53 protein-coding genes and 1 tRNA gene (2 of these 54 running past the window's edge) are annotated in these 57,495 nt (G+C 55.4%); 25 read left to right on the top strand and 29 right to left on the bottom strand.

The annotated features are described in order from the left end of the window. Positions 1 to 1,768, top strand: the 3' portion of a protein-coding gene (locus tag W822_RS44710) for a DNA repair helicase YoaA (RefSeq protein ID WP_024007344.1). The gene continues 380 nt to the left of window position 1, outside the view; the window shows 1,768 of its 2,148 coding nt (coding positions 381-2,148); its start codon lies off the left edge, out of view; it ends in the stop codon at positions 1,766 to 1,768. A gap of 122 nt (positions 1,769 to 1,890) precedes the next feature. On the opposite strand, the gene W822_RS44705 is transcribed toward W822_RS44710, so the two are convergent. Beyond that, positions 1,891 to 2,649, bottom strand: a complete 759-nt coding sequence (locus W822_RS44705; protein WP_253272354.1) for an outer membrane protein assembly factor BamD — start codon at positions 2,647 to 2,649, stop codon at positions 1,891 to 1,893. 170 nt (positions 2,650 to 2,819) lie between these two features. On the opposite strand from W822_RS44705, the gene W822_RS44700 reads away from it, so the two are divergent. The 5 genes from W822_RS44700 (at position 2,820) to phaR (ending at position 7,730) form a co-directional block, all read left to right on the top strand. Next, positions 2,820 to 3,785 (top strand): RluA family pseudouridine synthase, encoded by a 966-nt coding sequence (locus W822_RS44700; protein ID WP_024007342.1) that lies wholly within the window; start codon positions 2,820 to 2,822, stop codon positions 3,783 to 3,785. Beyond that, positions 3,782 to 4,522, top strand: a complete 741-nt coding sequence (gene pgeF / locus W822_RS44695) for a peptidoglycan editing factor PgeF (protein ID WP_253272353.1) — start codon at positions 3,782 to 3,784, stop codon at positions 4,520 to 4,522. The genes W822_RS44700 and pgeF overlap by 4 nt, the downstream gene beginning before the upstream one ends. Positions 4,523 to 4,649: 127 nt before the next feature. Then, positions 4,650 to 6,317, top strand: coding sequence for a PHA/PHB synthase family protein (locus W822_RS44690; RefSeq protein WP_051401873.1), 1,668 nt, complete (start codon positions 4,650 to 4,652; stop codon positions 6,315 to 6,317). Between the two features lie 51 nt (positions 6,318 to 6,368). Beyond that, positions 6,369 to 7,106: an acetoacetyl-CoA reductase gene (phbB, locus tag W822_RS44685; RefSeq protein WP_024007339.1), complete on the top strand. Its 738-nt coding sequence runs from the start codon at positions 6,369 to 6,371 to the stop codon at positions 7,104 to 7,106. 45 nt (positions 7,107 to 7,151) lie between these two features. Beyond that, positions 7,152 to 7,730 carry a polyhydroxyalkanoate synthesis repressor PhaR gene (phaR, locus tag W822_RS44680; protein WP_024007338.1) on the top strand — a complete coding sequence of 193 codons (579 nt, stop codon included), beginning with the start codon at positions 7,152 to 7,154 and terminating at the stop codon, positions 7,728 to 7,730. 8 nt (positions 7,731 to 7,738) lie between these two features. Here the strand turns inward: phaR and W822_RS44675 are convergent, their stop codons facing one another. Beyond that, complete coding sequence (locus W822_RS44675) at positions 7,739 to 8,875, bottom strand: GNAT family N-acetyltransferase (RefSeq protein ID WP_031243764.1); 1,137 nt, start codon at positions 8,873 to 8,875, stop codon at positions 7,739 to 7,741. Between the two features lie 73 nt (positions 8,876 to 8,948). Between W822_RS44675 and W822_RS46025 the strand changes: the two genes are divergently transcribed. After that, positions 8,949 to 10,028: a CobW family GTP-binding protein gene (locus W822_RS46025; RefSeq protein WP_172642832.1), complete on the top strand. Its 1,080-nt coding sequence runs from the start codon at positions 8,949 to 8,951 to the stop codon at positions 10,026 to 10,028. Positions 10,029 to 10,251: 223 nt separating this feature from the next. On the opposite strand, the gene W822_RS44670 is transcribed toward W822_RS46025, so the two are convergent. Together W822_RS44670 and W822_RS44665 are read right to left on the bottom strand one after the other, a co-directional pair. Then, positions 10,252 to 10,461, bottom strand: coding sequence for a CsbD family protein (locus tag W822_RS44670; protein WP_024007335.1), 210 nt, complete (start codon positions 10,459 to 10,461; stop codon positions 10,252 to 10,254). A 345-nt stretch (positions 10,462 to 10,806) separates the two neighbouring features. Next, positions 10,807 to 11,547, bottom strand: coding sequence for a haloacid dehalogenase type II (locus W822_RS44665; protein WP_034281063.1), 741 nt, complete (start codon positions 11,545 to 11,547; stop codon positions 10,807 to 10,809). Between the two features lie 336 nt (positions 11,548 to 11,883). Here W822_RS44665 and W822_RS44660 point away from each other — a divergent pair, with 336 nt between their 5' ends. Beyond that, positions 11,884 to 12,822 (top strand): YadA C-terminal domain-containing protein, encoded by a 939-nt coding sequence (locus tag W822_RS44660; protein ID WP_024007333.1) that lies wholly within the window; start codon positions 11,884 to 11,886, stop codon positions 12,820 to 12,822. 463 nt (positions 12,823 to 13,285) lie between these two features. Here W822_RS44660 and queE read toward each other — a convergent pair whose 3' ends face one another. The 5 genes from queE to W822_RS44635 are packed head-to-tail and all read right to left on the bottom strand — an operon-like array spanning position 13,286 to position 18,892. Continuing rightward, the gene (queE, locus tag W822_RS44655) at positions 13,286 to 13,927 is read right to left on the bottom strand and encodes a 7-carboxy-7-deazaguanine synthase (protein WP_024007332.1); all 642 of its coding nucleotides are present in this window, start codon (positions 13,925 to 13,927) and stop codon (positions 13,286 to 13,288) included. Between the two features lies 1 nt (position 13,928). Beyond that, on the bottom strand, positions 13,929 to 15,023 hold the full coding sequence (locus W822_RS44650) for a 6-carboxytetrahydropterin synthase (RefSeq protein WP_024007331.1): 1,095 nt from the start codon (positions 15,021 to 15,023) through the stop codon (positions 13,929 to 13,931). Between the two features lie 5 nt (positions 15,024 to 15,028). Next, positions 15,029 to 17,341, bottom strand: coding sequence for a xanthine dehydrogenase family protein molybdopterin-binding subunit (locus W822_RS44645; protein ID WP_051401872.1), 2,313 nt, complete (start codon positions 17,339 to 17,341; stop codon positions 15,029 to 15,031). Between the two features lie 13 nt (positions 17,342 to 17,354). Next, positions 17,355 to 18,371: an FAD binding domain-containing protein gene (locus W822_RS44640; RefSeq protein ID WP_024007329.1), complete on the bottom strand. Its 1,017-nt coding sequence runs from the start codon at positions 18,369 to 18,371 to the stop codon at positions 17,355 to 17,357. Beyond that, positions 18,368 to 18,892, bottom strand: coding sequence for a (2Fe-2S)-binding protein (locus W822_RS44635; RefSeq protein WP_051401871.1), 525 nt, complete (start codon positions 18,890 to 18,892; stop codon positions 18,368 to 18,370). The genes W822_RS44640 and W822_RS44635 overlap by 4 nt, the downstream gene beginning before the upstream one ends. Before the next feature lie 275 nt (positions 18,893 to 19,167). Between W822_RS44635 and W822_RS44630 the strand changes: the two genes are divergently transcribed. Beyond that, complete coding sequence (locus tag W822_RS44630; RefSeq protein ID WP_024007327.1) at positions 19,168 to 19,701, top strand: DUF421 domain-containing protein; 534 nt, start codon at positions 19,168 to 19,170, stop codon at positions 19,699 to 19,701. A 208-nt stretch (positions 19,702 to 19,909) separates the two neighbouring features. Here the strand turns inward: W822_RS44630 and W822_RS44625 are convergent, their stop codons facing one another. Together W822_RS44625 and W822_RS44620 are read right to left on the bottom strand one after the other, a co-directional pair. Next, positions 19,910 to 20,191: a HigA family addiction module antitoxin gene (locus W822_RS44625; protein ID WP_172642831.1), complete on the bottom strand. Its 282-nt coding sequence runs from the start codon at positions 20,189 to 20,191 to the stop codon at positions 19,910 to 19,912. Between the two features lie 9 nt (positions 20,192 to 20,200). Beyond that, positions 20,201 to 20,479, bottom strand: coding sequence for a type II toxin-antitoxin system RelE/ParE family toxin (locus W822_RS44620; protein WP_024007325.1), 279 nt, complete (start codon positions 20,477 to 20,479; stop codon positions 20,201 to 20,203). Between the two features lie 73 nt (positions 20,480 to 20,552). On the opposite strand from W822_RS44620, the gene W822_RS44615 reads away from it, so the two are divergent. Then, entirely contained in the window at positions 20,553 to 20,780 is a 228-nt protein-coding gene (locus W822_RS44615; RefSeq protein ID WP_024007324.1) for a hypothetical protein, read from the top strand. Positions 20,781 to 21,011: 231 nt separating this feature from the next. Here the strand turns inward: W822_RS44615 and W822_RS44610 are convergent. Beyond that, positions 21,012 to 21,088, bottom strand: a tRNA-Met gene (locus tag W822_RS44610). A gap of 68 nt (positions 21,089 to 21,156) precedes the next feature. Between W822_RS44610 and scpB the strand changes: the two genes are divergently transcribed. The 8 genes from scpB to typA all read left to right on the top strand — a co-directional run bounded on the left by scpB (position 21,157) and on the right by typA (position 32,463). Further along, positions 21,157 to 22,209, top strand: coding sequence for an SMC-Scp complex subunit ScpB (gene scpB, locus W822_RS46020; protein ID WP_024007323.1), 1,053 nt, complete (start codon positions 21,157 to 21,159; stop codon positions 22,207 to 22,209). 21 nt (positions 22,210 to 22,230) lie between these two features. Beyond that, on the top strand, positions 22,231 to 23,889 hold the full coding sequence (locus tag W822_RS44600; protein WP_024007322.1) for a pseudouridine synthase: 1,659 nt from the start codon (positions 22,231 to 22,233) through the stop codon (positions 23,887 to 23,889). Between the two features lie 397 nt (positions 23,890 to 24,286). Then, positions 24,287 to 24,775, top strand: coding sequence for a ribosome maturation factor RimP (rimP, locus tag W822_RS44590; protein ID WP_024007320.1), 489 nt, complete (start codon positions 24,287 to 24,289; stop codon positions 24,773 to 24,775). Then, positions 24,772 to 26,256 (top strand): transcription termination factor NusA, encoded by a 1,485-nt coding sequence (nusA, locus tag W822_RS44585; RefSeq protein ID WP_024007319.1) that lies wholly within the window; start codon positions 24,772 to 24,774, stop codon positions 26,254 to 26,256. The genes rimP and nusA overlap by 4 nt, the downstream gene beginning before the upstream one ends. 161 nt (positions 26,257 to 26,417) lie before the next feature. Further along, a complete protein-coding gene (infB, locus tag W822_RS44580; protein WP_024007318.1) occupies positions 26,418 to 29,456 on the top strand; it encodes a translation initiation factor IF-2 in 3,039 nt (1,012 codons plus the stop codon). 6 nt (positions 29,457 to 29,462) lie between these two features. Continuing rightward, positions 29,463 to 29,873 (top strand): 30S ribosome-binding factor RbfA, encoded by a 411-nt coding sequence (gene rbfA, locus W822_RS44575; protein WP_024007317.1) that lies wholly within the window; start codon positions 29,463 to 29,465, stop codon positions 29,871 to 29,873. A gap of 14 nt (positions 29,874 to 29,887) precedes the next feature. Beyond that, a complete protein-coding gene (gene truB / locus W822_RS44570; protein WP_024007316.1) occupies positions 29,888 to 30,646 on the top strand; it encodes a tRNA pseudouridine(55) synthase TruB in 759 nt (252 codons plus the stop codon). Next, positions 30,643 to 32,463 carry a translational GTPase TypA gene (gene typA, locus W822_RS44565; protein ID WP_024007315.1) on the top strand — a complete coding sequence of 607 codons (1,821 nt, stop codon included), beginning with the start codon at positions 30,643 to 30,645 and terminating at the stop codon, positions 32,461 to 32,463. Before truB ends, typA begins: the two co-directional genes overlap by 4 nt. A 166-nt stretch (positions 32,464 to 32,629) precedes the next feature. Here typA and W822_RS44560 read toward each other — a convergent pair whose 3' ends face one another. Next, positions 32,630 to 32,833 carry a hypothetical protein gene (locus W822_RS44560; protein ID WP_024007314.1) on the bottom strand — a complete coding sequence of 68 codons (204 nt, stop codon included), beginning with the start codon at positions 32,831 to 32,833 and terminating at the stop codon, positions 32,630 to 32,632. A gap of 405 nt (positions 32,834 to 33,238) precedes the next feature. Here W822_RS44560 and W822_RS44555 point away from each other — a divergent pair, with 405 nt between their 5' ends. The 3 genes from W822_RS44555 to W822_RS0124195 all read left to right on the top strand — a co-directional run bounded on the left by W822_RS44555 (position 33,239) and on the right by W822_RS0124195 (position 36,498). Next, positions 33,239 to 34,126, top strand: a complete 888-nt coding sequence (locus W822_RS44555; RefSeq protein WP_024007313.1) for a polyphosphate kinase 2 family protein — start codon at positions 33,239 to 33,241, stop codon at positions 34,124 to 34,126. Between the two features lie 256 nt (positions 34,127 to 34,382). Then, a complete protein-coding gene (locus W822_RS44550; RefSeq protein WP_024007312.1) occupies positions 34,383 to 36,020 on the top strand; it encodes a lactate permease LctP family transporter in 1,638 nt (545 codons plus the stop codon). 184 nt (positions 36,021 to 36,204) lie between these two features. Then, entirely contained in the window at positions 36,205 to 36,498 is a 294-nt protein-coding gene (locus W822_RS0124195; protein ID WP_155848228.1) for a hypothetical protein, read from the top strand. 60 nt (positions 36,499 to 36,558) lie between these two features. Here W822_RS0124195 and W822_RS44545 read toward each other — a convergent pair whose 3' ends face one another. The 5 genes from W822_RS44545 to W822_RS44525 are packed head-to-tail and all read right to left on the bottom strand — an operon-like array spanning position 36,559 to position 41,818. Further along, the gene (locus W822_RS44545; RefSeq protein WP_024007310.1) at positions 36,559 to 37,629 is read right to left on the bottom strand and encodes an ABC transporter ATP-binding protein; all 1,071 of its coding nucleotides are present in this window, start codon (positions 37,627 to 37,629) and stop codon (positions 36,559 to 36,561) included. Positions 37,630 to 37,646: 17 nt separating this feature from the next. Then, a complete protein-coding gene (locus W822_RS44540; protein ID WP_031243750.1) occupies positions 37,647 to 38,555 on the bottom strand; it encodes a carbohydrate ABC transporter permease in 909 nt (302 codons plus the stop codon). Next, positions 38,542 to 39,456 (bottom strand): carbohydrate ABC transporter permease, encoded by a 915-nt coding sequence (locus W822_RS44535; protein ID WP_024007308.1) that lies wholly within the window; start codon positions 39,454 to 39,456, stop codon positions 38,542 to 38,544. The genes W822_RS44540 and W822_RS44535 overlap by 14 nt, the downstream gene beginning before the upstream one ends. A gap of 11 nt (positions 39,457 to 39,467) precedes the next feature. Beyond that, positions 39,468 to 40,841 carry an ABC transporter substrate-binding protein gene (locus W822_RS44530; RefSeq protein ID WP_024007307.1) on the bottom strand — a complete coding sequence of 458 codons (1,374 nt, stop codon included), beginning with the start codon at positions 40,839 to 40,841 and terminating at the stop codon, positions 39,468 to 39,470. Then, positions 40,838 to 41,818: a TauD/TfdA dioxygenase family protein gene (locus W822_RS44525; protein WP_024007306.1), complete on the bottom strand. Its 981-nt coding sequence runs from the start codon at positions 41,816 to 41,818 to the stop codon at positions 40,838 to 40,840. The genes W822_RS44530 and W822_RS44525 overlap by 4 nt, the downstream gene beginning before the upstream one ends. Before the next feature lie 239 nt (positions 41,819 to 42,057). Here W822_RS44525 and W822_RS44520 point away from each other — a divergent pair, with 239 nt between their 5' ends. After that, positions 42,058 to 42,483: a GNAT family acetyltransferase gene (locus W822_RS44520; protein ID WP_031243735.1), complete on the top strand. Its 426-nt coding sequence runs from the start codon at positions 42,058 to 42,060 to the stop codon at positions 42,481 to 42,483. 147 nt (positions 42,484 to 42,630) lie between these two features. Here W822_RS44520 and W822_RS44515 read toward each other — a convergent pair whose 3' ends face one another. From W822_RS44515 to pqqA, 7 genes are all read right to left on the bottom strand, one after another. After that, positions 42,631 to 43,596 carry a bile acid:sodium symporter family protein gene (locus W822_RS44515; RefSeq protein WP_024007303.1) on the bottom strand — a complete coding sequence of 322 codons (966 nt, stop codon included), beginning with the start codon at positions 43,594 to 43,596 and terminating at the stop codon, positions 42,631 to 42,633. A gap of 228 nt (positions 43,597 to 43,824) precedes the next feature. Beyond that, entirely contained in the window at positions 43,825 to 45,855 is a 2,031-nt protein-coding gene (locus tag W822_RS44510) for a sigma-54-dependent Fis family transcriptional regulator (RefSeq protein ID WP_024007302.1), read from the bottom strand. Between the two features lie 140 nt (positions 45,856 to 45,995). Then, positions 45,996 to 47,177: a pyrroloquinoline quinone biosynthesis protein PqqE gene (gene pqqE / locus W822_RS44505; RefSeq protein ID WP_051401869.1), complete on the bottom strand. Its 1,182-nt coding sequence runs from the start codon at positions 47,175 to 47,177 to the stop codon at positions 45,996 to 45,998. Between the two features lie 8 nt (positions 47,178 to 47,185). After that, positions 47,186 to 47,458: a pyrroloquinoline quinone biosynthesis peptide chaperone PqqD gene (gene pqqD, locus W822_RS44500; protein ID WP_024007300.1), complete on the bottom strand. Its 273-nt coding sequence runs from the start codon at positions 47,456 to 47,458 to the stop codon at positions 47,186 to 47,188. Further along, positions 47,451 to 48,212, bottom strand: coding sequence for a pyrroloquinoline-quinone synthase PqqC (gene pqqC / locus W822_RS44495; RefSeq protein ID WP_024007299.1), 762 nt, complete (start codon positions 48,210 to 48,212; stop codon positions 47,451 to 47,453). Before pqqC ends, pqqD begins: the two co-directional genes overlap by 8 nt. After that, positions 48,209 to 49,138 carry a pyrroloquinoline quinone biosynthesis protein PqqB gene (gene pqqB / locus W822_RS44490; protein ID WP_024007298.1) on the bottom strand — a complete coding sequence of 310 codons (930 nt, stop codon included), beginning with the start codon at positions 49,136 to 49,138 and terminating at the stop codon, positions 48,209 to 48,211. The genes pqqC and pqqB overlap by 4 nt, the downstream gene beginning before the upstream one ends. A 63-nt stretch (positions 49,139 to 49,201) precedes the next feature. Next, positions 49,202 to 49,276 carry a pyrroloquinoline quinone precursor peptide PqqA gene (gene pqqA, locus W822_RS46245; protein WP_014751277.1) on the bottom strand — a complete coding sequence of 25 codons (75 nt, stop codon included), beginning with the start codon at positions 49,274 to 49,276 and terminating at the stop codon, positions 49,202 to 49,204. Positions 49,277 to 49,535: 259 nt separating this feature from the next. Between pqqA and W822_RS46015 the strand changes: the two genes are divergently transcribed. From W822_RS46015 to W822_RS44475, 3 genes are all read left to right on the top strand, one after another. Continuing rightward, positions 49,536 to 50,510 carry an alpha/beta fold hydrolase gene (locus W822_RS46015; protein ID WP_024007297.1) on the top strand — a complete coding sequence of 325 codons (975 nt, stop codon included), beginning with the start codon at positions 49,536 to 49,538 and terminating at the stop codon, positions 50,508 to 50,510. A 248-nt stretch (positions 50,511 to 50,758) separates the two neighbouring features. After that, complete coding sequence (gene gfa / locus W822_RS44480; protein ID WP_024007296.1) at positions 50,759 to 51,328, top strand: S-(hydroxymethyl)glutathione synthase; 570 nt, start codon at positions 50,759 to 50,761, stop codon at positions 51,326 to 51,328. Between the two features lie 15 nt (positions 51,329 to 51,343). Beyond that, positions 51,344 to 52,456: an S-(hydroxymethyl)glutathione dehydrogenase/class III alcohol dehydrogenase gene (locus W822_RS44475; protein ID WP_024007295.1), complete on the top strand. Its 1,113-nt coding sequence runs from the start codon at positions 51,344 to 51,346 to the stop codon at positions 52,454 to 52,456. Positions 52,457 to 52,613: 157 nt separating this feature from the next. On the opposite strand, the gene fba is transcribed toward W822_RS44475, so the two are convergent. From fba to W822_RS44455, 4 genes are all read right to left on the bottom strand, one after another. Beyond that, positions 52,614 to 53,669: a class II fructose-bisphosphate aldolase gene (fba, locus tag W822_RS44470; protein ID WP_024007294.1), complete on the bottom strand. Its 1,056-nt coding sequence runs from the start codon at positions 53,667 to 53,669 to the stop codon at positions 52,614 to 52,616. A gap of 57 nt (positions 53,670 to 53,726) precedes the next feature. Beyond that, entirely contained in the window at positions 53,727 to 55,748 is a 2,022-nt protein-coding gene (tkt, locus tag W822_RS44465; protein WP_024007293.1) for a transketolase, read from the bottom strand. Between the two features lie 12 nt (positions 55,749 to 55,760). Then, positions 55,761 to 56,642: a phosphoribulokinase gene (locus W822_RS44460; protein ID WP_024007292.1), complete on the bottom strand. Its 882-nt coding sequence runs from the start codon at positions 56,640 to 56,642 to the stop codon at positions 55,761 to 55,763. 108 nt (positions 56,643 to 56,750) lie between these two features. Then, on the bottom strand, positions 56,751 to 57,495 hold the 3' portion of the coding sequence (locus W822_RS44455; RefSeq protein ID WP_024007291.1) for a class 1 fructose-bisphosphatase. It continues 338 nt past the right edge of the window; the window shows 745 of its 1,083 coding nt (coding positions 339-1,083); its start codon lies beyond the right edge, outside the window; it ends in the stop codon at positions 56,751 to 56,753.

Genomic DNA, 57,495 nt, shown 5'->3' with positions numbered 1-57,495 from the left:
TTATGTCTGTCATTATCACCTTGACCGTCTCGAACAGGACGAGCGTGGTCTCAAATCCAAAGACGAAATCAGCCAATTGAGGCAGATCCGGGTGTTTGCCACGCGCTCGCGTTCGGGTGATAAAACCGATTGCGGCCAGGTACCCGAGGACGCCGATATCTGGAATCGGGTAACGTCCACAAGGGAAAACTGCCTGGGCCAGGACTGCCCCGACGTCAAGGAATGTTTTCTGCTCAAAGCGCGCCGCCAGGCGCAGGAAGCGGACGTGGTCGTGATCAATCACGCCCTGTTCTTTGCTGACCTGATGCTGCGTGAAGAGGGCATTACCGATCTGCTGCCGGCGGCAGATGCCGTGGTGTTTGACGAAGCGCACCAGTTACCCGAGACGGCGACCCGTTTCATGGGGGATGTGGTGTACTCGGGCCATATTACTGATTTTCTGAAGGCTGCCGAAGTGGCTGCGCTGGCCTATGCACGCGATAGCGCCAAATGGACTGACGCCTGTCAGCGGGTGTCGTATTACGTCAAGGATTTGCGCCTGGCGGCCGCGCCCATCGAGGCGATGCCCGGTCGCAAGGCGACGTTTGACCAGATTCCCGAAGCCGAACGTTTTTTTGATATTCTGAACAAGCTTTACGACGAACTGGTCACGCTCACCGGCATGTTGACGGCGGTACAGGAACGTCATCCGGATCTGGCGACGGCAGCCAAGGCAGGAACGGAACTGTGTGCCAGGCTCTATCGCTGGTCCCAGCCGGTCATTCTGCCGCAGGACGCCGCGCGCCCGCAAGATGCGGAATCGACCGGTGCCGCGCAGACAGCCAGCCCGTCACCGGCAGCAGCACGCGTCGAACAACAGGCAGCAGCGACGTTGCCCGAACAATTGGTACGCTGGGTCGAGGTCGGCCTGCACCATTTTCGCCTGCAAATGGCACCATTGTCGGTTGCAGATGCCTTTTCGCGTCAGCGTCGCAAGGAACAGGCCTGGATCTTTACTTCCGCCACCCTGTCTGTTTACAAGGACTTTTCGCATTACACGCGCCAGCTTGGCCTGTATGGGGCCCGGACCGAGCGTTGGGAATCTCCCTTTGACTATCAGGATCATGCCATGCTGTATGTTCCCGATGATCTGCCGCAACCACAGTCGCCCGATTTTCAAAAACAATTCGTCAAGACATTGATTCCGCTGATTCAGGCCAGCCCCGGCGGCGTGCTGGTACTGTGTACCACGCTGCGTGCCGTGGACAATATTTCGACCCTGCTGCTGGAAGCGTTTGATACGCATTTCATCGAGCGTCCGGTCCTGCGTCAGGGCGAAAGCTCGCGCGGCGTGCTGCTTGAACAGTTTCGTCAATTGAAAAATGCCGTCCTTGTCGGCAGCGCCAGTTTCTGGGAGGGAATCGATTTGCCTGGCGATATGCTCACGCTAGTGGCAATCGACAAACTGCCTTTTGCGCCGCCCGATGACCCGGTTCTGGAAGCCCGCATCAAGGCCTGCCGCGAGGCGGGCGGCAATCCCTTTTTTGAATTTCAGCTGCCCAGCGCAGCCATCGCATTAAAGCAGGGCGCCGGCCGCCTGATTCGAACTGAAAAAGACTGGGGGCTGCTGGTGGTCGGGGATCGCCGGCTGGTCGAAAAGCCATACGGCAAATTGCTGTGGCGCGGTTTGCCGCCGTTTCGTCGCACGCGCAAGCTGGACGAGGCGGCCGCTTTTCTGCAAACGCACACCAGACAGATCGCCTTGCCGGATGCCGACAACGCCGCATAGCGCACCACCGCTTTCATCAAGGCGCCAAAACATAGGGTGGGGTAGGGGTTTTCAAAAGACGGTGCAAAACAAAAGGCGGGCATTGCTGCACCGCCTTTTGTGACCGTCAGATACTTTCAGTATTAATTAAATACGCGGGCCGGGCTCAGCCAGGACAACCAGCCGCCTTTCTGACCATCTACTCCCAATTCATAATATTTGCTATTAGGATAATTCTGGTCCAGTACCCGTTTGGCATCGCTGGCCTGATCCTGCATGCCCAGTTGCTGGTATGACTGCATCATAATATACAGGGCAGGCTCGGCCGCGGCCACACCCGAAAAGTCCCGCAGGACAGCCTGGCTGCGATTGATGGCGGCCACATAGGCATGACGCGTGTAATAATATCTCGCTACATTGACTTCGTTGTCGGCAATGGTGCTTACCAGCCAGGTGATGCGCTGACGGGCATCGCGGCTGTAACGGCTGTCAGGGAAGCGCTCGACCAGTTCGTTGAAGGCATCATAGGACTGACGCAGACCTTTTGGATCCCGTTCGCTGGGATCCTGGCCGGTCAGGCTGCGCAGATAGGAGCTGGGCGGGGTAAAGGTGACCAGGCCTTTCAGATACAGCATGTAATCGGTGCCAGGATGGCTGGGATACAGGCGCAGGAAGCGGTCGATGGCGGCAACGGCTTTTTCCGGCTCATTGTCTTTCCAGTTGACGTACGCCTGGTCAATCAGGGACTGCTGGGCGAAACTGGAATAGGGATAGCGCGATTCGACTGCTTCCAGATAGGTGCGCGCGGTTTTGTAGTCATTACTGCGAACGTTGTCGCGAGCTTCCTGATATAACTGGGGCGCTGACATTCCGGCTGTTCTGTCAGCTTCTCGGGTCATCATGCTGCCGCAGCCTGCGATAGTCAGGCAGCTGAGCGCGATGAGAGAAGTTCGAAGCAAACGTTTATGCATAATTTGGAAGTGACTGTTAGTTAAAGTTTAAAAAGCAATCTGATAATACCATTGCCGCGTTATGATGAGAGCATTATACGATTTTACAGTGTTTTCTATTGATGTCTGACTCAACTTTACACGATACCGACGAAATTCCCGATAGTGATCAGCGGCAGTTCCGTCTTCCCATGTCTATGAAAGGGGAGCGTCTGGACAAGGTTTTGGCGGGTTTGCTGCCCGACCATTCGCGCAGTCGCCTGCAGGGATGGATCGAAGACGGCCATGTTCTGGTCAATGGTGAGCCGGGCAAAGTCCGTCAGAATGTGGGCGCCGACGATCTGATTACCGTCAGCATGCAACTGGCGCCGGAACAGACCGCCTATACGCCCGGGGACGTGGATTTTGAAGTGGTTGCCGACTCGGTCGACTGGATCGTGGTCAACAAACCCGCCGGTCTGGTGACCCATCCGGGCGCGGGCAACTGGTCCGGCACGCTGCTCAACGGCCTGCTGTACCGTTATCCGGAACTGGCCCATGTGCCGCGTGCCGGCATTGTTCACCGGCTGGATAAGGATACCGACGGGCTGCTGGTCGTTGCGCGCAATGAAATCGCCCAGACCCATTTTGTCCGGCAATTGCAATCGCGCAGCATGGGACGCGAATATGAAGCGCTGGTCATGGGGCATATTCCCAAAGAGGGGTCTGTGACCCTGCCTATCGGACGGGATCGGCATGTGCCGGTACGCATGTCCACCGTGCATCCGATTGCGCCCAAAGAGGCCATTACACATTTTAAACGAATCAATTTCGGCTATATCGCCGAGGCGCCGGTCAGTCATGTGCAATGCCGGCTTGAAACCGGCAGAACGCACCAGATCCGGGTACATCTGCACAGTCTGGGTCATCCGCTGCTGGGCGATACGCTCTATAACGGCAAGACGCTGGAACGGGTCCACCGGCAGATGCTGCACGCACGGCGGCTGACCTTTATCGACCCGGCCTCGGAGCAGGCCCGTACCTTCGAGGTAGCACCTCCGGACGATATGGCGCAGGTGCTGGCAAGCATTGAATGGGAGCCCATATGACCAAACCGACTCAGGTAACCGGGAAGATCTGGCCGGGCATCCGCTATTTTTGCACGACCCGCCACGGCGGCGTCAGCGCTGGGGCCTACGACAGCATGAACCTGGGGCTTCATGTGAATGACGATCCGCAAGCGGTGCAGCAGAACCGGGCGCGCTTGTGCGACTCGCTGCCGGGCCAGCCGGTATGGCTGAACCAGGTTCACGGCACGGCCGTGCTGGACGCCGATGCGGCCATCGGGCGCGACGCTCAACCGTATGATGCCAGCGTGACTGCTACGCCCGGACGGGTGCTGGCCATCCTGACCGCCGATTGCCTGCCGGTGGTATTTGGCTCGGACAAAGCGGTGGGCGCCGCGCACGCCGGCTGGCGGGGGCTGGTAGGCGGCGTGCTGGAAAACACTGTCAAAAAAATGCAAGCTGATTACGGTAGACTGCCTGACTTTGCCTGGATCGGTCCGGCGATCTCCCAATTGGCTTTTGAAGTCGGCCCTGAGGTTCGCCAGGTGTTTCTGGAAGACGACCCGCAAGTGGCCCGCTTTTTTGAGCCGCATCCGGCGCATGCCGGAAAATGGCTGGCCGACCTGTCGGGCATCGCGGCCTGGCGCCTGGCGTTGCTTGGCGTGCCACATATAGAACAAAGTGGCCTGTGCACTTACACACAGGAGGATCTTTTTTATTCCTATCGCCGTAGTCCTGTCACGGGCAGAATCGCGACGGTTATCTGGATTAACGGTTGATTTTGCAACTTTTATAGCGATTGCAGATCATTGCCTCCAGCCGCTCAGGGTTTCCCTTAGTGGGGTAGATACTGTCTGACGAGCTGTGCGTTTTTATATAGAATGATTTGTAAGATAATCGGCGAATATGCCAGGTTTGAAAATCGGACCACAGCCGGAGACCAGAGTGACCCAGAAGACTGAGCAAGCAAAGTGGCCCCAGCCTGATCCGGCATTGAACGGAAACGCGCTGCATCAGTTGCAGGCTGAATTTATGGCGCACTGGCAGCAGATCGCCCAGGCCGCGCAACAGGGTACATTACCCCCCCTGACCGACAGGCGTTTCAGCAGCCCGGCGTGGCAGAACAGTCCGCAGCATTTCATGATGGCACACCTGTATTTGCTGTCGACCGAGACCCTGAAAAAAATGATCGAAGAAACCACGCCGCCGGGCCCGGTTCGGGAGCGCCTGCGTTTCTCTGTCGAGCAGTGGAACGACGCCATGTCGCCGGCCAACTATTTTCTGACCAATCCCGATGCGCTACAGGCTTTTTCGGACACCGGTGGCGAATCGCTGCAAAAGGGTTTTCTGAACTTGCTGGGCGATTTGCGCAAAGGGCAGATTTCACAAAGCGACGAGTCCTCATTTGAAGTAGGCCACAATCTGGCAACCACGCCGGGGTCGGTGGTTTTCGAAAATCCCTGGTTTCAGTTGCTGCAATATGCACCGCAAACGCCGACGGTCTATCGACGCCCTTTGCTGATGGTGCCGCCCTGCATCAATAAATATTACATTCTTGATCTGCAGGCGGGCAATTCGCTTGTTGAGTATGCGGTCAGCCAGGGGTTTACGGTCTTTATGATCTCCTGGCGTAATCCCATGGCGACCGATACCGATGGCATACAGGCCTCAAGCTGGGACGATTACATCGAAAAAGGGGTGCTGACGGCAATCGACACGGTGCAACAGATTACCGGCCAGAAACAGATCAATGCCCTGGGGTTTTGCGTGGGCGGCACGATGCTCGGCAGTGCGCTGGCGGTGGCACGTGCACGTGGGGACAATCCCGTGGCCAGCGTCACATTGCTCACCACGCTGCTCGACTTTGACGACACCGGCATTCTGGACGTGTTTGTTGACGAGGCGCATGCAGCCTATCGGGAGCAACTGCTGGGACAAGGCGGGCTGATGACCGCGCGCGAACTGGCCACCACGTTTTCATTCCTGCGACCCAACGAACTGGTATGGAACTATGTCGTCAGCAATTACCTGAAAGGCAATGCGCCGCCGGCGTTTGACCTGCTGTTCTGGAATGCCGATGGGACGAATTTGCCCGGTCCGTTTTTCACCTGGTATTTCCGAAATATGTACCTGGAGAACAAATTGTGTCGTCCCGGTGTACTGAAAGTATGTTCCGAACCGGTTGATCTGTCCGATCTGGATATGCCGGCCTACGTGTATGGTTCGAAAGACGATCATATCGTGCCGTGGAAGGCATCGTTTGCCTCAGCCAGATTATTGTCGGGCCCTGTCAGGTATGTCCTGGGCGCGTCGGGCCATATTGCCGGGGTCATCAATCCGCCGGCCAGGAATCGCCGCAACTATTGGTCAAACGAGGCCGTTGAGCCCAGGCAGAGCGAGCCGCAAGCCTGGTTCGATCAGGCCCGGTCAGTGCCAGGCAGTTGGTGGCCGGATTGGGCGGCCTGGCTTGGTGGCCATAGCGGACGCAAGGTCAAGGCCAGGTCAGAACAGGGGGCAGCGGGGTTCCCTGTGCTGCAGGCCGCACCCGGTCAATATGTCAAAGTCAGGGCCTGAAACAGGTCTTTTCATCACTTTATTACAGTTGAGTAGCCTAAGGAGTTCAACATGACACAAAAAATAGCATATGTAACAGGAGGGATGGGTGGTATCGGGACCTCCATCTGCCAGCGCCTGCACAAGGACGGTTTCACTGTTATCGCCGGTTGCGGGCCGCAGCGCAATGCACAGCAATGGATTGACGAACAGGCTGCTCAAGGCTATACCTTTTATGCGTCGGCCGGGAATGTATCGGACTGGGAATCGACGGTCGCGGCATTTGACAAGGTAAAAAACGAACACGGGCCCATTGACGTATTGGTCAATAACGCCGGTATTACCCGTGATGGCGTATTTCGTAAAATGTCCATTGACGACTGGCGCGCGGTCATGGACACCAATCTGAACAGTCTGTTCAATGTGACTAAACAGGTTATTGAACATATGTACGAAAAGCGCTGGGGGCGTATCATTAACATCAGTTCGGTCAACGGTCAGAAAGGGCAGTTCGGGCAGACCAACTATTCCACGGCCAAAGCCGGTATTCATGGTTTTACCATGGCGCTGGCGCAGGAAGTGGCCAGCCGTGGCGTGACCGTCAACACCGTCTCTCCCGGCTATATCGGGACAGACATGGTTCGCGCCATTCGTCCTGAAGTGCTGGAGCAGATTGTGGGAACCATTCCGGTCCGGCGCCTGGGCACGCCCGATGAAATCGCCTCGATTGTGTCATGGCTGGCTTCAGATGAATCCGGCTTTTCAACCGGCGCTGACTTCTCGGTCAACGGCGGTTTGCACATGGGTTAAGTCCGTCACCGGGACAAAGACAGTTCATTAAAGGTTAAACAGGCAATGGCTAAAGCTACTGATACGGACGTCGTCCGCACAATTAAAAAATATCCCAACCGTCGGCTCTACGATACGCAGACCAGTACCTACATTACGTTGCAGGATGTCAGGCAACTGGTGCTGGACAATGTTCGTTTTCAGGTGCTGGATGCCAAGTCGGGCGAAGAACTTACGCGCAGTATTCTGCTGCAGATTATTCTGGAGGCCGAATCGGGCGGGGTGCCCATGTTCAGCTCGAACATGCTGGCGCATATCATCCGTTTTTATGGCCATGCCATGCAGGGCGTGATGGGTTCCTATCTTGAAAAAAACATGCAGGCATTTGTTGATATCCAGGACAAACTGGCAGAGCAGTCAAAAGGCGTCTACAACCCGCAATTTAGCGCCGAAGCGTGGTCGCAGTTCATGAACATTCAGGCGCCGCTGCTCAATAATGTGATGAATAATTACGTCGAACAGTCTAAAAACATGTTTGTCCAGATGCAGGAACAAATGCAGAACCAGACCAGCAATATGTTCGGTGCCTTCCCGTTCAGCCCGATCGTGGACAAAGACAAAGATAAGGACAAAGAAGACAAGTGATTGGACGGTCAGTTGCGATTGGTTTCCTGATCTTTGAAGGGCGAGTGTTCGTTTAACTCGTCCAGATAAGCCTGAACGTGCCTGCTTTCTTCATTCAGAAAGCGGTCGATGGCATCGGCAAACTCGGGCCGCGCTATCCAGTGGGCGGAATAGGTCGCTTGCGGCAACAGGCCGCGGGACAGCTTGTGTTCTCCCTGCGCGCCGCCTTCAAACACGGCAATGCCGTGTTCAATGCAATAGCGAATACCCTGGACGTAACAGGTCTCAAAATGCAGTCCTGGAATATACTGCTGCGCACCCCAATAACGACCGTACATGATGTTGTTGCCGATCATGTTCATGGCGCAGGCGATCGGTTCTCCGTGGCGCAGCGCCATGACCAGCAGCAGGCTGTCGGGCGATTCATGCAGCAACCGGGTGAAGAAGGCTTGCGTCAGGTAAGGCTGCCTGCCACGTTCATAATAAGTATTGCAGTAGCAGGCATAGAAAAAAGAGAGTGTCTCGGCACTAATCTCGTGGCCGCGCCTGAACTCAAATGTAATATCGGCTCGGGCAACCTTGCGTGAATCCTGCCTAAGTTTCTTGCGTTTGTCATATTGCAGGCTCGCCATGAATTGGTCAAAATCAGCGTAACCTTCGTTTTTCCAGTGAAACTGTACACTTTCGCGGATCATATAATCCGATTCACGCAAAATGTCCAGATCGCGCTGCGCGGGGAACAGTACATGGACAGACGACACTTGCATGCGCCTGGCCACCTCGATGGCTGCCTTGGCCAGCACCTGTCTTGCCTGCCGGTCGCGGCCGATCAGACGCGGTCCGGTCACCGGAGAAAACGGTGCCGCACACAACAGTTTAGGGTAGTATTGCAGGCCATATTGGTTGAAGGCGTGGGCCCAGGCCATATCGAAAACGAACTCGCCCTGTGAATGGGTTTTCAAATACATGGGCATGAAACCGGCGGGCTCATGGCGCTCATCGTATAGAATCAGGTGGCTGGGTTGCCAGCCTGTTTCTTCTGTGGTGCAGCCGGTGCTTTCCATGGCGCGCAAAAAGGCAGGAGCGACAAAAGGATTGTCGTCAGACCAGTCACGCCAGTCCAGATCCGGCAGGTCTGCCAGCGAGTGCAACAGCTCTACCTGCATGTTTTTGATGACTCCTGCAGATACCGCTGCCCCGTTTTTATTGCGACCACCACTTCACACTCCTTGTATGCACGTGACCAATACCGATTCAGACACCAAAATTGCCGTTACTGCGATCACCGGGTTTCTGGGTAGCGGAAAAACCCGCTATATTAACCAGTTGCTGCAACAAACCGATGGCGCAAATACAGTTGTGATCGTAAATGAAATCGGCCAGCTGGGTATTGATCAGGCAAGCTGGTCGTTTGTGCAGCCTTCCGTTATTCTACTTGAAGGCGGATGCCTGTGCTGTCAGATGCAGGGTTCCCTGAGCGTGACCCTGCAGCGGCTCTTTACCGACGCACTGGCACGCAAAATTCCCCGTTTCAGTCAGATTCTTGTTGAAACCAGCGGGCTCGCCGATCCGTCGGCGCTGCGTTTTACCCTCCATACGGATTTCTTTTTGAAAGAACGGTTTGTCTATAACGGCTGTATTTGTATCGTGGATGTGGTCAATGCACAAAAGCAGGCTGGCTTTGTCGAATGGTCGCGGCAATTGGTGCAGGCCGATCTGGTTTTGTTGTCACACACCGATATTGCCTCTGATGAGCAAACGTGCCGCAGTGTGCGTCACATTGCCATGGTTACGGATGCGCCACTGATGGACATACCCGCATTTCTGTCTGCGCATGCGCCCGATAGCCGGCTGCGGCTGATGAGTGTATCGCCTATGCCGAGAAAGGCAGGTGCCAGCATGCCTTTTCTGAGCCGGCATCTTGAACATGGCGCGCAGACATCGTCGTCCAGTACATTGACCAACACAGCAGAGGTGCCGCGGCAGCGTCCTGTCATTTCTCTGGCACCAGTGCAGATGCATTCATCCATACGCATCGTGACGCTCGAATTTGCTGAACCTTTGCGGCGCAGCGTTTTCAATCGGGTACTGGAGCGCATGCTTGAACGCCTGGGTGCAACGCTGCTACGCGCCAAGGCATTGTTGCGTTTTCAGGGTGATGAAGATGCGTATCTGTTCAATATCGTCCATGCCCAACGCTATCCTGCTCAGCGACTGGGGAAAGAAGCCCAGGCGCAGCAGATGGCCATGGTGTTGTTCCTGGATGGCGTGACCGACGAGATGGAACTGCCCCAGTCAGCCGATTTTTATGAAGGTTGATCTGCGGGTACCGGGTGCCAGGCGATTGATCATCAATCGGGCGAAAAGCGGGTGACTGCAGATCGAGTTTTAAGCAGTGCACATGAAACGGCGCCCCTGACGGGCGCCGCGATCTGCTTGGAAGAATGTGCTTCTGTCAGTCTGGTCTGCTGGTATTACCCAGCTTTACCAGCGATCGATTTATCTTTCTGCAATCGACCGTAATACAGAGAGCTGACCGGCTTCAGACATCGTTATTATGGCGAGTCCAGAACTCATCAACTTGCTTTTCCGCTTCTTCTTTGGTGCGGCCATATTTTTCCTGCAGGATGCCTGCCAGTTTCTGCGCGTTGCCATTAACCTGAGCCACGTCGTCGTCAGTCAATTCACCCCATGTCTGTTTGACAGAACCTTTGACCTGTTCCCATTTACCGGCTGCAATGTCTTTATTCATAGTTTGCTCCTGTTCAGTTAATGTGAAATTGCGTGTGTGATATGTCGACCACACGAGATTAAAGCGTAGCATGGACCCATGACCGTTTTCTGTCATGGATGTAACCCCAGGTAATCGGGCGCGGGTAATGCGCAAAATCACGCGATGCGACGACTGCCTCATCATGCATATCGGACATTCCCCAAAAATGGCCGCAAGATAGCGATATATCGTTCTTTCGGTGGGTTTGGATTGGCTGACACAGCATCGTGTCGACGATGCTGTTGTATTCCGTTACAGCTCAATGGCTAAATGATGACTCAGACCCGCCATGCACCGACCGGGCGAGCATTTTGTCCAGATGCACTAGAAGGAACCGGTCAGTTTGCGTGCCAGGTCAATCATATCTGTCGCGACAACATCCCAGTCGTCTTCAGCGACAAGGTCGGTTTTCTGCTGCGGCCCATGCTCGGCAGGACGCGCCACAAATGCCGTTTTCAGGCCGCAACGGCGCGCTGCCGCCAGGTCATTGTTATGGGCTGCCACCATCGCTATTTGTTCCGGTGCCAGTCCCAGAATATCAGCCGTTCGCAGGTAGGCTTCAGGTGACGGCTTATAGGCTTGGGCCGTTTCTGCACCCAGAATCGCATCCCAGGGCAGCGCTGCCCGCTTGGCCATATCAAGCATCAGCCGGATATTGCCATTCGATAGCGGCGCAATAATGTAATGAGCCTTCAATTGCGTCAGTCCGGCCACTGAGTCTGGCCAGGGATCCAGTCGGTGCCAGGCCAGATTGAGCTGATCCAGGGCATCGGCGGGCAGAGCGGACGGCGTCACGCCGTGCGACTGCAGCGTTTTTTCAAGATTTTCCCGGTGCAGGATATCCAGACGGGTGAAGGGGCGCCTGCCGGCGCGTACTTCCTGCATGGCGGGGGCGTAATGGCTGCGCCAGGTGTCGGCAAAGGCAGCAGGATCGATTTTGTCTTCCAGTCCACAGGCCTGGGTAAATTGCGCCACTTCCCTGGTCACGCCGCTGCGCCAGTCCACGACTGTCCCAAACACATCGAAGACGAGCGCTTGCAAATCTGTCTGTATTGCTTTTGTCATATCGAATCACCTTTGAAATCAGAACCAGGTACCGGCAACAATCAGACTCAACACCCGGACAATGTGCTGTCAATGTAGCGCATTTTTCCTGTGGCCGGCATGCTGCGCACGTGTTTGAACGCACTTCATGCTTTTTGGCTTGCTTGCCACATCTGTGCTAAATCCATCCTCTTTGCGCGGTCAAATTGCGATTTTCTCGGTATTTACGAATATTTTCAGTCGCCCTGAATCACTAGAATATTTTTGCTGTCATCTGGTCTGCGTCGCGTGAGGTATTCACCAGGCAGCCATTTGAGGAGCATGGCAAAAACTGATTTACTCTGAGAGATATTTTGTATGTGTAGACAAGGGAAAACATACCGGCGCGCCACGCTGCTGGTGTTAAGTTCATTCACAGTGTGTGGTTCACAGGCGCTGGCAGAACCGTCCGAGCCGGTGTCTGTCGACGTGGGTCTGGGGGCCGTGGCAACACATAGCGGCATTGCGATTGGCTGGGATGCCCGGGCCCACGGCACCTCCAGTATCGCCATCGGGGCCAAGAGCGGGCATTTCGGACTGGATGAAGCCTACGCCGCCAACGGTGGGATTGCCATCGGAACCGGTTCCCGTTCAACCACGGCAGGTGACGTGAATTTCGGGTCCCGCAAGTTGTCTGGCCTGAAGGATGGGGCAAAAGATGACGAGGCCGTCACTGTCCGGCAAATGAAAGCCGCACAGGCCTATACCGACAATGTCAGACATGACCTTGTCAATCTGATCGGGCCGGCCCAGGCAAAGGCAAAAGCCGAAGCGGTTGCAGCAGCCGCTGCGCATAGCGATGCGGCCGATATAAAGGTACTTGAGCTGGCCAGGGCGTATACGGACAAAACCCGCAGCGACGACCTGGATTATTACACCGAAAACGTCGGTCGCGCCGTTCTTGCCGGCGCCAACAACTTTACCGAAATGCGTACTCAGCAGGCTGAAAACAGTGCTGTGACCCGGTCACGTCAGTATACCGACAGGCGGATTGATCAAGTGCAGTCGCAAATCAAGAGATATCGCAAACGGGCGCTCGGGGGTATTTCAGGCGCAATGGCAATGACAACCCTGACCCCGCCGCCAGCCGGCGCTAATACTGCGTTTGGGGTGTCCATGGGCTCCTATGGCGGCCAAATGGCGCTCGCTTCCGGCATGGCGTTCAGAACGGGCAAAAACAGCCATCTGCGGGTGAACACGTCCTGGGATACCGCGGGTGGTGTCGGCCTTGCTGCGGGCTATAACCTGGCCTGGTAGTGCGGCGGGTCACCTTGTAGCAAGAATACCGGCGGGCAAGCTGCCGCTGAAGTCTGATGGCCGACGCCTGATGCTGATCTTTGATGCGCAGGTCGCTGTCTGCACATCGGAAATCGCGGTACCCGTATTCACAAGTCTCTGTTAAACAAGGGCTTTCAATAACGGGATAATTACAAATTTTTGTTAATTATATGTTTCCAATCAACGATTAACCCTGGCAATCGGTGTAGAATTCGCGCCGTACGAATGATATTCACCTATCCATCGTACTTTTGCCCCGGTCAGCAATGACCGGGGATTTTTTTTACAATTTGATGTTGTAAACAAGGGTTATCCCTGATAATGAACATTCGCATAAATCGGTAATATCATGACACGCAATGTTTAGAACAGAGATATTTATAATTTTGGATAGGTGAATCATTGCGTCGCCCTGGCCTCGGCCGGGGCGTTTCGTTTGAACTCAGCGTATCCCGATTATTTTGTGGGTTTGCACAGATAGTCGCCATTGCGGATTGTCCTGGCAATAACGGATCGCAGCCTGCGTATTGTCGTTCAAAAGCGGCCCATCCATCGGCTGCAGCAAATAATGATCAAATCGAAGAATCGATCTGTCCAGGCTTTCCGGGCGTAATTGTTCCTGCGGAAAAACAAGCTTGAGTTCATTGCCTGTTGTCTGAACAAGGGGCGCACCCTGTTTCGGGCTGACACAAATCCAGTCAATACCGGGCGGCGCTGCGACTGTGCCGTTGGTTTCAACGGCAATCCTGAATTTTCGGTCGTGCAGGGCGTCAATAAGTGCCCCGTCAAGTTGCAGAAGGGGCTCTCCGCCTGTGACCACCACCAGCCGCGATGTGTCATCGTGTTTTGGCCATTGCGCTTCTATTGCGTCCGCCAGGGCCTCGGCAGTCCTGAATTTGCCGCCGAACGTGCCGTCGGTGCCGACAAAATCTGTATCGCAAAACTGACAGATTGCAGTGGACCGATCCGATTCCCGGCCCGACCATAAATTGCATCCGGCAACGCGACAGAATACCGCGGGCATGCCAGCCTGAATCCCTTCGCCTTGCAAGGTGTAGAAAATTTCTTTTATCGAGTATGTCATATCAGTCGGGCAGACCGGGTCCCAGTGAGTTGCTATCAAGTATTGTACCAACCCCGTCCGAACCCATTACTTGTACACCGGTTATGTGTGGACATTCTGCTTTCATTTGAAGAAGGACGTAATTGCCAATTGATGTGGTATCGCCTTCCCTGAATTCGACTCTTTCATAGAGTGCCTGGTGATCCAGCGATTTAAAGATGGGATCAAACAGTGTTTTGACGTCGCCAAAATCAATAGTCCAGCCCATTTTGCTGTCCAGTGGCGCCGACAACATCAATCGGACGGTATAGGTATCGCCATGGATGGCAGCCCTTGGGTCGCCGGCAGGCGCGCATTGAAATTGAACGGCGCTGTCGATTGTGGTGTCCTTCCATATCCGGTACTGTTTACCGTCAAAAATTGAACCGCAGCTGGCTGTCTCGTAAACCATCACCCATTTCAATTGCGGTAGAGCAGGGGACAACTTGTCCCAAATCCAGGAAGAGAGGATCTCGCTTGTGGGGTTCGAGAGGCCTGGAATGTCATTGAGGCAGTGATAATCAAGCTGACTTGCCAGCGGAGCCCAGCACGTATCCAGATCGTCGTGTGTCAGTCTGACGCCCTGGTGGTCTTGTTCCTGCGCATGGAGAACGACCTGAAAACCATGGCCATGCATGCGGCCGCACTTATGGCCGGCGGGTACGTTCGGCAGTTGATGGGCGGCATGGAAGCGGTATTTCCGCCAGAGAAAAACCGTTTTATCTGCGTCGATTTCCACCCCACTTGCAGGCGTGCTTTGTACCAGGATGCGCTTCACATTCAACTGCGCCAGCTTATCGTGCATCCACCGGCCGATATTTGCATCGGTCGGATCCGCTATCGTATCGTTCAGAAAACCGTAGTCCAAAGTGGAAGCATGATCTTGCACGGATTGCTGCAGCTGCAAAGCCTGGCCGCCAGGATAGCCGCCTGCGTCTTCAGGCAAATCGGCCAGAACCGACACAATAAACCCATGACCATGCAAGGCACCCAGGGAAGGGTTCAAGCCGGGAAAGTCCAATTGCCTGGCTGCCTCAAACCGAGAGGTCGCTCTGAAAAGAGGAGGGTACGATTTCATCTGTGCTACTTTTTTCCAATGTTATTTGATTCCTGTTGCGCTTTCGCGTTGCTCAGGATCTTATCCATTGTAATCGGTAATGCGTAAATCCGTTTGCCGGTCGCATGAAAGATCGCATTGGCCACAGCGGCTGTCGTACCCACAATGCCAATCTCTCCAACGCCCTTGATCCCCAGCGGGTTCACTTCGCTGTCATGTTCTTCTACGAATATGACTTCGAGATCATCAATGTCTGCACTTGTCGCAATGTGATAGTCGGCGAAATTATGATTCATGAATCGCCCGATACGATGGTCCAGTATGCCTTCCTCATACAATGCCTTGCTGATGCCCCATACGATGCCTCCGAGTATCTGGTTTGCCGCCGTTTTCGGATTGAGGATTCTGCCGGCCGCGACGGCATTGACTACGCGGGTGACGCGGACTTGTCCGAGCTCCTCATCCACCCGGACTTCGACAAAGACCGCAGAATGTGCATTGCGTGAATATCGCTTTTTACTTGCCGCGTCTGGTTCGGCAGAGCAGTCGACGGTCAACTGATTGATGTTGATGCGTTTAATGACTTCCTTAAGATGTACGCGCTTGTCGGGATCGCTTTTCAGGCAAATTTGACCACCGGTGAACACAAGATCGTCTTCGGTCACGTGTCCGAAAGCAGGGCCGGACATGGCGATGGCGTGCTTCGCAATGCGTTTTTTGAGCGCTTCGCAGGCTGCTTTGACGGCAGAGCCGAAAGACGCCGCGCCCGATGAGCCGCCTTCGACCGGGGCCCACGGCAGGGACGAGTCGCCAAGGGTGGTCGTCACACTCGACAAAGGCAGCCCCAGCGTATCGGCAGCAATCTGGGTCAGAATAGTGTACGTTCCCGTGCCGATATCGGCGGCGGCCGTGGCGATGTCGAGGTGGCCGTCGGGCGACAGCGTTGCACGTGCGCTGGCTTTCTGCTGGAACGCTTCCCAGACGCCGGTGGCAAGTCCCCAGCCAATGAGTTCGCGCCCCTCGCGCATCGAGCGCGGTGCGTGCAGGCGTCGTGCCCAGCCGAACCGTTCTGCGCCTTGCGCATAGCAAGCTCTCAATTCCTTGCTGGTAAAGTCCCTGCTTTCAATTTGATCACATTCGGCATAGTTCTTCAGCCGAAATTGCAGGGGATCCATATCAAGCAGATAGGCCATTTCGTCTATTGCCTGCTCCAGCGCGTTCACGCCGCTGGCGGCGCCGGGTGCGCGCATGTCTGTCGGTGTATAAAGGTCCAGGCGGGCGAGCCGGTAGTTCAGCTTCACGTTGGGGCACTGATAGAGCAGACCGCTCCATTTAACGGTGGACTCGGTGAAGTCTTCGAGTTGCGACGTATTGCCAATGGCGTCGTGCATAACGGCGTTCAATGCACCGTTTGACTCAGCAGCCAGCGAAATCGTCTGCAGTGCTTCCGGTCGATAACCAAGCGTAAACATCTGCTCGCGGGAGAGCACGACACGAACCGAAAGCCTGAGCTCGCGCGCTGCCATGACGGCCAGGAAAAGCTGATATTGAGGACGTATCGCCAGTCCAAAGGCGCCGCCCACATAGGGCGACACCACCTGCACATCGGCCTTGTCCAATTCAAAAGCCTCGCAGATATAATCATGTGTCTGCCTGGAGCCTTGTGTCTTGTCATGTACCGTTATTTTGCCGTTGCTATGCCACAGGACCGTGGATGCGTGCGGTGCCATCGGGTTGTGATGTTCAATCGGGAAACGGTATTGCGTGCAATTGCGAATCGACGCCCCGGCGAAGGCATGGGGCGCATCGCCGCGCGGCTTTGGTGTTTTTTTTACAATCATCTTTTGATCCAGGGACAGATCGGGATCGTCACACAACGCCGACAGATTCGTCTGGTGACGTTCCATCTCGTATTGCACGTGCAGGAGCGTGGACGCATAGCGCGCGGTCTCGGCGTCTTGAGCGACCACGAGGGCGATCGGCTGGCCGCTGTATCTGATGACTGCGTCGGCCAATGGGCGAAAATGTGCAGTCGGCGTGTCTTTGTCCTTATGGTCGCGGTGGAACCAGGCCAGATCAGGCCGGTTTTCATGCGTGAAAACGGCAATGACACCGGGGAAGTCGAGCGCGCCGGCGGCATCAATGCTGACGATACGGCCCCTGGCGATCGTGCTGTTGACGACGTATCCGTGGACCAGATCCGGTGCATTGAAGTCGGCTGAGTATTTGGCGGCTCCTGTGACCTTGGCCCGCCCATCCACGCGGGCGATACCCTGTCCCACATGGCATGCTTGCAGGGTCCGGTGTTGGGAGACGGCTTTGTCAGTGTGTTTATTCATTCGCTATGCTCCCTCACGTGATGCGTTTGTTTATCTGCGACTGCGGTGTTCCTGCTGCGGCCTGTTCCAGCGCACGTACGATGGCGCGTCGGGCAAGCGGGATCTTGAAGTCATTGTCGCCCTGTCCCTGGGCCTCGCTCAGCAGCAGATCGGCTGCTTGAGTGAAGACCGTGCGATCCGATTTCTTGCCGTTCAGGAACTTCTCTGCCGATAAATTACGCCATGGTTTATGCGCCACGCCGCCAAGCGCGAGACGCGCTTCTGTGATGGTTCCTTCTTTCATTCGCAATGCTGCGGCCACCGAGACCAATGCGAAGGCGTACGATAATCGGTCGCGCAATTTAAGATAACTGTAATGTGCCGCGAAACCTTCCGCAGGCAGGACCACTGCGGTGATCAATTCTCCGGGCAACAACGTGGTATCAATATGCGGCTGCGCCTGAGGCAGACGATGAAAATCGGCAACGGCGATGGTGCGATTGCCCTCGCGGCCGGTTACTTGCACGGTTGCATCCAGTGCAGCCAGAGCAACGCACATGTCGGAGGGATGCGTGGCAATGCAATGATCACTGGCCCCGAGAATGGCATGGGCGCGGTTTTTGCCCCCAATGGCGCTACAACCTGAACCGGGCACACGTTTGTTGCAGGCCACGCCTGTGTCATAGAAATAAAAACAACGGGTGCGCTGCAGCAAGTTGCCTCCCGTCGAGGCGGCATTGCGCAACTGGGGTGATGCGCCGGCAGCAATGGCACTGGCCAGAAGAGGGTAGCGCTGGCGTACCCGGTCATCGTACTGGACCTGACTGTTGGTCGTTAGTGCGCCGATCCTCAATCCCCCGTCTGGCGTATCGGCGATCGTCTTCAAAGGCAGATGGGTCACATCAATCAGATGTGATGGTCGCTCGACATTTTCCTTCATCAAATCGAGAAGATTCGTGCCACCGGCAATGTATCTGGCCTCGTTGTCCGACGCTGCTGCCCGTACTGCTTCTTCGACGGTACGGGCTTGCATGTAAGTGAATGGTGTCATAGGGCATCGTCCCTGCCCTGCAGTACTTCGTGGACGGCTGCGACAATGTTGGGATAGGCACCACAGCGGCATAAATTGCCACTCATCAGCTCGCGAATATCACTTTTTGTTTTTGCATGTCCTTCAGCGATCACCCCCATGGCTGAGAGCAGCTGTCCCGACGTGCAATAACCGCACTGAAACGCATCGTGTTTAACGAAGGCTTCCTGCAGAGGGTGAAGACTTCCGTCCGTCTCCAGGCCTTCGACTGTCGTGATATCTGCGCCGTCGTTCATGACAGCCAGCGTGAGACAGGAATTGATCCGAACGCCGTTGACCAGGACGGTGCATGCGCCGCATTGGCCGTGATCGCATCCTTTTTTTGTACCGGTGAGGTTAAGTCTGTCGCGCAAAGCGTCAAGCAGCGTGACCCAAGGCGCAATATCCATTTGGTGTTCGAGGCCGTTCACCCGCAACGCGACACGCATGGTCTGAAGGGGCGCGCCGCATGGCGGGGACGGGATACAGGGTGGTCGTTCCATGAGTATCTCCTTGAAAAGAGCCTCGGGAAACCGGATCCCTGGAAAACATACTTCGCTTTACTGCTTCTGCGATCAAGGGTGTCGCACCGTCATTGCCCGAAGCTTAAATACAATTTAGCCCATTCATCCTGAACCGTAAAGGTTAAGGCCGTCCCCGATACGTCTGGTAACAGTGCTTCTGGAGCAGGGTGAACGCCGGTCTTGCAAGGTTGCGCAGTATACTCAAAATCAACACAAATGAAATAGCCAGGTGAACTTTCGGAGGGGTCATCATCATGAGCATGCTAAGTGACGTATTCCAGATGCAGCAATCGGTAGGGGAGGCTTTTTTGCGCAGCACGGCCATTTACTGGTGTATTTATCTGCTGTTCAGATTGGGCGGTCGGCGCAACATCGGTTCACTGGGTTTTGCGGACATCGTTGTTGTCATTCTTGTGTCGGAAGCGGTCGGAAACGGGCTGTCAGGGCCGTCGGATACCGTGACCGACGGCCTGATGGTGGCAGCAGGGATAGTACTATGGTCTTTTCTCGTGGATCGCCTTGGCTATTTTTTTCCCATCGTGAACCGGATTCTTGAGCCGGACAGGCTGCTTCTGATCAAGGATGGGGTCCTGCAACTGAACAATATGCGACGAGAATATGTCACGCGGACTGAACTGATGGAACAGTTGCGGCTCAATGGCGTGAGCCAATTGGCGCAAGTCAGGCGTGCCTATCTCGAATCCAATGGTGAAATGAGCGTTATCAAGGCAGACAATGACGGCGAGGCGGTCGGGATATCCGATACAACATGGAACGACAATCCGTGATAGGCAGGAGCGAACGTGACGCCCGGAACTGCGCCAAGATCAGTACACTATAAATAAAAACGGCCCGGGCATTGAACAATGCGACCGGACCGTTTTGTGTAACTGGTTGCGGGTCTGCTATCTACAACCAGCAGCTGCAACAGCTCAGGTGTCTTGTGGAAATCAATCATCTATGGTTGCGTTATCCAAAATAACAAGGCTCTATCAATCATGCCAAAGCTCGGTTTAGCGGTACTACGAAATCGTGGCGTAGTTGTTCTGCCTGCCATAGATCGTAGTCCGATTGCATACCTGCCCACATGCCACTGCTGGTGCCAAGCAGAATTGAAAGGCGCACCGCCATATCTGCTGAAATGGCGGCTTTTCCGTTCAGGATACGAGACAGTGCTGCGCGGGTTACTCCGAGCCGTTGTGCAGCTTCAGTGACACTTGTTTGACCCAGATATTCGCGCAATACGATTCCTGGGTGTGCGGGATTGTGCATACGCATGATGTACTCCTAGTGATAGTCCAGATAATCAACAACTTCGGCGTTTTGCTCAACAAACTTAAAGATCACCCGCCAATTTGCATTTACTTTGACGCTCCAATAGCCAGCCAGATCCCCATGCAAGGTGTGCAAGTCCCAACCAGGTGCATTCATGTCCAGCGCGCTTTCGGCGCGATTCAAAGCGGATAGTAATGTGTGTAATTTAGCTGCGTGTGTGGGCCGTATGCCAGCTTTACTGCCAGTTTTGAAAAACGCTTCTAACCCTTTGTGAACAAAACTTTTAATCATTTCAGGCTCTAAATCGTATACCGTAACTATACGATATTGCCTGTGCATAGTCAATGCCGGGTATGGTTTGCGTATGGCATCTCACACGAGCAGAGCGACAGGGCATTCGATCGTACTACGGGAGGGAGATGCCGGCGCCGACCGTGCGTTACTCGAAAAACGGTTGCAGACGATTAACAGCGAAATTGTAAAAATTGTTGATGCGATCGCTGCCGTGGAAATAAGTGATTCCCTGGCCGGACGCTTAAAACTGCTTGAGCAGGAGAGAAAAAAACAACAGGTTCGCGCTTGCAGAGGCTGACTGGCGCCGCCAGCGCACGTATTCCAAATGTGCAATCGATGTTTCGGGAGTTGTTGATGCGTCTGAATGCCGAGGTCTCGGAAAACGCATTTGCAGCAAAGCCCATCTTATTTGATATTTTCGGGCCGATCCAACTTTTGCTCAGAGAGCCGGACGACGGGCCCAGAGAGGTATGGGCACAAATAGAAACGGCCCGAACGCTTGAATATGCGATCGGACCGTTGATATCCGTGGTTGCGGGGGCAGGATTTGAACCTACGACCTTCGGGTTATGAGCCCGACGAGCTGCCAGACTGCTCCACCCCGCGTCTGGTAAAAAAGAATAGTAATCCAATTTGAGTTATCATGCAAGTCTGATAACCCCAAGTGAAATATCATGGACCAGAATTTATCTCTAAAAATCCTAGAAACCGCCTTGCTTTGCGCCGATGAGCCCATGAAAATCGGAGATTTGCGCAAATTATTCACTGATCTGGAAGAAGTTGATAATGACGTAATTAAACAACAGTTACAGGTATTGCAAGACGAATGGGCAGAGAAAGGTTTAGAATTATCGGAATTGGCAAGTGGCTGGCGTTTTCAGAGTCGGCCCGAGATGCAAAAGTATTTAGAACGCCTGAATCCTGAAAAGCCGCCCAAATATTCGCGGGCGGTGATGGAAACTTTGGCAATTATTGCCTGGCGTCAGCCGGTTACCCGCGGAGACATAGAAGACATCCGCGGCGTTACGGTTTCATCACAAATCATCAAAACGTTAGAAGAGCGCGGCTGGATAGACGTGCTAGGGCATCGTGATGCTCCGGGGCGTCCCGCGTTATTGGGGACTACCAAGCAATTTCTTGATGATCTTGGGCTCAAGGCGCTGGATGATCTGCCTGCTCTGGAAAGCGGCGAAGCCGGCTTGCCGGATTTGTCCGAGCTGGGTATGGATATCACAGTATCAGCGCAAGGCGCTCAGGACCAGATAGAATCAGATGATGGGCAAGCAGTCGGGCAGGTGGTCGAAGTTGCCGCGCCGGATGCCGACCTCTCGGATGAAATCAATTTGGACATTGCCGAACAGGAATCGCCAGATGCAGACGCGGAGCAGGTTGAGGATGCGTCTTTTGCGTCAGACCAGTCCGACGCGGTGCAGGCAGGTGTGGATGAGCCTGTAATGTTGCCCGCGGTTGAGGCGGACATATCGGATGCGGATGATGTGCAGGAGTCGGTTGCTGATTCCGATGGCGTGTCCCGGACGATTGATGCGCGCGAGACAGCGCCGGTTATCGAAGGGATGTTGACCGACTCGGAGAAAGCCGAAGCGGATTTGGCCGATACGGCACAAAATGAACAAACAGACGATCATAATGCTGATCCTGCTGGTGAACCATCATCAGAGTGGGAGGCGAATGATAATCAAAACGACGATTTAAAAAATAAAACATAGTTTTTTGGAGTTACAAACATAATGAATAGTTCGGATCACGTTGATGCGGAAAACAATTCAAATGAAGCGCGTTCAAACCGTTCAAACGAATACGACAATGATTCAGCCACGCGGGTGATTACCATCCAGGGGGCAGATGAGACCAGCGCGGCGCCTGATGCCGATCCGCGTCAGAAAGGCAAGGGTCGCAAATTGCGAACACCTTTTCGTCGCCGTCGCGCCGATGCTGTCGTAGAAAAGACAGAACAACCTGCCGAGGCGAACCCTCAGGCCGAAGCGGCCGCGCCAAAGGCCAAGGCGCCGGCGCGCCCTCGTCGGACCCCCGCAGCGCGGACTGCTGGCGGCAAACCTCGGGCATCGCAACAGCGTCAGTCTGGCGGCGAAGCGGTCAGCCCGTTTACGCCTGCGCAGGATGAGCAGGACGCAGATCGTGCGCTGGCTTATCTTGACGGCACGGCGCGGCTTGAGCAGAAACTGAACAAGATATTAAACAGCGATGCGGTCAATCCCAAGTTGCACAAGGTGCTTGCGGATGCCGGTGTCGGTTCGCGCCGCGATATGGAAGAGCTGATTATCTCCGGACGCGTGTCGGTCAATGGCGAGCCTGCTCATATCGGGCAGCGGGTCGGCCCCCAGGATCAGGTTCGGGTCAATGGGCAACTGGTCACAAGACCTAATGCCAAACGTCCGCCGCGTGTCATTCTGTATCACAAGCCGGCCGGAGAGATTGTCAGTCACGATGACCCCGAGGGTCGCGCTTCTGTCTTTTCACGTCTGCCGAAAATGCGTACCGGCAAATGGATTTCCGTCGGCAGGCTGGATCTGAACACCGAGGGTTTGTTGATCTTTACGACCTCGGGTGATCTGGCGCATCGGTTCATGCATCCGCGCTTTGGCAACGAACGCGAGTATGCAGTACGGGTTCTGGGTGACATGACTGACGCACAGCGTGACAGTCTGGTCAACGGAATTGTGCTGGATGACGGCGCGGCTTCCTTTACCAGTATGGAGTTTATCGGGGGCGAGGGCAGTAATCGCTGGTACCGGGTCACTTTGCAGGAAGGGCGCAATCGCGAGGTGCGGCGCATGTTCGAGGCGGTGGGTGTGACGGTCAGCAGGCTGATTCGTACCCGCTTTGGCGATATTGTACTGCCCCGTAATCTGAAGCGCGGTCGCTGGGAAGAGCTGGAGCCGACGCTAGTCACCGCATTGATGATCCAGATTGGCCTGGTCAAGGAAGAAGAGGGGGCGGGTAACCGTCGTCCACGTCAGCCCATCTCTCACGATAATGCGATGCCGCCTGGTTTTGAGGCGCCGGCCAGGCCGCGCGCGAACGGGCTTGGCGGTCGCGCGGGCGGTCACGAGCGCAACGGGCACGGCCGGACAAATGGGACGGGCGCGGCGCGTCCGGCCCGGGCTGGCGGCGGCCTGTACAATAACCGGCGTCCGGCTGCGGCTGCCGAGGGAAGAAATGGCCGCCCCGGTGCAAGGCAGGGCGATAAGCCGGCAGAGCATTCGCGTGGAGGCAAAAATGGCGCGCGCACGCCTGGTAATAAAGGCGCTCGTGGCAATAATACCCGGGGCGCTTCTTCGCGTAATCGTGACGAATGGCAGCCGTCCGGCCCGTCTGCGCACGAATCCCAATTGGGTTTTATCGGGCGTAATCGTAACGGACGCTGATGGTAATTGGGCGGGCAGCGGACAACTGTGATTTTTCCGCTGCCACAAAATGATTGCTGTGTCAGAGTAAATAGTAAAGTATTGATTATTCTGTTATAATTTTGGATTAACTAATTGCCTGGTTTGTTTTCGCCTTTTTTGGGTTTTTGCCTGAGGGGCTTTATGTATTGGCCGCCTTTATTGATCACCTTCGGGCGCCAGCAAAGACAACACAAACCAGAAACAGCTATGAATACCTTGTTTTTACAGGCAAACGACCTTCGCGGGTGCGGGGGTCTGAATGTGCAGGGTAGGCTGCCAAAAAATGGCTGCATCTGCAAATTGTTGCATCTGCGGTTTTTTTTGCGCGCTAGGCTGTCAACAACAATGGGCTGGAAAGGGCCCATTTTTTTATTGTATGACTGATTTATACACGCTTACCGAACAGGCCATTGCCGGCCTTGGTGTTGAACTCGTTGATGTCGAACGCGCTGCGCTTGGTTTGTTGCGGGTCACGATTGATCGCGAGGGCGGAGCCACCATCGAAGACTGCGAACAGGTGTCGCGGCAATTGTCGCGCGTATTCGAAGTGGAAAACATTGAATATAAACGGCTTGAAGTTGGCTCTCCCGGGGTTGACCGGCCGCTGCGTACGCGACGCGATTTCGATCGCTTTGCCGCGCAGCAGGCGCGTGTAGAAGTAAAATTACGTGAAGCGCAGGACAATCGCAAGGTTTTTACCGGCATTCTGCGGCACAAAGATAGTTCAGATGGTACGCCGGCAGAGATGTTCTGCCTGGAATTTGACATTAAAAAGAACGAGACACAGATAATTGAATTTGCCTTTGACGACGTCGAAAAGGCAAAGCTGGATCCGGTTCTTGATTTCAAGGGTAAAAAGCGATGAGTCGCGAAATTCTTCTGCTTGTAGATGCATTGGCACGTGAAAAAAACGTATCGCGTGAAGTCGTGTTTGGCGCGCTTGAAAATGCGCTTGCCTCGGCCATGAAAAAGCGTTTTAAGGACGACGCCGATATTCGTGTCGTGATTGATCGCTCAAATGGCTCGCACGAAGGGTTCCGGCGCTGGCTTGTGGTGCCCGATGATGCGGGCCTGCAGGAGCCGGATCGTCAGGAACTGCTGTCCGAAGCACAGGAAATTCAGCCCGGCATCGAGGTGGGTGAGTATCTGGAAGACCCCCTGGAGCCGGTAGAGTTCGGTCGTATTGGCGCCCAGGCGGCCAAGCAGGCCATTATCCAGAAAATCCGTGATGCTGAAAGAGAGCAGGTGCTCAATGACTTCCTGGATCGTGGCGAAACCATTATTTCTGGCACGATCAAGCGTCTCGACAAAGGCGATGCGATTATTGAAACCGGCAAGATCGAAGCGCGTTTGCCTCGTTCCGAAATGATCCCCAAGGAAAACCTGCGCGTTGGCGATCGGGTTCGGGCCTGGGTGGCCAAGGTGGATCGTACGGCAAGGGGCCAGCAGGTTCTATTGTCGCGCACCGCGCCTGAATTCATTCGTGAACTGTTTGAGAATGAAGTGCCGGAAATCGAGCAAGGTTTGCTTGAAATCAAGGCTGCTGCCCGTGATCCCGGACTTCGCGCTAAAATTGCAGTTGTGGCCTATGACAAGCGTATTGATCCCATCGGCACATGCGTCGGCATGCGCGGTTCGCGTGTGACAGCTGTCCGTAATGAACTGGGTGGCGAGCAGGTCGATATCGTTCTGTGGGCCGATGAGCCGGCCGAGTTTGTGATCGGCGCACTGGCACCGGCTGCGGTCGAATCCATTGTTGTGGACGAAGACAAGCACGCCATGGACGTCGTGGTCGACGGCGAGAATCTGCCCAAGGCGATCGGATCGCGTGGCCAGAACGTGCGTCTTGCCTCCGATCTGACCGGATGGCAAATCAACATCATGACGCCTGAAGAGAATCAGAACCGCCAGGAAGAGGAACGTACGGGCCAGCGCTCTATGTTCATGGAGCGCCTGGACGTAGACGAAGAAGTCGCCAACATCCTGATCGATGAAGGCTTTACCGGACTGGAAGAAGTGGCTTATGTGCCCATCCAGGAATTGCTGGAAATTGATGGTTTCGATGAAGAAACCGTCAACGAATTGCGCAACCGCGCACGTACTGCCCTGCTGACCGAGGCCATTGCCCAGGAAGAGCGGGTTGAAACAGCGCAAGACCTGTTTGATCTGGAAGGCATGACCCCGGAACTGATCGCCGCTTTGGGCGATGCCGGCGTGGCGACGCTTGACGATCTGGCCGAACTTGCGACCGATGAGCTGGCCGGAATCACCGGTATGACAGATGAGCAGGCCAGCGAGATGATCATGCGCGCCCGGGCGCACTGGTTTGATGACGAAGAAAAGTGACAACAAGGCAGGACCGTTGTGTGCGTGTCAGCTTGCGGATGGCCACCGCAGGCAAAGCGGGTACAACGGCTTTGTTGATCCAGCCCTGAATAACGAAGTTTGCGCTTTGCTCAGTGGTCATCAGCCAGTTATTGAAACGTTGTAAGGGAAGAGAGAACTTAATGCCCAGTAATACCGTAAACCAGTTTGCCGTCGAACTCAAAATGCCAGCGAATGTGTTGCTTGAACAGCTTCGCTCGGCTGGCGTGAATCTGAAATCGGTGGATGATGTCGTGACAGAAAGCGACAAAGCGAAACTTCTGGATTCACTGCGTCGTGCGCATGGTGCAAAAGATGGAAAAAAAATCACCGTCACTCGTCGCGAAACATCAGAAATCCGCCAGGCGGATGGCTCCGGCCGTTCACGGACAATTCAGGTCGAAGTACGCAAGAAACGCGTCTTCGTCAAACGGGATGTGACTGAAGGCAAGCCCGAAGCAGCGACAGCGCCCGAAGCGAACGAGGCCGCAGCGCCCGCGCCGGCTGCTGCCGAGCAGAATTTCCCGGCAACCGCAAGCACTGCGGGAACCGACACCAACGAAACTGGCCAGCAGGCTGCAGCCGACACCGTGACGGCCACTGAGTCTGCGACTCAACAGGCCCCTGCGCAATCTGACGCAGTCAAGGCCGGGAGCGATAAGGCGGCCAATGCCGAGCCAGCAAATGCGGAACCGGAACAAACGGCAACGCCCGCTGCGACGCAATCGCCTGCAGCCGCCGATTCTGACGACAAACCACCTGTATCTGATGCCCCGTCGGACGCCAATGCAACGGCAGCCGCGCCGGCACCAGAGGCGGATGTCACAACTACCGATACAACAGCGACTCAATTGCCCGAAACGAAAGAAGCTGTCGCACCAGCGACACCCAAACCAGCCAGCCAACCTAACACCAGCACTGCGCGCGCAGACGATACCCGCGTTGCCTCCGGCCGTGATCAGGGTAAGTCCGATGCGCCGCGGGGCACGCCAGCCCGACCCCGCACGGCCGACGCGTCGCGTCCTGCGCCTGCCGTTCGCCGGGCCGCCGAATCACGCAACGAAGCAGCCGATGCCCGTCGCGATGAAGCGCGCCGTCAGGCCGAAGCCGAAGCCGCTGCGTTGCGCGACATGCTGAACAAGCCGCGCAAGGTGCTGCGTGCCACGCCGACCACAGAAGGCGCGGATGCGACTAAAAAGGCAGGCAAAAAAGACGTCAAGACAGTGGCTGCGAGCGGCGCCCGCAAGCCCGGCGAAACGGAAGGTAAATGGTCTGACGACCAGTCCCGTGGCAAAAAGCCTGCCGCCGATAAACGCGCCGGTCCTGCCAAGCAGGAAGATGGCTGGCGCTCCAGTGGTGGTCGTGGTTCACGTGGTCGCAACAGGAACCAGAATACGCAGGTTCATCAGCCGGCGACCCCCGAATTTATTGCCCGTGAGGTGCATGTTCCCGAAACGATCACCGTGGCCGATCTGGCGCACAAAATGTCGGTCAAGGCAGCCGAGGTCATCAAGGAACTCATGAAGCTGGGTCAGATGGTCACCATCAACCAGGTGCTGGATCAGGAAACCGCGATGATTGTCGTCGAGGAACTGGGACACCACGCGATCGCGGCCAAGCTGGACGATCCCGAAGCCTTCCTGGATATTGGCGATACGGGTACGGACGCTGAATTGCTGCCGCGTGCACCGGTTGTGACCGTCATGGGCCACGTTGACCACGGTAAAACGTCGCTGCTGGACTATATACGCCGTGCCAAGGTAGCGTCTGGCGAAGCGGGCGGCATTACGCAGCATATCGGCGCCTACCATGTTCAGACCGAAGGTGGCATGGTTACCTTCCTGGACACTCCGGGGCACGAAGCGTTTACCGCCATGCGTGCCCGTGGTGCCAAGGCGACCGACATTGTTATTCTGGTGGTAGCGGCCGACGACGGCGTGATGCCACAGACCAAAGAGGCCATTCACCACGCGAAAGCGGCCGGTGTGCCCATGGTCGTGGCCGTCAACAAGATCGACAAACCCGAAGCCAATCCGGAGCGCGTTAAGCAGGAACTGGTTTCAGAAGAAGTCGTACCTGAAGAGTACGGCGGCGATGTTCCGTTTGTCCCCGTGTCTGCCAAAACCGGTGCCGGCATTGACGAACTGCTGGAAAACGTCTTGCTGCAGGCCGAGATTCTCGAACTGAAAGCACCAGTTGACGCGCCAGCCAAAGGTATTGTGATCGAAGCGCGTCTTGACAAGGGACGCGGACCGGTTGCAACGATTCTGGTTCAAAGCGGCACGTTGCATCGTGGAGACGCATTGCTGGCCGGCGCAAGCTTTGGCCGTGTACGCGCCATGCTCGATGAAAACGGCAAGCCGATCAACAAGGCAGGTCCGGCCATCCCTGTTGAAATTCAGGGTCTGACCGAGGTGCCACGCGCGGGTGATGAGGTTCTGGTGCTGGGCGATGAGCGCAAGGCGCGCGAAATCGCGCTGTTCCGCCAGGGTAAATTCCGTGATGTAAAACTGGCCAAACAGCAGGCAGCAAAACTGGAGTCCATGTTCGACAATATCGGCGAAGGCCTGCAAACCCTGTCGCTGATCGTCAAGACCGACGTTCAGGGCTCACAGGAAGCGCTTGTGCAGTCATTGACCAAGCTGTCCACGGACGAAGTCCGGGTACAGGTCGTTCACGCTGCCGTTGGTGGTATTTCCGAAAGCGATATCAATCTGGCCATCGCCTCCAATGCGGTTGTGATCGGATTCAATGTCCGCGCTGACCAGACCACGAGAAAACTGGCCGAAGCCAATGATATTGACGTACGCTACTACAACATCATCTACGATGCGGTTGATGACGTTCGCAATGCCATGTCCGGCATGCTGGCGCCGGAAGAGCGTGAAGAAGTCATCGGTATGGTTGAAATCCGTGAGGTTTACAGCATTTCCCGTATCGGCAAGGTTGCCGGTTGTATGGTCACCGAAGGCGTGGTCCGGCGCGATTCCCAGGTTCGCCTGTTGCGCAACAACGTTGTCCACTGGTCTGGCCATCTTGAATCGCTCAAGCGCTTCAAGGATGACGTCAAGGAAGTCAAATCCGGGTTCGATTGCGGTATCACCTTACGCGGCAATTCCGATATCGAAGTTGGCGACCAGCTTGAAATTTTTGAAATCAAAGAAATTGCCCGTACACTGTAAATTATTATGAACCGTCACAAATCCTCCGGTGCCAACCGGAACGTCCGTCTGGCAGAGCAGATCCAGAAAGATCTGGCAGTCCTGATCCAGCGCGAATTTGATGTTTCGCGCTCAGGACTGATTACGCTGACTGGCGTGGATTTGTCGGCCGATTATGCTCACGCCAAAGTGTGGTTTACCGTTCTGGGTGCCGAGCCGGAAACGGCTGCCGCCACGCTCAACGAAAAAGCCGGCTGGCTGCATTCTCTGCTGTTCAAGATGCTGCATATCCACACAGTACCGACGCTGCGCTTTTTCCATGATGACCAGTTGGCGCGTGGCATTGAAATGACACAACTGATTGATCGCGCCAATCGTCCTGAAGATTATCCGGATAGCGTGGATCCTTTGCCGGACACCAAAGACGATCGCAAATAAGATCAGGGTAAGCGATGGGAAGAAAACGCGGGCAGGAAATCGATGGCGTCCTTTTGCTGGACAAGCAGTTCGGCTTTTCCAGTAACCAGTCTTTGCAGCGCGTTCGCCGCATGCTGGATGCAAAAAAAGGCGGACACACCGGCACGCTTGATCCTTTCGCTACGGGGCTGCTTGTGTGCTGTTTCGGCAAGGCAACAAAAATATGCGGTGCCATGCTGGATGCCGACAAATCCTACACGGCCACCTTGCAGTTTGGTACTGAAACCGATTCCGGTGATTTGACCGGAACTGTTGTTCAGCAGGCACAGTTGACGCCGCAAGACGTCAGCCGCGAGCGGATCGACATGGTATTGCCACAGTTTCGCGGTCCAATATCACAGATTCCACCCATGCATTCGGCGCTCAAGCGTGACGGGCGCCCGCTTTATGAATACGCCCGACAGGGCATCGTTCTCGAAAGAGAATCGCGCAACGTGATCATCCATGATTTGCAGGTTCGGTCGCTGGACGACACCTCAATGGTACTGGATGTTCACTGCAGCAAGGGGACCTATATCCGTACGCTGGCGCAGGACATCGGCAGGGCGCTGGGTTGTTTTGCCCATTTGACTGCGCTGCGCCGAACCCAGGTGGGGCCTTTCAGTCTGGATGATGCCACCACGATAGACCAGCTCGAACAGATGGAAAACAGGCAGACATGCCTGATACCGCTCAATGAAATACCGGACGGCCTGCTGCCGTCCAATATACGACAAAAGGAAGATACATTATGAGCCGAGCGCTCCGTAACGTCGCCATTATTGCGCACGTTGACCATGGAAAAACAACGCTGGTCGATCAGCTGTTACGCCAGTCCGGTACGTTCCGCGACAACCAGCAGGTTGCCGAGCGCGTCATGGACTCGAACGATATCGAAAAAGAACGTGGCATCACGATTCTGTCCAAGAACTGTGCGGTCGAATACGAAGGCACGCACATCAATATTATCGATACGCCCGGACACGCCGACTTCGGTGGTGAAGTCGAGCGCGTTCTGTCCATGGTAGACGGCGTATTATTGCTGGTCGATGCCGTCGAAGGTCCGATGCCGCAAACGCGCTTTGTGACCAAGAAGGCCCTGGCGCTGGGCTTGAAACCGATCGTGGTCGTCAACAAGATCGACCGACCCGGCGCCCGTCCGGACTTCGCCATCGATACCACATTCGATCTGTTCGACAAACTCGGCGCGACCGAAGAGCAGCTGGATTTTCCGATTGTGTACGCATCCGGCCTGAGTGGTTATGCCGGTCTGACCGATGACGTTCGCGAAGGTGATATGCGTCCGTTGTTTGACGCTATTTTGAAGTATGTTCCACAGCGTGACGATGATAAAGAGGCGCCACTGCAGTTGCAGATTATTTCGCTGGACTATAACAGCTACGTCGGCAAAATCGGCGTAGGCCGTATCAACCGTGGCCGTATTCGCCCGGGACAGGAAGTCGTGGTCCGGTTTGGCGAAGAGGGCGAGCAAAGCAAGGGACGCGTCAATCAGGTTCTGAAGTTCAAGGGCCTTGAGCGCGAACAGGTTGAAAGTGCGGAAGCAGGCGATATCGTTTTGATCAACGGCATCGAAGAGATCGGTATCGGCTGCACGCTGTGCGATCCCAATCAGCCTGAGCCACTGCCTATGCTCAGAATTGACGAACCGACCCTGAACATGAATTTCATGGTCAACACATCGCCACTGGCCGGCCGCGAAGGCAAATTCGTGACCAGCCGCCAGATTCGTGATCGCCTGAACCTGGAGCTCAAATCCAACGTGGCGCTGCGTGTACGCGATACCGGTGACGATACGGTTTTTGAAGTATCGGGTCGTGGTGAGCTGCATCTGACGATTCTGATTGAAAACATGCGCCGGGAAGGTTTTGAACTGGCAGTGTCGCGTCCCCGCGTAGTCTACAAGGAAATTGACGGCGTTCGTCACGAACCAATGGAGCTGCTGACGGTTGACCTGGAAGATGATCATCAGGGTGGCGTCATGGAAGAGCTGGGTCGTCGCAAGGGTGAGCTGCTGGACATGCAATCGGATGGTCGTGGCCGCACTCGTATGGAATATCGCATTCCTGCCCGTGGCCTGATTGGTTTTCAGAGTGAATTCCTGTCCATGACCCGCGGCACCGGCTTGATGAGTCATATTTTTGATGACTACGCACCTGTGCGCGAAGGCAGTATCGGTGAACGCCGTAACGGTGTGCTGATCAGCCAGGACAATGGCGATGCCGTGGCCTACGCCTTGTGGAAATTGCAGGATCGGGGTCGTATGTTCGTCTCTCCGGGCGAAGCACTGTATGAAGGCATGATCATCGGTATTCACAGTCGTGATAACGATCTGGTCGTCAATCCGATCAAGGGCAAGCAGCTGACCAACGTGCGGGCATCCGGTACCGATGAAGCCGTACGCCTGGTTCCTCCGATCAAACTCAATCTGGAATATGCGGTCGAGTTCATTGATGAAGACGAACTGGTAGAAGTCACGCCCAAGACCATTCGTCTGCGCAAACGTCATCTGCTGGAACATGAGCGCAAACGCGCTGCACGTGAAAATCCCTGATTGTTGTCAGGGTCAGGCCGGTCTGCTGACGCAGTATCGGCTCTGAAAAAAGAACCGCGCTCCGTTTAACCGGGCGCGGTTCTTTTTTTGGCTTGCGGCTGAATGGGTATGGAAACGTTGGGCACAATGGCGTCCCAACGTTGCCCCTGCCGGTTCACGGCCAGGGCTATGGCCATTGATAGACGACCAGCAGGCCGAGCAGCAGCGCGACGATGAGCACCCAGCGCATCATGATTGACCCGTTGTGCGTAATCCAGTGCAAGCCCGTACCAATGGTCTGAGCCCATAGACGATAAAGCGTTGCGCTGAAAAACCGACCGATCCACCAAACAATGAGAACGATCAAAAACAATTTAATGACTGTGGCCATAGTTATTCATTTGTTAATCACATGTTGAACACATGTTACCCACAACTTTATCCCAATGTGGAAAGAACACCCGCTTATCAACAGAATATGTTGAGAATGATGTGGACAGTATTTTAATAATTCTGTAAAACATTGCCAAGCTGATGATATCAAAAGCGTTTTCGATTTATGATCAAAAAATGACCAATCGGACTTATACACATGGGTCGATTGGACATGCTGCATCCGAAAATTGCTCAAGAGGGGTGCTCAAGCAATGCGGACGCGAGCGATACCGCATGCTAAAGTGGTGTTGATTCGGCTGGAGTTGATTCAGCTGGAGTTGATTCAGCGAGAGCCAGTTCTGACAGCGTGGATACTGACCTCCCGCAAGGGACGGATGATAAACAACACAAGGAGTGTTTGATGGCGGATTTGCCCAAGGCAGGTTTTTCTGAACAGTTTCGCATCAGCGACGGAAAAAAGTTCAGCCTGAAAAAATATGATACCGATCCTGGTAGCAAAGTTGATAAAAAGGACGCGGAGAAGCGCCTGGGTCAATATGTAGAAGACATTTCCGATTTGCAAAACATTCTTTATGCCGATAATCGCTGGTCGCTGCTGCTGATTTTCCAGGCGATGGATGCGGCAGGAAAAGATTCCACCATCAAAAATCTGCTATCGGGTGTCAATCCCCAGGGTTGCGAAGTATATTCGTTCAAGCGCCCATCGGAAGAAGAGCTCGGTCACGATTTCTTGTGGCGTACGAGCGAGTGTCTGCCCCAGCGTGGCAATATCGGCGTGTTTAACCGATCCTATTACGAAGAAACACTGGTGGTGCGCGTTCATCCAACGATACTGGACGGGCAGCATTTGCCCAAGGCTTGTCTGACCGAACATATCTGGGATGAACGCTTCGAAGACATTCGTCATTTCGAAAAGCATATGGACCGCAATGGCACCCGGGTGCTGAAATTCTTTCTGCATATTTCCCGTGATGAACAGAAGAAGCGTTTTATGGAACGGCTGGATAATCCTGAAAAAAACTGGAAATTTGAAAGTGCCGATCTGGAGGAAAGAAAGTTCTGGGACGAGTATATGCACGCTTATGAAGAGACAATAAAAAATACCGCCACCGCAGAGGGGCCCTGGTACGTTATTCCTGGTAACGATAAATCCTATGCCCGTCTTGTCGTCGCCGATGCAGTTCTGCAAACCCTGCAGTCGCTCGACCTGAATTACCCGACGCTGGAAAAAGAAGAGAAGAAGAATCTTGGCGCCTATAAAACCCAGCTGGAACTGGAGTCAAAATAATCCCCGGTTTTGGGGAACGCGCCAGACAAGGTACAAAAGCCTGAATATTATAATTGTAATATGTCCGTTATTTTTCATTCAGGTTTGGGTAAGAAATAAATATTACAACTGTGATATTTATTTCTATCTGCTCTTGATATGTTTTCTACAAGTGAGTCTGAGCAAGGGTCAAAGCCCCCATAGGGTATTCCCGCTTGTTGCGCAACAATGAAAGCCTGAAGATATGGCCCCAGTCGTATTTCAGGAGTTGTGTACCATGTGGTTACAGAATTATACAGCGGTAGGGGGAAGCCTTGCCTATACCGCTTTGCTGGCCGTTATACCTATTGTTTTCTTTTTTCTGGCGCTGACCGTTCTTAAACTCAAGGGCCATGTCGCCGGATTGCTGACCTTGCTGATCGCCATTCTCGTGGCGATTTTTGCGTATCAGATGCCGGCAGGTCTGGCCATTACGTCTGCCATATATGGATTTGCATATGGTATTTGGCCGATATCGTGGATTATTATTACCGCCGTATTTCTTTACAAAATCACGGTCAAGACGGGCCAGTTTGAAATCATTCGAGCCTCGGTCACATCCCTGACTGCCGACCAGCGCTTGCAAATGCTGCTTGTTGGGTTTTGTTTTGGTGCGTTTCTGGAAGGGGCGGCCGGTTTCGGCGCTCCGGTTGCGATTACGGCGGCCCTGCTTGTCGGTCTGGGATTCAACCCGCTTTATGCTGCCGGTTTATGCCTGATTGCCAATACTGCGCCAGTGGCTTTCGGCGCAATGGGTATCCCGGTCATTGTGGCAGGTACCGTGTCCGGGCTTGACCCCTACCACGTGGGCCAGATCGCGGGCCGTCAGTTGCCCATTTTGTCGGTGATCGTGCCGCTCTGGCTTGTCGCCATGATGGATGGCATGCGCGGTGTTCGCCAGACGTTGCCGGCCGTATTGGTCGGTGGCGTGTCATTCGCGATCACGCAGTTTCTGACCTCAAATTTCATCGGACCAGAGTTGCCCGATATTACATCAGCCCTGGTCAGTCTCGTTTGCCTGTCGTTGTTCCTGAAAGTATGGCATCCCAAAGAGGTATTTACGTTTGAGGGCATGCGTCCGTATGCACGGGATGAATCGGCCAAGAAATATTCCGGCTCGCAGGTGATTCGTGCCTGGATGCCATTTGTGTTTCTGACGATTTTCGTCTCGCTCTGGACGGTCAAGGGGATTAAGAGTCTCTTGAGCGTCGGTACCTTTTCTTTCCCTGTCCCGCTTTTGCATAACGCGGTAGGCAAGGTGGCTCCCGTGGTTGCCCAGACCACGCCCTATGAAGCCATTTTCAAACTGGATCTGCTGGGTGCGACGGGTACAGCGATTTTGCTTGCCGCCATTTTGTCGGTTTTTTATTTGAAATTGAAACCTGCAGCGGCGATCCGCCTGTTTGGCGAAACGCTTTATGAATTGCGCTATCCGGTTCTGTCCATTGGTGCAGTGCTCGGTTTTGCCTTCGTGGCCAATTATTCCGGGTTGTCGACCACACTGGCGCTGGTGCTGGCCAGTTCGGGTGCAGCGTTCCCGTTCTTTGCGCCATTCCTGGGGTGGCTCGGTGTCTTCCTGACCGGTTCCGATACGTCATCCAACGCGCTGTTTGCCTCGCTGCAGGCCAATACGGCCCATCAGATTGGCGTCGATCCTCACCTGCTGGTCGCCGTTAATACGACCGGTGGCGTGACCGGGAAAATGATTTCACCGCAATCGATCGCGGTGGCTACCGCGGCGGTAGGCCTGACGGGACGCGAGTCCGAGCTGTTCCGTTTTACCGTGAGACACAGCGTTGTGTTTTGCACGTTCGTCGGAATACTGACGCTGTTGATGGCTTATGTATTTCCGTGGTCACTGCATCTGTTTGAATAGGCGGACGGCCGGGTCCTGAGACCCGGTCCGGTATTTTTGAGAAGGGTCTGCGAGGTTGCTCGCAGCCCTTTTTTTACGCTTGATCGCTCATGTTCTCCAATAGTTTATTCATAATAACGATATGAAAATAATGAATGATTTTTATCACTTTCGTGCTTGATGCGCTTGCATTGACGGTGCTATATTGAGCACATCAAACAGGAATTCGTCAGCTGACCGCGGCATCAGACCGGCGTTGAAAGAAGCAGTCAACTGGCAGCAGGGTTCCTTCATCAACAGGATGACGTCGAACAGGAGAAAAACAGTGGCGGCTTTGAATAAATCTCAACAAATCACCACGCGAATTGTAAATCGCGCCTTTGATTTTGACCGCGCCTCGCTGGCGCTGTTCAAACAGCTCAAATTCTCCTCGAAACCGCCGGTCAGCGTCGCCGCTCTGACCAGTGAATGGAAAGACCCGGCACGCGTACGCTGGTAGTTGCGCGAAAGCCCTCTAAAAAATAAGCGGGTCGCGGTGCAGGGGCTCCGGGTCGGGCCATCAGTTCAATCTATATCCGGTATCTGCATCGAACAAATGTACCTGTTTGACCTCAGGCATGATGAACAGGGGACTATCCGGTGCTTGTGTAAAGCGATTACGAAGCGATATCAGAAGGGCAGTTGTGCCCAGCCGGGCAGCCACATGGGTTTCTGCGCCTGTCGGTTCGACTACCGTGACCCGGGCTTCAATACCGGGTTCGGATACGATGTGCAAATGCTCGGGCCGGATACCATAGATGACAGGTTGTCCCGGTTGAACCGTGGACGGGACAGGGCCAACCGGCAACTGGATTCCATCGTTGCTCAGAACGCAAGGGTGCTCGCCGTTCCGCATGGTCCCCTGAATCAAGTTCATTGCCGGAGAGCCAATGAATCCAGCAACAAAGGTATTGACAGGCCGATCATATAATTGCAGCGGCGTACCTTGTTGCTCTATCCTGCCATTGCGCAGCACCACGATGCGGTCTGCCATGGTCATGGCCTCAACCTGGTCATGCGTAACATAGATTGTGGTTGCACGCAGCTTCTGATGCAGTGCCTTGATCTCGGTGCGCATCTGTATGCGAAGTTTTGCGTCCAGATTGGACAGGGGTTCGTCAAATAGAAATGCGGCGGGTTGGCGGACAATCGCGCGTCCCATGGCAACCCGCTGGCGCTGACCGCCGGAGAGCTGGCGCGGGTAGCGATCCAGTTCCTGAGCCAGCCCGAGCGTGGCGGCGATTTGAGCCACCCGTTCTGCCCGGGCGTGTTTGTCGACGCCTTTTATTTTAAGCGCAAATCCGAGATTGTCCCGGACAGTCATATGCGGGTAGAGCGCGTAATTCTGGAAAACCATGGCCATATCACGATCTTTGGGCGCCACGTCATTCAGCACACGCTGACCGAGGGTGATGGTACCCGACGACATGGGTTCCAGGCCGGCAATGGTGCGCAGCAGCGTCGATTTGCCACAACCGGACGGGCCGACCAGCGCGACAAATTCGCCATCGTTCACATCCAGGTCGATTCCATGCAGGATGGTGCGGTTATCGTAGTGTTTGACAATATGATGTAGTTTGATTGCAGACATAGTAATGAAACGCCGTGTCAGTCCTTGATTGCGCCTGCGGTGAGGCCGTTGACCAGATAACGCCTGATGATGAGCATGAACAGTAGCACCGGCAGCATGACCAGCGTGCCGCCTGCTGCGATTTTTCCCCATTCCCAGCCCTCATACTGCAGAAAGTTGACGATGGCTACGGTGGCCGTGACGGCCTGGGTACGGGTCAGGACCAGCGCGTAAAAGAAATCACTCCAGGCAAAAATGAAACACAAAATAGCCGTGGAGGCCAGGCCGGGCGTGACCAGGGGCAGGGTAATCCGCCAGAACGCCGACCAGATGCTGCAGCCGTCCAGCCATGCGGCCTCTTCGAGGCTGGCAGGAACCGATTCAAAAAAAGATTGCATGAGCCATATCACAATGGCAAGATTGAACGTCATGTAAATCAATGTGAGCCCGATCAGCGTATCCTGCAGGCCGAGCCAGCGGAAAGCGAGGAAAAACGGGATGGTAAACGCAATCGGAGGTGCCATGCGAGTGACGAGGACCCACAATATGACGTGCCTGCGGTTTTTAAAACGCCAGCGGGCAAGCACATACGCAGCCGGCACACCCACCAGCATTGAAAAAAAGGTCGACATAAGGCTGACCGCCAGACTGTTGCCCAGCGCTTTCCAAAAACTGCCATCAGCCAACAGGGCGTAAAAGTTATCCAGTGTCGGAGTGAACAGTAGTGTGGTATCGAATATGTCGAGTGCGGGTTTGAACGCCAGATGCACCAGCCAGATGGCCGGCATCAGCACGATAATCATGATACCAGCCGCCAGAATTGTTCTTGCCTGCAGGCGCACTTGTCTTGCTGCGGAGAAAATTACCTCGCTGGTATTGCGCCGGACAGGGGACCTTTGCCGCATCGCCGGCACCAAATCCCGTTCAAATGTTTTAGTGTTGTTCATGGCGGCTCCGGCCAAATCGGGAGACGATAAGACTCAGCGCAAATACGCCGAGAAGAATAAGAACAGCGATCGCACTGCCGTAACCCCAATAGGAAAAATTGAAGGCTTGAGTGAAGCCGTAATAGTTGCTGACTTCCGTCACATTACCTGGTCCGCCGTCGGTCAGAATATAGATCAGCGGAAAGGCCTTGAAGCTGTCGATCAATCGAAACAGCCCGCACACGAGCAGAACGGGGCGGATGTGCGGAAACACAATGTATCTGAGAATCTGCAAGCGATTGGCGCCGTCTATGCGGGCGGCTTCCAGCGGTTCACTCGGCAGCATTTGCAGTGAGGCCAGGATCATCAGTAGCGTAAACGGGAACCACTGCCAGGTATCGGCAACGGCAATCGCCCACAGGGCAGTGTGAGGATTGGCTGTCAGGGCATCCAGTGAAAAGCCGGCGGACTCGATCAATCGGTGCAAAGGGCTGATATCGGGCGAGTAGATGATTTTCCATATCAGGGCCACGACAACCGGAGGAATCAGCATGGGAATCAGAAACGGACTGCGCAGGTATTGCAACTGTCGTGACGCCCCATTGAGCAGAAGAGCCAGACTCACGCCCGTGCCCAGTTGCATGGCAACAGTCAGGAACGAAAGCTGCAATTGCGTTGTGGCTGAATTCAAAAAACGTTCATCATGCATAAGTTGACGAAAGTTGATGAGCGGGTCTGCAAAATTGAAGGATGCTGCCGGGTCGACCAGACTGAGCGGCGTGAGGCTGCTGATGATCAGCGCCAGCGACGGCACGAGTGTGATCAGCAACAGGACGGCCAGGGCCGGTAACAGACCCCATGCATAGGCCCGGTTGCGGGCGCGCTCCCATGACACGGGTTTGTATAGAGCAGTTGCGGTCATGATCGTTTCCGTTACAGTTTGATGCCTGAACGGCGCAATTGTGCGATCGATTGCGCCTGAGCCTGCTCCAGCGCTTGCCTGGCTGTCATCTGTCCGGTGACAACCAGTGCAATGACCTTATTCAACTGCTGGTCAATCTGGGGGTAGACTGATACTGTGCGATATTTCATGTGGCCGGTGGTTGCCGCCATGTCAATGGCATCGAGCGATAGCTGGGCAAGATCGGAGCCATTGATTAACTGCCGCTTGCGAAACGTATCGGATTTGATGTCCGACAGCCGCGCCGGGGAGCCATATCCTGCAGCAACGGCTTTAGCCGTGGTTTGTTTCGACAGCGCCCATTGGATAAATGCCCAGGCCGCGTCCTTGTTTTTCGAGCCAGCAGGTATGCCCAGGCCATGCACGCTGGTCCCCGGGAAGCGGCCTGCCGGACCCCTGGGCGGTAATCCGAACTTGACTGTTTTTACGGTCCTGCTTGAAGCAGCATCGCCCAATTGGGCCAAATACAATTGGCCCTGGTCAGAGAAATTCACGCGTCCCAGCTTAAGAGCCTGTATCACCTGATCCGGGGTATAGCTGACCGCGCCGTTGGGGCCGAATTCGCGAATCAGATTGGCATAATACTCAACTGCAGCGGTTGCTTCCGGTGTGGTCAGTGCTGGCGTGAGATCATCTGGCACGTAGCGGAAAACATCGGCGCCAAAAGCATGAAGATAGGGCACGAATGTCCAGCCATAATGATTGTCAGCGACAAACCCTGCCACCTTTTCCTTTTGGTTGACCGCGCGCAGAACCTTGAGCAGATCATCGGTCGTGTCCGGAAAATCCAGGCCAGCCTCCTGTACCAGATCGAATCGGGAGGAAACATGTAACAGCGCTTCAGATGTCCACGGCACGCCATACAGTTTGCCATCCCGTCCGGTTTCGGCGTCGCGGGCGCCTTTGACAAAGTCATTGATGTCCCAGTCGGCAGGGGTGACGTTGCGATCGGCAATGTAGTCATCCAGCGGCGTCAGCCAGCCCGAGTTGATCCAGCGACTGGAGTAGATGAACGTGACATTGACAACATCGTAGGCAGCACCCTTTGTGGAGAGTTCCAGATCGGTACGCTGGTTGTAGACGGGAAACGACGGTGTGTCGAAATTGACTTTAGCGCCTGTCTGCGCTTCAAATTCCGGAATCCATTTTCTTAGAAGAGAAGGAAATGCGGCGCTGAACGTGGACACATTGAGCGTCACGCCGTTCAGTGGCTTTTTACCTGCGGCGACAGACCGGCCCGGCAGGGCCAGCGACATGCCGGCAGCCGTGAGCGTGCGTAGAGCGTGGCGTCGGGACTGTCTGTTTACTGGAAGCGTGGATTTTATTTTTGCGTTTTTTGTGTTCATACAGTCTCAACCTGTTGTTGCTCATCGTTGACACCCGTGACGGCCTTAACAGATTCGTCCGGCACATCGTGTGGAGATGTTCTGGTGCGACTGGAACGCCCGTCGATCGATGTGGCCGGCCCACCCTGCACGGTGACGCGTCGCACCACGCGTGGCTGATTGCCGTAGTCGTTGACGGCGTAATGTTGTGTCGCGCGGTTGTCCCACATGGCCACATCGTGTTGTCGCCACTGCCAGCGCACTGTGTTGTCCAGTCGCGTGACCCGGTTTTGCAGTAATTCAAAAAGACGAGCTGATTCGGTTGTGGAAAAATGAGTCAGCGATTTGATGAAATGGCCCAGCAGCAACGCGCGCTCGCCCGTGACCGGATGTACATGCACCACCGGATGTTCAGCCTCGTAGAGCTCGGAGATGAACACGTTTTTGTGATGTTCGATTCGTGTCTTGTCCAGCTCCTGACGATCTTTTGCGTAGTCATAATCATTGCTGTGAACGGCCCACAATTGTTCTGCGAGTGCTTTCAGTTCCGCCGGCAACTTGTCATAGGCACGGGCGGTGTTGGCCCACACGGTGTCTCCACCGAATTCTGGAACCGTCACGGCGCGCAAAATGCAGATCTTCGGATAATGCGCCTTGAAGGTCACATCCGTATGCCATGAATCGGCGCGTCCGCCTCCCTTGGATGCGTCCAGTTCAAACAGGCGTGTGCCTTGTCGAGAAGGAACCGTTGGATGGGGCTCGGTATTGCCAAATCGCTGACCGAATGCCTGGTGAATGGTATCGTCCAGATGATCCTGTCCGCGAAAAAAAACCACTTTATGCTTCAGCAGAACCTGTTCGATATCGTCGATAATGTGCTGCTGCAGATCGCCCGAAATGCGAAGCCCGGCAATTTCTGCGCCGATATGGCCGGCCGCGCGGTGCACGGTAAAGGCCGAGTAAGTGGATTCATTAGTGTCAGCCTGACTGTTGCTCATGTTTTTCTCCCAAGTGTCTGACGATAGTAAGCAAGCGCAAGCCGGGATGGAAATACAACATACGCATGACCAAATTTCCTGTGAGGAAATATACTTATCCCGGGTCCTGCACGCGCAGGAGTTTGTTTTGGATAGCGGGTCTTGATGGATGGGGCGCAGGGACAGCCCCATGACGGCGCATGATCGCCTGTGATATTCTTTCTGCTTTCAGATGACCGAACGTGGGATACGAACACACCATGCAGATTGAACTCAGACCGTTTCAGGCAGATGATACCGATCAGACTGTTGCCTTATGGCAGGCCTGTGGCCTGACCCGACCCTGGAACGATCCTTACAAGGATATCCGGCGCAAACTGGATGAAGACCCGTTGCTGTTCCGGGTGGCTGTGTACGATACACAGGTAATTGGTTCGGTGATGGCGGGCTTTGACGGCCATCGTGGCTGGATTTATTATCTGGCCGTACTCCCGCAATATCAATCCCGTGGACTGGGAAAGCGGCTGGTGCAGGATGCGGAGGCACGATTGCATGCGATCGGCTGCCCCAAGATCCAGTTGATGATCCGGCAGGAAAACACTGCTGTCAGCGCGTTCTATCAGACACTGGGCTACGAACCGGCAGACGTGGTGGTGCTCGGCAAGCGGCTGATTGCAGATCAGTAGAGTAGATAATGAGTTGGGTGAGTGTATGGGCGCGGGGTTGACAGCGCCGAATCGCCTTCTGTATGTGAGACGGCGCGTACTGTCAATCACGCGCCGTCCCCGGAGCGCCTGTATCAGGCGGTGAGATCAGGGCCGGAACCGCTGATTTCAACTGCTCCTGTCGGAACCAGAATGTTCGTTCGCCTCATCATTTTTGAAGCGCTGATATAACGTCGCAACCAGTGGACCCGTGATATTGTGCCAGACGCTGAAAATCGCGCTGGGCACGGCTGCCGCCGGTGAGAAATGTGCAGTCGCCAGTGCGGCACCCAGCCCGGAGTTTTGCATGCCCACTTCAATCGAAAGCGTTTTGCGCTGCGCCACGCTCAGACCAGACAGTTTGGCCAGCCAATAGCCCAGCAGCAGGCCAAGGCCATTATGCAGTATGACGACGGCAAAGATTTCCAGACCGCTGCTGGCAATTTTTTCCTGGTTGCCGGCAACGACAGCAGCCACGATGGCGACAATCGCCACCACCGAAACCAGAGGCAGCACGGCAACGCCGGCCTTCACTTTGTCCTTGAGGATTGCCTGAACGATCAGGCCCAGCGCGATCGGCACAATCACAACCTGTACGATAGACCAGAACATGGCGGCAGCGCTGACGTCCAGCCATTGACTGGCCATCAGATAAATAAGTCCGGGTGTCACGATGGGTGCCAGCAGTGTTGTGACCGACGTAATGGCAACGGATAGCGCAACATCGCCGCGAGCCAGAAAGGTCATGACGTTGGAGGCGGTGCCGCCGGGGCAGCAGCCGACCAGAATCACACCGACCGCCACTTCAGGACTCAGGTTCAGTCCGGTTGCCAGCAGCCAGGCCAGCCCCGGCATGATAATAAATTGGCCTAGCACGCCAATGGCAACCGTTCCGGGGCGGGTGAACACCTCGGCAAAGTCTTTTTTTGAAATGGTCAGACCCATGCCGAACATGATAATGCCCAGCAGCGGAACGATGTATTGGCCCAGCCAGGTATAGGCAGAGGGATTGAAAAAAGCCAGTATTGCGAACAGCAATACCCATATGACAAATGTTTTGCCAACGAATTGGCTCAGGCGGGCAATGGCCTGCATCATGAAATTCCTTGTGATAACGTCGTGCAGCGCTTGTCTGACCACCATCGGGAGGATGAGGCCACAGAGGGCGGGTGTCACGACGGGTAAGTGTATGGGGCGAATCACCGACTGGGGGCGGACAGGCCGGTAAACCTGGGACCCGGCTTGCTGTGCAGATCGTGCAAAAACAAAAACACCGGCGTTGCGCGCCGGTGTTGCGGTGCAGTAAACTGATTGTACTGTGTTTCAGGTCACGGTGGGGTTACCCTGCGTAGACAGGGTAATGTTGTGCCGGTGCAATTTGCGATAAAGCGTATTGCGGCTCACACCCAGCGTGCGGGCCACGTCGCTGATATTCCAGCGATGGGTCTCCAGCAATTGAATCAGGGTGATCCGCTCGCTCTCCTGCAGGGGATTGACCGGCTCATGCTCTTCTGCCTCGGTCATGCTCTCCAGATAGCACGATGCGGGTGCGCCATTCTGTACGCTCTGGTTTTGCGCAGCGGCAAGCGGGCCCGGCAGGTGTTGCATGCCGATCGTTGCGCCATCGGCCAGGACCGCCATGGTGCGCAGCACATGACGCATCTGTCGCAGATTGCCGGGCCAGGCGTACTGCATCAGAACCATCAGGACGTCATCTGCCAGCGGCACCCGTTGGCCGGCTTCTTCTTCAAGAATCAGGTCGATCAGTTGTCGTTTATCCTGGCGCTCCCTGAGCGGCGGCAGGCGGATTTCCACGCCGTTCAGCCGATAATACAAGTCTTCACGGAATTGGCCACGCGCCACCAGATCGCTCAGATTGCGATGGCTGGCGCTGATCAGTTGAATATCGACGTCGACCGAGGTATCGGCCCCCAGTGGTGTTACCTTGCGTTCATCCAGTACCCGCAGCAGGCGCGCCTGCAGGGCCAGGGGCATGTCACCAATCTCATCCAGCAACAGCGTGCCGCCGTGGGCCTGCAGTATTTTGCCGCTGCGCCCCTGACGCTGGGCGCCCGTAAATGCGCCGGCGCGATAACCGAACAGTTCGGACTCGATCAGACTCTCTGGCAGCGAAGCGCAGTTGACGGCTACAAACGGGCCTTCATGGCGTGGACTGCGATGATGAACCGCGTGCGCCAGCACCTCTTTGCCTGAGCCGGTTTCTCCGTAAAGCAATACCGGTACGCCCTTGCTCACCACGCGCTGGGCCAGTTCAAATTGTTCACGCAGGAACGTGTCGCCCAATTCAATGCGCGATTGCGGCGTTCCGCGGGTGCTCTTGCATGGGAGCGTTGTCAGCTCGGTGGCTTTCTCAGAAGCCAGTTGCACTGGGCGGGCAGGGCTGGCCTGGTTCTGGACATGAGTGGAACCTGCAGGCGGCAGCTGGGCCACAGCGAAAAAGCGGCTGGAAGCGCCTGCCCGATAAATGGGGACCGGATGAAACGAACTTTGCATACTGCGCTGCAAAAGCGCCTCGAGCGTCGACTGGAAGATTTCATCGAAGCGGTAACGACGCAACTCTTTCATGCCGGGAAATCCCAACTGGACCAGGGCGCTTTGGTTGGCTGCGACAATGGTGCCATCGTCTTCGACCATCAGCTTGCCATCGTGTACAGTATTGATGCTTTCCGGCCGACTGTGAAAATGAACCGGATGCGCATGCTTGCAGTTGACCGTGAGCAGACGGTTTTCGATCATGCGTGCTGTCATGCCTATGAGCACCAGGGAGTGCTGCTGCAACAGGGATGAACGGCTGGTGACGTCCAGCACGGCAATCATTTTGCCGGTGTGGTCCATCACGGGTACGGCCGAACAGGTCAGCAAAATATGTTTGTACAGGAAATGATCTGTCTGGCGGATCGCGATCGGCTCGCCGACAATCAGGCAGGTGCCCATGCCGTTGGTGCCGACTTCTTCCTCGCTCCAGACCGCGCCCAGGCGCAGGCCCAGGCTGGACAGGTCGCTTTCCAGATGATCTGCCGCCACCATATGCAGAATACAACCGTCGGTGTCCACCAGAACAACGGCCAGCTCCGGATCAGCCAGTTGCTGATACAGAATATTCATTTCGTGTTTGGCTTCGGTAATCAGTACCCGTTTTTGCTCGGCGCGCTCAATGCGCTCGGCATGTGTGAGGACCGGCGGCAGTCGCCGGCTTTCCGGGTCCAGACCATAATCGTTGACGCAGCGTCCCCATGAGGATGCGACCGCTGGGTCGATATCCGGCACCATGGCGCCATGATGGACGATCTGGTTGATCCGTTCAATGTGATTGCTCACCTCCAACGAGTACATGTCTCCTCCTGCTGTGCACCAGCCTCGTCCTGGTCATGGCCGGGGCGGGATTTTTGTTTTGCGTTTTTGATACATATGTTTATATCTTTTAATCTGATTGTATATCAGCTGGCGCGCTGTGCGCGTCTGGTTTGCCCCTATCAGTGTGACAATTTGTCGCCGGTGGCCGTGGCATTGTGTAACCCTGAACGCGCTCGTGAATTGGCGTCGTTACGAAATACCAGTGGCTTTTCCTCGATTGCCACGGCTGATTTCTGAGTGATCATATCGGTGATGACATGGTGATGGGGCGATTTGTCGCAGACCGGGTCCGCGTTGGCAGCGTCTCCTGTAAGCGCCAGGGCCTGGCAGCGACAGCCGCCGAAATCACGGTTTTTTTCCGGGCAGCTGCGACAGGGGTCTTTCATCCAGTCGTCGCCGCGAAACTGGTTGAAAGCGTCGCTGTGATACCAGATATCATGCAGGCGCGTCTGCGTGACATCGGGAAATTGCAGGCCGGGAATGGTTTTGGCCGCATGGCAGGGAAGGGCAGAGCCATCGGCCGAAACCGCCAGAAAAACCGAACCCCAGCCGTTCATACAGGCCTTGGGCCGGGTTTCAAAATAGTCGGGCACGACAAACAAAACACGCATGCGGTTGCCGTGCTTTTCACGATAGCGGTTGACCGCGGCTTCGGCGCGCTCCAATTGCGCCCGGTCGGGCAGAAGCTGTTGTCGATTGATCAGCCCCCAGCCGTAATACTGGGTGTTGGCCAATTCCAGGTATTCGACGCCCATCTGATCGGCCATGTCGATAATGCGTTCGATATGATCCAGGTTATAGCGATGCAGTACCACATTCAAAACCATGGGATACTCGAATTCACGGATCATGGCGGCGACGCGCGATTTCAGATCAAACGTTTTGGTGTGCGACAGAAAATCATTCATCTCCCGGGTCGAATCCTGGAAGGATAATTGGATATGGTCCAGTCCGGCCTCCCGGAATGCCGCCAGGCGTTCACGTTTCAGGCCCACGCCCGAGGTAATCAGATTGGTATAGAAACCCAGCCGGCGGCCTTCGGCAATCAATATTTCCAGGTCATCGCGCAACAGGGGCTCACCGCCTGAAAAACCCAGTTGTGCCGCGCCCAATTCGCGCGCCTGCTGCATGACATCGATCCACTGTGCCGTGGTCAGTTCGTGCGTATTGCTGGCGTAGTCTACCGGGTTATAACAGAACACGCAGTGCAGCGGGCAGCGGTAGGTCAGCTCGGCCAGCAGCCAGAGTGGCGGGGCAACGCTGGCCGGTGGTTTGGCCTGAACGGCTTGGGGCATATCCATGATGACCTCTATTTGATCCAGCCACGCTCCTGGGCCGCTTGCAGAAACGCTTCTACATCATTCTGCAGGCCTGTCGTGGCAAAACTGTTTTCCAGATCGGCAACAATCTGCGCAAGCGTGCGCTCGCCATCGCATCGACGCAAAATTTCTGCGGCGCTGTCGTTGAGTTTGACCATGCCTTCAGGATACAGCAGGACGTACGCATTTTGCGCCTTTTCATACTGCAGGCGAAACAGGCGGGATAGCAGCGGCTTTTCAGGCAAAGGAGCTGAATCAGGCATGGTCCACCTCGCTGTGGCTCAGGTCGCAGGCTTTTTCTATCGCATCCAGCATGGACCAGAGAATATCCAGTTTGAATTGCAGGATTTCCAGTGCCCGTGCCTGTTGTGAGCGAGTGGTAAAGTAATCCAGCGTGACTTCCAGGCCGTGCTCGACATCCCGCTCGGCCAGCGAAATCCTGCTGCGGAAATATGCCAGCCCATCACTTTCGATCCAGGGGTAATGACCGGGCCAGTTGGCCAGTCGATCTTTGTGAATTTTGGGCGCAAACATTTCAGTCAATGACGAGCAGACCGCCTCCTGCCATGGCGCCTGGCGGGCGAAATTGACGTAGGCGTCCACCGCAAAGCGCACGCCCGGAACGACGCGTTTCAGTGACCACAACTCTTCGCGGCTGATGCCGACCGCCTCGCCCAGGCGCGTCCATGCCTCGATGCCCCCTTCGTTGTCGTCGAATCCATCGTGGTCCAGCATCCGCAGGATCCAGCGTCGACGGGTTTCTCTGTCGGGGCAGTTGGACATGACCGCCGCGTCTTTCAAAGGAATGTTGATCTGATAATAAAAGCGGTTGGCAACCCAGCAACGGATATCTTCTTCCGATAGCTGGCCACTGTTCATCCTGACATTGAAGGGATGATGAATGTGATAGCCGGCACCTTTGGCGCGCAGTTGCTGCTCAAATTCGGTACGATCCCAGGCATTGGGATCGGTCTGTTTGGTGTTATAGCCTGCGAGGCTGGAAAGGGTGATGCTCACAATGTGATCTCCATGCCGTCAACGGCAATTTCTATTGCATGTGCCTGCAGCACCGCGGCTTCCTGCGAATCCTGGTTCAGGATGGGGTTGCTGTTGTTGATATGAATCAGAATCTTGCGCTTATCATCTCCCAGCGAGTCCAGCACGCTGATCATGCCGCCCGGTCCTGATTGGGGAAGATGACCCATTTGCGCAGCGGTCTTGCGCGACAGGCCAAGACGAATCATTTCGTCTTCGGTCCACACGGTGCCGTCCACCAGGATACAGTCTGCGCGCGACATGGCTTCAAGCACCAGCGGCTCCATCTGACCCAGTCCCGGTGCATAGAACAGGGTCTTGCCGGTTTTTTCATTTGTCATCAGCAGGCCGATATTATCGCCCGTCTGCGGATTGGCGCGGTTCGGAGAGTAGGGGGGCGCCTTGCTCGATAAGGGGAACGGCATGATCGTGATATCGGGCAGGTGTTCAAGACGCAGAGGCGGGCCGAAGCGGTTGGCCTGGACGTCAATGGGCTGGTGCTCCAGTCCGCAATAATGAGACAGCACTTGCGTCAGAGGCAGGCCGCTGCTCAGGTCATGCCAGACAGGCTGTGTACAGTATAACGGTAGCGGCGTGCCGCTTTCGCGCAACATCAGCAGTCCGGTGACGTGATCAATCTGTGCGTCCATTAATATCACAGATGTGATACCGGTGTCGCGTATGCTGCGTGCAGGCTGCAGGGCAGGATTCGATTGAATTTGCTTGAGAATATCGGGGGAGGCATTGACCAGCAGCCATTGAACGCCATCGGCTGAAACGGCAATGGACGATTGCGTTCGGGGAATGGCGCGAATGGTGTTGCGACGGATGCCATCGCAATTCGGGCAGTTGCAGTTCCACTGCGGGAATCCGCCGCCAGCGGCAGAACCAAGGACAAGAATTTTCATAGGTAGCATGCAAAACGGCGCTGGCTCACGCCAACGCCGCATGGTAAGAGCAGTATTTGCAGATTAGCGGTTGGCAATGTACATCGTGATTTCAAAGCCGAAACGCAGATCGCAAAACTCGGGGGTTGTCCATTTCATAATTGTGTCCTTTACAGATTGGATGATTGAAGTGGCTGGCTGAACGATGGTGCTTGAACGGCCAGTACGACGTTGATATTTCAGGTTTGATACTGTCATACATGACTGTAAAACGCTGTGCAGTCAAATTAATGGTAGCATGACCCCGATATTTGTCAAGGCGCTTTAACCTGCAAAAAAATTCCGGTATCCGATCGCGTGCGCAATTCGTGGTCAATGTGCGCCACCGGTCCAATTGCTGTCAGGAATGTTTTTTGAAATGAACTCGCCTCTCTCTCAAGGTTTCTTAAAAACGCCCGACGATCACGATTTGTATTATGCCCAATATGGCAATATGCAGGCTCCGGCAGTGGTTGTCCTGCATGGCGGACCCGGCAGCAGCTGTTATCCCGGCATGCTGGACTGGTTCGATCTGACGCGCTGGCGGGTCGTACTCTTTGATCAGCGCGGTTGCGGCAAAAGCCGTCCTACCGGCAGTCTGCAGCATAATACCACGGGCCATTTGGTAGACGATATCGAACGTTTGCGCCAGCATCTGGCCATCTCCGAATGGGTTGTTCTGGGCGGTTCCTGGGGCGCGTTCCTGGCGCTGGCCTATGCTGCAGAGCATGCGCAGACCATTCGTCATTTGCTGCTGCGTGGCGTGTTTTTACCGTCCCGATTGCAATTGCAATGGTTTTTTCAGGATCTGCGCGCCCTGGTCCCCCAGGCCTGGCAGAGGCTGACAGAAACCATGACGCCAGCGGAAAAGGCATCGGTGTTCGAGACGCTGGCCTCCGGCCTGCTTGGTTCTGACCAGGATCGTCAACGTGATATCGCGCAGCGCTGGGGTCAGTATGAAGACGGTATCATGGCAGCCATGATGCAGCGCAACGATCAGGCGGATCGTCGCGCGTCGAAGTACAGTGAAAAGCAGCAGAGTCATGAAGAGCAGACTCAGGCAATGATGCGCAGGATTCACAAGTTTCGCATCCAGGCTCACTATCTGCATCACCAGGCCTTTGTCGAGCTGCCGTCGCTGCTGTCCCGGCTTGAACGGGTCGGCACACCGGTAACCGTGGTGCACGGTACGCATGACTGGATTTGTCCTGCGGCAAATATCCATTTGCTGCTGCCTTATCTGCGTCAGGCCGATATGCGCTGGGTGCCGGGCGGCACACATACACCTGCCGATCCGCTGCTGCTGGCGGGCCTGCGCCAGGCCCTGATTGATATTTCCTCGTCGCCTGAATAAGTCTGCCGACGGTGCGCAAGTGTACCGGTTGCCGGTGCAATGCCAAGGGGATGGAACAGCCTGTATCGTATTCTGAACAACTCCTGGTTGATGCCGGAAAGAATGGAACCTTGTCCCGTCGCGGTTTTGGCTTGGCTGTGCCTGCGTCTGATGGATGCTTTGCCGGTTCTGCACAATGCTCTCCCGCCTGGCATGGAAGTTGCTTGAGTACAAACTAACGCCCATCCATAACCAATCCGGAGACACATATGAGTTACAATATCCATCCCGCCGTTAACAATGGTGTTCAGGCAAGGGCAGACAATAATTTTACCGGCGGCAAGCTGGTATGTGATTGCGAGACTGACAGGGTCGAAGTCACAATCAATTCGCAATCGGCTCATAATCACCTTTGTGGTTGTTCCAAATGCTGGCGGCCGACCGGCGCCCTGTTTTCCCAGGTTGCCGTCGTACCGAAAGAAGCGGTTCAGGTTACTGCCCATGCGGACAAACTCAAGGTGGTAGACGAGTCGGCCGCCATTCAGCGACATGCATGCAGCGGTTGCGGTGTGCATATGTACGGGCGGATTGAAAATACCCAGCACCCATTTTATGGACTGGATTTCATCCATACCGAGAGATCTCCCGATACCGGCTGGTCTGCGCCTACATTTGCCGCTTTCGTATCTTCTATCATCGAAACCGGAACAGATCCTGCCGAGATGAGCGGGATTCGGGCGCGCTTGAACGAACTGGGACTGCCACCCTATGATTGCCTGTCGCCGGCACTAATGGACGTCATCGCAACGCATGTTGCAAAATCAAAACATGCATCTTAAGCAGGAGTTGAAGTAATGGATACAAAAGCCGCTGTTGCCACCAAAGCGGGGGCACCGCTGACGATCGAGACTGTTCAGCTGGACGGTCCGCGCGCCTTTGAGGTTCTGGTGGAAATCAAGGCATCGGGTGTGTGTCACACCGACATGTTCACACTGTCCGGTGACGATCCGGAAGGTATTTTTCCGGCCATTCTGGGTCATGAGGGCGCCGGTGTGGTCGTGGAAGTAGGGTCGGGTGTCACCACGCTCAAACCCGGCGACCACGTGATTCCGCTTTATACGCCAGAGTGCCGCAACTGCGAATTCTGCCTGTCCCGCAAAACCAATCTTTGCGGCGCCATTCGTGAAACGCAGGGCAAAGGCCTGATGCCTGACGGCACCAGCCGCTTCAAACTGAACGGCAAGGATGTGTTCCATTACATGGGCACGTCGACCTTTTCCAACTATACCGTCGTACCGGAAATTGCCCTGGCAAAAATCCGTGAAGATGCGCCTTTCGAAAAAGTCTGCTATATCGGCTGCGGCGTCACCACCGGTGTCGGCGCCGTGATCTATACGGCCAAGGTTCAGCCGGGCGACAAGGTCATTGTGTTCGGCCTGGGCGGCATTGGGCTGAACGTGGTGCAGGGGGCTCGCATGGCGGGCGCCGATATGATTATCGGTGTGGACATCAACCCGGCGCGTGAAGAGCTGGCACGCAAATTCGGCATGACGCACTTTGTCAATCCGAAAGAAGTCGAAGGCGAGATCGTGCCGTATCTGGTCAGTCTGACCAAGGGCGGCGCCGATCATACCTTTGAGTGTATCGGGAACGTCAACCTCATGCGCCAGGCGCTTGAATCCTGCCATAAGGGCTGGGGCAAGAGCACCATTATCGGTGTTGCCGGCGCAGGTCAGGAAATTTCCACCCGGCCATTCCAGCTGGTGACCGGCCGCGTCTGGCAGGGGTCTGCTTTCGGCGGCGCACGTGGCCGTACCGATGTGCCCAAAATTGTGGACTGGTATATGGAAGGCAAGATCAATATCGATGATTTGATCACGCATGTCATGCCCATCGAAAAGATCAACGAAGCGTTCGATCTGATGCATGAAGGCAAGTCCATCCGTTCGGTCGTCACATTCGATTGATCGGAGTGAAGATTTGAGGCATACGATCTGCAGACAGTGTGCCTTTCAGAAGCAGTAAGCCTGTCGTGCCGTTACGGACACAACAGATAAATAGAGGGGGCTCCTGTTCAGGAGCCCCTTCGCTATTTCGGAAAATACAATACTGTTCAGAGAGGCATCAGGCAGCGACCGCCTGTTGTTCATAGATGCGTGCCATCTGCTCCAGCGGAACCGGTTTGATGCCGGAGGCGCGACCTGCGCAACCGAAAGCGTCAAAACGCTGTTCACAAATCTGTCTGGCGGCAGCCGTGGCTTCTTTGAAGAATTTTCTTGGATCGAATTCAGATGTGTTTTGCATCATGCTGCGACGCATAGCACCTGTCATGGCCAGACGAATATCAGTATCAATATTGACTTTGCGCACACCGTTTTTAATGCCTTCGCAAATTTCCTGCACCGGTACGCCATAGGTTTCGCGAATGTCACCGCCATGCTCGCGGATGATCTGCAACCATTCCTGCGGAACCGATGAGGAGCCGTGCATGACCAGATGGGTATTGGGAATGCGCTCGTGGATGGCGCGGATACGATCAATCGCCAGAATATCGCCAGTGGGCTTGCGGGTAAATTTATAGGCGCCATGGCTGGTGCCGATGGCAATGGCCAGAGCATCCACGCCGGTTCTGGCCACAAAGTCGGCCGCCTGCTCCGGGTCGGTCAGCAATTGCTCATGCGACAGGACGCCCTCGGCGCCGGAACCGTCTTCTTCTCCTGCCTGACCCGATTCCAGCGAACCCAGGCAGCCCAGTTCGCCCTCTACCGAAACACCCACGCAATGCGCCATGTCGGCAACCTGTCGCGTGACCGCAACATTATATTCATACGAAGCCGGGGTTTTCATGTCGGCCAGCAGCGAACCATCCATCATCACACTTGAAAAACCGGAACGGATGGACGCCTGGCACACGGCCGCGCTGGCACCGTGGTCCTGATGCATACACACCGGGATATCGGGCCAGGATTCGATAGCGGCTTCAACCAGCCGGCGCAGGAACGCTTCGCCGGCATATTTGCGGGCACCGGCCGAGGCCTGCAGAATGACAGGGCTGTCCCGGTTTTCTGCCGCCTGCATGATGGCCTGGATCTGTTCCAGATTATTGACATTGAAGGCGGGAATGCCGTAATCATGTTCTGCAGCGTGATCCAGCAATTGACGTAAAGAAACGAGAGCCATGTTGATCTCCTTGGAAGGGCGGCGTCCGTGAACAACACGGACGCGGTGAACAAAGGGTTATTGACTGGTTTTGAGCAAGGAACGCACGGCGTCACACACGGTGTCCGGGGTCAGGCCGAAGTAGTGGTAGAGCTGCCCGGCGGGTGCGGATTCCCCAAATGTGTCGATGCCGATGGCGGTGCCCTGATTGACGACACCGCGCCAGAACCCGCTGGCACCGGCTTCAATACTGATACGAGGCAGGCCTGGCGGCAGGACCTGATCCTGCCAGGAAGCGGGCTGGGTGAAGAAGACTTCCACGCAAGGCATGGAAACGACGCGCACCGCAATCGCCTCGTCTTGTAACGCGCTGGCCGCTTTCATAGCGATCTCCACTTCGGAGCCGGTCGCAATCAGCACGGCTTGTGGCTGTGTCGTATCGTGCAGGATGTAGCCGCCGCGGGCGATCTCGGCGCGTTGCGCCTTGTCGCGGGTAAAGGGCGTCAGCCCCTGGCGCGACAAAATCAGGCAGCCCGGACCGTCGCGACGCTGCAATACAGCCTGCCAGGCCAGGGCGGTCTCCTCGCCGTCGCAGGGTCGCCAGACCTGGTTATTGGGAATCAGGCGCAGCGCGCCCAGATGTTCGATTGGCTGATGTGTGGGACCGTCTTCTCCCAGGCCGATGGAATCGTGTGTGAAGACATGAATCACGCGCTGCTTCATGAGCGCCGCCATGCGGATCGCATTGCGCGAATAATCCGAGAACGTCAGGAACGTCCCGCCATAGGGAATGAATCCGCCGTGCAAGGCCAGGCCATTCATCATGGCGGCCATGCCGAATTCGCGCACACCATAGCTCAAATAGTTACCCTGACCATGATGATTGACCCAGACTGACGATTTGACGTTGGTCAGGTTCGAGCCCGTCAGATCGGCCGAGCCACCTAACAGGCCGGGCAGGGTGGGCGTGATGGCTTCGAGCACCAGCTGTGACGCCTTGCGTGTGGCCACTTTACTGTGCAGGGCGTCAGACGTGTTCAGCAGCGCTTCCAGTTCCTGCAGCGTGTCTGCGGGAATGTCGCCGGACAGGCGCAGTGCCAGTTCACGCGCATCATCCGGATAGTGGGCCTGCCACCGATCGTAATCCCGTTGCCAGGCCGCCTGGCGCATGGTGCCCGCTTTGACCGCGTTCCAGCCGTTGACGATATCCTGGGGCAATTCGAATTCGGCGTGATGCCAGTTGCGCGCGGCGCGCATGGCAGCGATTTCGTCTGCGCCCAGCGGCGCGCCATGGACATCGTGGCTGCCAGCCTTGGTCGGTGCGCCGTGACCGATGCGGGTGCGGCAGCAGATCAGGGTCGGGTGGTTTAATGACGCCTGTGATTTTGCCTGCGTGATGGCTGCGTCAATGGCGGCGGCATCATGACCGTCTACATCGGCAATCACGTTCCAGTTATAGGCGGCAAAGCGTGTCGGGGTATGGTCGCCGAACCAGCCGGAGATATCGCCATCAATCGAAATACCATTATCGTCATAAAGACAGATCAGTTTGCCCAGTCCAAGCGTACCTGCCAGGGAGCAGGCTTCGTGGCTGATGCCTTCCATCAGGCAGCCATCGCCCAGAAACACATAGGTGTAATGATCCACAATCTCATGACCGGGGCGATTGTAGCGACGCGCAAGCAGCTTTTCGGCAAGCGCCATGCCGACCGCATTGGCCAGTCCCTGGCCCAGCGGACCGGTGGTGGTTTCCACGCCCGGGGTCAGTCCCACTTCGGGGTGGCCCGGGGTTTTGGAATGCAGTTGGCGGAACTGGCGTATTTCCTGCAGTGGCAGATCGTAGCCGCTCAGATGAAGCAGGGCGTACAACAGCATGGAGCCATGTCCGTTGGAGAGCACAAAACGATCGCGGTTGAACCAGCCGGGGTCGGCCGGGTTGTGGGACAGGTGGCGGCGCCACAGGACCTGAGCAATATCGGCCATTCCCATGGGCGCGCCGGGGTGGCCCGATTGGGCCTGCTCCACCGCGTCGGCAGCCAGAAAGCGCAAGGCATCGGCATGGCGTGTGTCGGGCACGGTGATTTTCTCGGCAACATTCATCTTGTGTTCTCCTTAGGTCTGCGTGGCGCGCTTTTTGCGTTCCATCATGCGCCAGATAAATGGGGTGAAGATCAGTTGCATGGCCAGTTCCATCTTGCCGCCGGGTACCACGATTGTGTTCGCGCGCGACATGAAGGAGTCGTGAACCATATTGAGCAAGTATTGAAAATCAATGCCCTTGGGATTGGCAAAGCGGATGACCACGAAGCTTTCATCGGGGGCGGGTATGTCGCGCGCAATGAATGGATTGGAGGTGTCTACGCAGGGCACGCGCTGGAAATTGACATGAGTCAGCGAAAATTGCGGGCAGATATGATTTACATAGTCGGGCATGCGCCGCAAAATGGTATCGGTAACCGCTTCGGCCGAATAACCCCGGGTGGATTTGTCGCGCCACAGTTTCTGAATCCACTCCAGATTGATGACCGGTACGACGCCGACCAGCAGATCCGGAAATTGTGCGATATTGATATCCTTGTGTACGACTGCGCCATGCAGCCCTTCATAGAAAAGCAGATCGGTGCCGGCAGGAATATCTTCCCAGGCCGTGAACGTACCCGGTTCCTGTTGATATGGCGCTGCTTCGCGCGTGTCGTGCAGATACTTGCGGCGTTTGCCGCTGCCGGTTTCACTGTAGCTGCGAAAAAGCGTTTCCAGTTCTGCAAACAGGTTGGTGTCCGGGCCGAAATGACTGAAATTGGCATTGCCGCTTTTTTCTGCGACGGCCTGCCGCTCCTTCATTTCGGCGCGGTTATAGCGGTGAAAACTATCTCCTTCAATGGAGGCGGCGGTCACACCTTCGCGCCGAAAAATATTCTCGAATGTTCGGGTGACCGACGTGGTTCCTGCGCCTGAAGAACCGGTAATGGAGATAATCGGGTGGCGTTCTGACATAATGATGGCCCCTGGATGAATAATAAATAAAATGGTTTGCACCGGCATCGCGCGATAGCGGGCCGTCAGCGGGAGGGCGTTCGGCGTACCGCTTTGCATCTGGCCGGCCTATTGCATATTCGGTGACTCCGTAAACAGGCTGCGCTCATGAAAGAGCGGATTGGGCGAGTCAATTTGTAAAGGATGCTTGTGAAAGTCTTCTATGCGTTCCACTTCGTTCTTTGATCCGAATATCAGACCGATACGCTCGTGAATGGCAGTGGGCGTGACTTCCAGGACCGGCTGGCGACCCGTGCTGGCCCGTCCGCCAGCCTGCTCCATGATGAAGGCGATCGGGTTGGCTTCATAGAGCAAACGCAGTCGACCGTTGCGCTGGGGCTGTTTGTTGTCTCGTGGGTATAGAAACACGCCGCCGCGCATCAGGATACGGTGGGCTTCGGCCACCAGTGAGGCGATCCAGCGCATATTGAAGTCTTTGCCGCGTTCTCCTGTTTTGCCGGCGATGCATTCGTCCACATACCGCCGCACCGGGTCCTCCCAGAATCGGCTGTTGGAGGTGTTGATGGCATATTCGCAGGTATCCTCGGGAATTTTCAGATTGGGGTGCGTCAGCATGAATTCGCCCACTTGTGGACACAGCGTAAAGGCATGCACCCCATTGCCGACCGTCAGTACAAGCATGGTCGATGGTCCGTAAATCGCGTAACCGGCCGCCACCTGCTGCACGCCCGGTTGCAGATAATCCTCGGCCCGGGTCGGGCGTCGGGAGTCGGGTGTACGCAGCACCGAGAAAATACTACCGACGGCAACATTTACATCGATATTGGAGGATCCGTCCAGCGGGTCGAACAAC

Origin of the sequence: Advenella kashmirensis W13003 (genome assembly GCF_000506985.1) — a bacterium.
GTDB lineage: Bacteria > Pseudomonadota > Gammaproteobacteria > Burkholderiales > Burkholderiaceae_B > Advenella > Advenella kashmirensis_A.
The sequence above is the reverse complement of the archived record's forward strand: the minus strand, read 5'-3'. Positions and strand labels throughout refer to the sequence as shown.

Excerpts from the sequence above, each read along its gene's own strand:
- W822_RS44515 (WP_024007303.1), bottom strand. The coding sequence starts at position 43,596 with ATGCAGGCCATTGCCCGCCTGAGCCAATTCGTTGGCAAAACATTTGTC.
- queE (WP_024007332.1), bottom strand. The coding sequence starts at position 13,927 with ATGACATACTCGATAAAAGAAATTTTCTACACCTTGCAAGGCGAAGGG.
- fba (WP_024007294.1), bottom strand. The coding sequence starts at position 53,669 with ATGGCTCTCGTTTCTTTACGTCAATTGCTGGATCACGCTGCAGAACAT.
- W822_RS44660 (WP_024007333.1), top strand. The coding sequence starts at position 11,884 with ATGTGTAGACAAGGGAAAACATACCGGCGCGCCACGCTGCTGGTGTTA.
- W822_RS44460 (WP_024007292.1), bottom strand. The coding sequence starts at position 56,642 with ATGTCAGAACGCCACCCGATTATCTCCATTACCGGTTCTTCAGGCGCA.
- scpB (WP_024007323.1), top strand. The coding sequence starts at position 21,157 with ATGGACCAGAATTTATCTCTAAAAATCCTAGAAACCGCCTTGCTTTGC.
- W822_RS44540 (WP_031243750.1), bottom strand. The coding sequence starts at position 38,555 with ATGAACAACACTAAAACATTTGAACGGGATTTGGTGCCGGCGATGCGG.
- W822_RS44555 (WP_024007313.1), top strand. The coding sequence starts at position 33,239 with ATGGCGGATTTGCCCAAGGCAGGTTTTTCTGAACAGTTTCGCATCAGC.
- phaR (WP_024007338.1), top strand. The coding sequence starts at position 7,152 with ATGGCTAAAGCTACTGATACGGACGTCGTCCGCACAATTAAAAAATAT.
- W822_RS44635 (WP_051401871.1), bottom strand. The coding sequence starts at position 18,892 with ATGGAACGACCACCCTGTATCCCGTCCCCGCCATGCGGCGCGCCCCTT.
- W822_RS44700 (WP_024007342.1), top strand. The coding sequence starts at position 2,820 with ATGTCTGACTCAACTTTACACGATACCGACGAAATTCCCGATAGTGAT.
- W822_RS44550 (WP_024007312.1), top strand. The coding sequence starts at position 34,383 with ATGTGGTTACAGAATTATACAGCGGTAGGGGGAAGCCTTGCCTATACC.
- W822_RS44510 (WP_024007302.1), bottom strand. The coding sequence starts at position 45,855 with ATGTACTCGTTGGAGGTGAGCAATCACATTGAACGGATCAACCAGATC.
- W822_RS44560 (WP_024007314.1), bottom strand. The coding sequence starts at position 32,833 with ATGGCCACAGTCATTAAATTGTTTTTGATCGTTCTCATTGTTTGGTGG.
- W822_RS44670 (WP_024007335.1), bottom strand. The coding sequence starts at position 10,461 with ATGAATAAAGACATTGCAGCCGGTAAATGGGAACAGGTCAAAGGTTCT.
- W822_RS44615 (WP_024007324.1), top strand. The coding sequence starts at position 20,553 with ATGGCATCTCACACGAGCAGAGCGACAGGGCATTCGATCGTACTACGG.
- W822_RS44525 (WP_024007306.1), bottom strand. The coding sequence starts at position 41,818 with ATGAGCAACAGTCAGGCTGACACTAATGAATCCACTTACTCGGCCTTT.
- typA (WP_024007315.1), top strand. The coding sequence starts at position 30,643 with ATGAGCCGAGCGCTCCGTAACGTCGCCATTATTGCGCACGTTGACCAT.
- pqqE (WP_051401869.1), bottom strand. The coding sequence starts at position 47,177 with ATGGATATGCCCCAAGCCGTTCAGGCCAAACCACCGGCCAGCGTTGCC.
- W822_RS46015 (WP_024007297.1), top strand. The coding sequence starts at position 49,536 with ATGAACTCGCCTCTCTCTCAAGGTTTCTTAAAAACGCCCGACGATCAC.
- W822_RS44475 (WP_024007295.1), top strand. The coding sequence starts at position 51,344 with ATGGATACAAAAGCCGCTGTTGCCACCAAAGCGGGGGCACCGCTGACG.
- truB (WP_024007316.1), top strand. The coding sequence starts at position 29,888 with ATGGGAAGAAAACGCGGGCAGGAAATCGATGGCGTCCTTTTGCTGGAC.
- rimP (WP_024007320.1), top strand. The coding sequence starts at position 24,287 with ATGACTGATTTATACACGCTTACCGAACAGGCCATTGCCGGCCTTGGT.
- pqqD (WP_024007300.1), bottom strand. The coding sequence starts at position 47,458 with ATGCCTGATTCAGCTCCTTTGCCTGAAAAGCCGCTGCTATCCCGCCTG.
- W822_RS44625 (WP_172642831.1), bottom strand. The coding sequence starts at position 20,191 with ATGCGTATGCACAATCCCGCACACCCAGGAATCGTATTGCGCGAATAT.
- W822_RS44520 (WP_031243735.1), top strand. The coding sequence starts at position 42,058 with ATGCAGATTGAACTCAGACCGTTTCAGGCAGATGATACCGATCAGACT.
- pqqB (WP_024007298.1), bottom strand. The coding sequence starts at position 49,138 with ATGAAAATTCTTGTCCTTGGTTCTGCCGCTGGCGGCGGATTCCCGCAG.
- W822_RS44630 (WP_024007327.1), top strand. The coding sequence starts at position 19,168 with ATGAGCATGCTAAGTGACGTATTCCAGATGCAGCAATCGGTAGGGGAG.
- W822_RS44600 (WP_024007322.1), top strand. The coding sequence starts at position 22,231 with ATGAATAGTTCGGATCACGTTGATGCGGAAAACAATTCAAATGAAGCG.
- W822_RS44665 (WP_034281063.1), bottom strand. The coding sequence starts at position 11,547 with ATGACAAAAGCAATACAGACAGATTTGCAAGCGCTCGTCTTCGATGTG.
- W822_RS44690 (WP_051401873.1), top strand. The coding sequence starts at position 4,650 with ATGCCAGGTTTGAAAATCGGACCACAGCCGGAGACCAGAGTGACCCAG.
- W822_RS44640 (WP_024007329.1), bottom strand. The coding sequence starts at position 18,371 with ATGACACCATTCACTTACATGCAAGCCCGTACCGTCGAAGAAGCAGTA.
- W822_RS44645 (WP_051401872.1), bottom strand. The coding sequence starts at position 17,341 with ATGAATAAACACACTGACAAAGCCGTCTCCCAACACCGGACCCTGCAA.
- W822_RS44620 (WP_024007325.1), bottom strand. The coding sequence starts at position 20,479 with ATGATTAAAAGTTTTGTTCACAAAGGGTTAGAAGCGTTTTTCAAAACT.
- tkt (WP_024007293.1), bottom strand. The coding sequence starts at position 55,748 with ATGAATGTTGCCGAGAAAATCACCGTGCCCGACACACGCCATGCCGAT.
- nusA (WP_024007319.1), top strand. The coding sequence starts at position 24,772 with ATGAGTCGCGAAATTCTTCTGCTTGTAGATGCATTGGCACGTGAAAAA.
- phbB (WP_024007339.1), top strand. The coding sequence starts at position 6,369 with ATGACACAAAAAATAGCATATGTAACAGGAGGGATGGGTGGTATCGGG.
- W822_RS44675 (WP_031243764.1), bottom strand. The coding sequence starts at position 8,875 with ATGCAGGTAGAGCTGTTGCACTCGCTGGCAGACCTGCCGGATCTGGAC.
- W822_RS44535 (WP_024007308.1), bottom strand. The coding sequence starts at position 39,456 with ATGACCGCAACTGCTCTATACAAACCCGTGTCATGGGAGCGCGCCCGC.
- infB (WP_024007318.1), top strand. The coding sequence starts at position 26,418 with ATGCCCAGTAATACCGTAAACCAGTTTGCCGTCGAACTCAAAATGCCA.
- W822_RS44705 (WP_253272354.1), bottom strand. The coding sequence starts at position 2,649 with ATGATGACCCGAGAAGCTGACAGAACAGCCGGAATGTCAGCGCCCCAG.
- rbfA (WP_024007317.1), top strand. The coding sequence starts at position 29,463 with ATGAACCGTCACAAATCCTCCGGTGCCAACCGGAACGTCCGTCTGGCA.
- W822_RS44545 (WP_024007310.1), bottom strand. The coding sequence starts at position 37,629 with ATGTCTGCAATCAAACTACATCATATTGTCAAACACTACGATAACCGC.
- pgeF (WP_253272353.1), top strand. The coding sequence starts at position 3,782 with ATGACCAAACCGACTCAGGTAACCGGGAAGATCTGGCCGGGCATCCGC.
- gfa (WP_024007296.1), top strand. The coding sequence starts at position 50,759 with ATGAGTTACAATATCCATCCCGCCGTTAACAATGGTGTTCAGGCAAGG.
- W822_RS44530 (WP_024007307.1), bottom strand. The coding sequence starts at position 40,841 with ATGAACACAAAAAACGCAAAAATAAAATCCACGCTTCCAGTAAACAGA.
- W822_RS44650 (WP_024007331.1), bottom strand. The coding sequence starts at position 15,023 with ATGAAATCGTACCCTCCTCTTTTCAGAGCGACCTCTCGGTTTGAGGCA.